We start from the raw sequence: 55,159 nt of genomic DNA, 5'->3' as shown, positions 1-55,159 counted from the left end.
GATCTTTGCCTCGTCTTCGATGGTGCCCATGTCTTTCAGCAGCTGCTTGGCGCGCTGCTCCAGCTGCGACTTGGTCATCTCCTGCTCAGGCTTCTCGAGATGCTGCATCAGGCCAAACCTGCGAATCAGCTCGGCATCTTTGGCCGTCGCGGATTGCGCTTTTTTCTTCGGGTCGCCGCCCATCACCTTAATTTGCGTGCGCATCTGCTCGATCGATTGCGAATAGCTGGCCGAGAGTAAATTGGTGCCGTTCTCGAGCATCCAGATCTTCTCTTGCTTCTTGCGGGCGAGCAGCATCAGCTTGCCTTGGCGCGAAGCAAGATAGAAGCGCAGTCCGTTCTGCTTCGCGGACTCGTTCAAGGCGGTCGTCATCATGTCGTACAGCGTTTTGTCGCGGAAGATTTGCTTGGGAAGGACATAGCCGGTATCCTCGATGTCGCCGGCCGGAATGGAAAATTCGCCGCACAGCTTCTTGATGATTGCCGAGGCGGTCATATTGCGGAAAATGCGGGTGTCTTTGTTTTTGCTCAAGTAGATGTTCTCATCGTAAGCGGTAATGGACATTTGGCCGTCCGAGTCGATGGAATCGGCGAAAATGACGCCCCGGAACAGCTCCTTCTTATCCAGGAGGAGCATCATGCCCCGCCCTTTCTCGATCTCGATCAGCCGGTCGCGCCCATTGGATGTGTTGGCGAGATTGACCGAGAGCTTGCGGGACGGCTGCGAGATGTCGCCGGACCAGCGGACCGACTTGACGATGTCGTCCAAATAAACCGAGTCTTCCTTCCCTTCGTACACGATGCTCCAGCTCACGAAGGAATCACCAGCTTCTGTCCGGTTCGGATTTGATTGGGGTCCTTGCCGATGGCAGGCTGGTTCGCGGCATAGATTTCGCGCCAGCGGTCGCCGTTGCCGAGCGTGCGCTGCGAGATTTTCCATAGCGTATCGCCGGGCTGGACGATATAGGTAGCGGGTATGGACCGGCGCTCCGGACGCTGCGTCTCCCCGGCAACAACGAGTTGCCCTTCGTCGTTCTCGACCGCGAAGGAACGAAAGGTCACGTGGTTATACTGCTTCATCGTTAGCTCGTAATAAAGATCGCCCGGGCTGCCTGCCTGCTCCGTATAAGTAAAGGAGCGCAGCGTGACTTCCGCGTTGATCGGCGTCCCGGTGACGATGAACAATACGGGCTTGCGTTCGCGCATCCAGCCGTCGATCATGGCGACCGTCTCCCACGGGTCTTGCAGCTCCTCGTATTCGCAATATCCGGAATGATAATCGCGCGGAAAGAACGAAGCGACCGCATATTCATTGAGCGCCGGATTGCCGAACAGCGTATGCTCCCCGAGCTGCGTCACCTGCACGTCTTCGTAGCCTTGCGACGATTTAACCGACAGCTGTTCGGGATTTACCGGCAGACGGAACGATTTCTCGCCGGCCTTCAGCCAAAATTGCAGCGTGCTCATTAAGCCATCAAGCCTCCCGCCGCTTTAATTTCCCGCGCGAGCGCTCGGGCGATGGCATCGATATCGGAATCGCTGCGCACGTTGAACGTGTTGCCCGTAATGGAAATCGAAGCGCTGCCGTTTGCGCCATCGGCGAATGCCCGGTTCTCCTGCGCGGTCAGCACCCGCTCGCCTTTATGAAGCCGGGTTACCATGCCGTCATACGGCACGTAATCCAGCCCATGATAGGCGCTGGCGCTTACCTTCGGATCCTGACCGGGTGCGGTTCCGCTCCCGATGCCCGACGTCGCCGACGCCGTCACCGTGCCCTGAATTTGCACGTTCTTATTGCCGGTGATTTTGTTGTACAGCGCCTGGACATCCTCCCACAGCCCTTTGAGCCAATTCCAGAAGGTTAACGCGGCTTCCTTGATCGTATCCCAGTTCTTACTAATGACGTAAGCGAGCGCGCCGGCGGCTAATCCCACGAGCGCCATGATCCCGATTATCGGCAGCAGCGGCAGCATCGTGGCCCAGATCGAGGGCGCTACAAAATAGAGCAAGGTGCCGGCCATCGCCGCAAGAACCGGAATGAGAATCTCGACATTCGAGGCGAAGCTCTCGATTATCGAGGTCAGCGCCGATCCGATCGGCAGGAACAGACTCCCGATCGGCGCGAGCGCGAGCGTGATCCGGTTGCCGAGCGTCGCCCAGGTATCGCCGAAGCTTTGCACCGACGCGGATTGAGTCGCAATCGCGTTCTGCGAAGCGCCCATTGCCGCCAGACTTCCGTTGAATTCGACCGTGCCGCCGCGAATCGCGGCCGCCAGATCGCCGCCCGCGGCTTTGCCGAATGCCCGCACCGCCATCTTCGTCGCGGCCGCGGCGCTGCCCGCCGAACGGATCTGCTTGGCGATGACGGCGAACTTCTCCGGTTTCATCGTCTTGAGCGCGGCGCCGATCGGATCGATCTCCTGATCCTGCCACTTGGCCAGCAGCGCGATCGATTGCTCGAAGCCGATGCCCATTTTTTGAAGCGGATCGCCGAACGCGTTCATTTTACCCATGAGATCGTTCATCCCGACGCCCGAAGCCCGGCTGGCCGCGTAAAATTTATTAAGCACGTCGATTCCGTCCGCCGCGTTATAGCCCCAGGTTTTCATCGCGTCCGCCGCGGCGGACGCCGTATCGGCGCCTTTGCTGCCGGTTAATCGCGCCGCGTCCAGCGTCGTCCTCGTCAATCCCTCCAACACTTCTCCCGTGGCGGACGTCTTCTTGCGCAGCGTGCCGAGCGCTTCGGCCACCTCGTTCAAGTCTTGCGGGACGACGGCGCCGACCTTGTTGAAGGAAGCCATCAATGCAGTCATTTCTTTGCCCGATGCGTTCGTCGCCGCCCGGATCGTGCCGAACGCCTCGCTGACCTTCTTCGCTGCTTCCACGGATTGCTCGTACCCGGTTCCGACCCACCCGGCCATCGTCCCGAAGAGTCCGTTCACGGCTTCGCCGTGCTTCTCCCGCAGCGTATCCGCGGCGGCGCCGACCTTGCCGCTCACCCGCTCACGCAGCGACGGCGGTTTGATCAGCTGATAGAACGGACTTTTCTTCTCGGCTTGCTTCGCCTTGTATTTGGCATAGGCCGCGTTCATTTTATCCGTCATTTTTTTGACCTGCGGGATGGCCGCTACCTTCTGAACGCCTGCGTTCATTTTGCGAACGGCCGACGAATTGGCGATTTTGTTCATGCCTTCGTTGATTTTTTTGTACGCTTTCGTTTGTTCGATTTGCTCGGTCAGTTTCTTAATCCGCTCCAGCGCCTTCTGATACTTGGTTAACTGTGCGGTCGATCCGGCCGCGCCCGGATTCGCATTCGCGCTCATGGACCCTCACCTCCTTGCCGCGAAGGCTTAGCCTCGCGTCTTCGTCCGGCGGGCGGCCGCTTCCTGCGCCTTGCGCGCTTTCTCCTCTTCTTCCAGCTGAAGCATCATCGAGGCGTACATGAATTTTTTGGTCCCCTCGTCCTTGTTGAATACCTCGTCTGGCGTTAGATGATGGCGCTGAAAGATGAGGTGCAGCAGGAATGCTTCGCCGCCCGCTTTGATTAGTTTTTTATCTCTTCCTCGTCGTCGCCGCCGAAGCCGCTGATTTCAAGAATTTCGCCGGACAGCTTCGCGATCTCGCCCGCGAGCAGCAAGCCGAGAATCGCTTCCGCCGGGGAACCGTACTTCTCCGTCAGCTCTCTGGCCGACCAGTCCGGCACGAGGCATGCGCGTTGAATGACGAGGGCGCCGAATTGTTCTTCGTCAAGCACCTTCTCGCGTTTGGCGCCTTTGCCGATGTAATGCGTGCATTGCTCTTGAATTTTGTTGATGGTCTTGCCATCCAGCGCCTGAATGCGGAAATCGACGCCAAGCCGTTTGATCGGAACGTCCTTCTGCGGTTTGCTGTCTGCGCTCAGCAGTGCTTGCAGGACGCTCAATTGGCGATTATCGATCATGATTTCATCCTTCTTTCCCGTGTTTGGTGTTTGATTTTTGGTATACTGAAGTCAGAATTTTGATTAAATTAGACCCGGCATCAGGTTTGAAAATACGCGCCGGGCCGTAGGTTGACCCGGATATTCTACTCGGCTGTTAATTTGTCAAGCAGCTCATAGCCCGTAAAGTTGAACGGAAGCTCCTCCTCGACGATCGAACCGAGCTCGAAGTTGATGAGCGGGATTTTGTCGAACGTGACGCCTTTTAGACGAATGCGATAAGCACCGTACGATTCCGGATCCTCCAGCTTCAAAATCAGTTCCGTCGTGAACGCGCCTGCTTTGTCGTCGGCGATCTGGCCGATGCGCTCCACGAATTCGCTCGTGACTTTATAGCCCGTAATCGTGCCGGACCCCGTCAGGCCGGTCACCTTGTGCGCCGTCCAGCGCGAGCCGGCCCGCTTGATTTCTTCCTTGGCGATTTCCACGCTGGCTTCCGCGGATTTAATATTCGTCAGCCATTGGCCGTCATGATAGACATAGCCGTAAGTACCGTTAATAACGCGCGATGCGTCAAGCATAAATTCGATCCCTCCAGATTATAAGTAGCCCGGTTCATGGCCGGGAATGATGTGAGCCGCGTACGTTTCATTGGCATTCCGACAGCTGCGGGAGCACCGCGGTACGCCTTTTTTGTTAAACTCGGACCGTCAAGAAAATGCGTTCCATGCTGTCGATTTCACGATATGAAATCAAGAGGAACACGCTGTCGCCAACGGAAGCGCGATCCGGATCGAGCCCGACGGCGATGTCTGTCAGTACGTTATTCAGCTCGAGCCGCTCCAGGTAAGCTTTCACGGCCGAGATAAGCGCCGCTTGACCGTCGGCGTTGTTGTCCAGCTTGCCGATGTAGCTGTCGGCCGCGGTCTTGGCGATATCGGTGGAGATCGCTTGACGAGCCCGGATGGCGCGGATTTTCAGCTTGGAAGCGGTGAGTCCTTGTTCGACTTTCACCTTCTCGCCGTCGTGTACGAGTACCAGCGAACCGGTCTGAAGCGCTTTTTGAATTTCGCTGTGGCGCAGCCGTTTGGTCACGTCCGAGGCACCGACAGGCGCGTACGTGATGGATTTGTTAATGCCAGTACCGGCAATCAGGCCTGCAATATAGGGCGCGAATGCAGCCGAGGCATACTCCGTGCCGTTCACGTTAACTCCGCTGATCAGATTGACCGCGTAGTCATCGGCCAGCTTTACCGTCCGCGCGTTGCCCTTCTCCGGATCGGCATCGTCCGTTGCGGCGCCGCCGAAGACGGTCAAGAAATGTTTACCTTCTTCGCGGTTGCGTTTGCACCATGATTTCGTCGCGTCCTGCTCGGCCGCCGATACGACATCCGGGAAGACGAACACGTTGAACGATCTGGCTTCGAATGCGTCCCGCATGGCGATGTAGACCGCTTCGAGCGCTTTGTCGCCTTCCGCTGCCGGGGCCGGCACGGTGTAGACGAGCACTTCCTTCGCGCCGCCATCAAGAATGAAGCGGATGGGCCGAATGTTATCGATGCCGAATAAAGCGACCGCCTCGCTCTCTTTCTCGATCGTGTAGAACTTGCCCGCCACCGCAGGCGCGGCGTATTTGAATAACGGCAGCGCCACGGTGCCTCGCGCGCCTCCTTTGATCTGAGCGGCCGCAGCCTCGACGAAATTAATGTATAGCCCCGGACGAACCGGCAGCGAAATCGGATCCCATTTGCCTCCCATGTGTAAAACCAACCTTTCCAGTTAAAATGGTGTTATTGATACGTGGTACGAATGTGCACATGATTCATCTTCTGAACGGCGGGCGAAGCGCCCGCTTCCCTCGATTGCAGACGCATGGTGCCGGTTACCGAGGCGACGCCTTCGCTTGCCGACGACGGTCCTTCGTATGAGAATTCGTCGACGCGCAGCGGCAGCGTCGCTTCGCTCGCTTCCTGAACGGGCGTGCTTTCGTTCAACATTAGCCGGCTAATCGATTCCATCGCCAGCAGCGCTTCTTTGGCTGATGCCATATAGCAGGTGATCGTGTACTGGCGTTCGATTAGTGCATAATTCCTGCCCTCATGCTTGCGCGTTTCGGACCGCAACCCGATCGCGAACGCGTTCGCTTCGCGCGGCTGCGGATCTTCCAGCTGATGAACGGCCGCCTCCGGGAACCGTTCCGCGATCAAGCCGGCGATGCGCGCCACTTCGTCGATTAACGACATAACAGCCCTCCTAGCGGCAGATTGAAGCAGGGATTATATGCTTATCCCCAGCCTCGATATGGGCATCCCCTCCTTTATTGGCATAGCGGCGATAGGCGCGTTGAAGCTGAGCCAGCGATGCTGCTGACGCTCGACAAGCCAGACGATTTGGTCATGCAACTGATCCATCGTAAATAGGCAGGCCAAAATAAGGGAAGCGCGTATCACGAAAGAAAGGAAAAATAGAAAGGTGTATGGCAGAAGGAAAGCAAGCGTGTCATGCAAGAAGGAAATCAAGCGTGAGGATAATAAATCATTAGCAATAAAGACGGTGCCAAGCGTGAAGTGATCAAAATCGGAAGTGTACAAGCGGGTAATTCGTGAAGGGAGCGTTGGGCTAACCAAGTGCGAGGTGAATACTTCACGGATCGAACAAAATCGATTATAGATCAACGCTGAAAAATGAAACATCGGCCAATCAGCCTACCAGAACGGGAATCGTAGGCTATACGACCTGTGTAAATGTGTTGAAAACGTTCCATAGAATCTGCAGATCAACCGCTCGAAATCCTCGGAAGTCGCGTCATTTAGGAAATATGAGGCAGTTAGACGGAGCGCCTTATTTCGACAGTTTAAGATTCGTTAAAGATTGTTTTGAGGTATTTTTTGGCCGTAATCAAGCGTAAATCCTTCTCGTCCGGAAGAACAATTCATCTTCGACGAAGAATGACATTGGGTCTGCGGTACCATGATAGTCACCCTCTCTAGACCGCTGTTGCTCCCTTTTCCTCGGCGAAAGTTTCGTTCTTTTCGCTACCTCTACCCTCCCCGACCGGTTTCCCGTATAATAACGTATGTTCGGCTTCGGCTGGTACAGCCTGGCCTATTTGCCAAGATAGGAGTCATCGCCACCATGGATATTACGAACCTTCCCCTAGCGCTTATCGACGAAGATAAAGATCAGCCGCGTTACCAGTTCGGCGAAGAAGCGCTGCAGGAGCTGATGCGCAGCATCGAGGAGCTCGGCCTGCTGTCGCCGATTAAAGTCCGGAACACAGGCGACGGCCGCTACAAAATCATTTACGGCAACCGCCGGTACAAAGCGAGCGTCATGCTCGGCAAAGAGACGATTCCGTGCATCGTCACGGACGTTACGGACGAGACCGAGATCTACCTGGAGCAGATCGCCGAGAACTTGACGCGCGAAGGCTTCTCCCCGATCGAGGAAGCCGAGGCGTTCGACAAGCTATTGAACGGCGGCAAGTTCAACAGCTCCGTCAAGTTTCTCGCCAACAAGCTCGGCAAGACGGAGACCTATATCAAGAACAAATGCGAGCTGCTGAAATTCGGCAAGGCGGTCAAAAAGCTGATCGTCAGCGGGACGGAGATCCGTGCCGGCGTACTGACCGAAGATCAGCTTCTCCCGCTGAAAGATCTGCCGATGGAGCACCGCGATCCGCTCGCGCTCATCGTCGCGCGCGACGCTCTGCCGGTCAGCGACGTCAAGCGGATCGCCAAGCTGTTCAAGGACAAGGAGATGTCCGCAGCCACGAAGGACAAGCTGCTGTTCAAGACCGGGCACGAGCTGCTCGAGACATGGGCGACCTTCGAGCAGAACAAGAAATATCGCGCGGAGGCGGCGAAGGCGAAAGCGGCTCAGGAAGAAGAACGTCAACGCAAGCAGCAGGAAGCGGCGGCTCAGAAGGCTGCGCAGGATCAGGAGGATGCTTCGGTGAAGCCTGTCATCCCGCAAGCATCGCCGCAAGTTAGCGGAATCATATCGGCCGCATCGCCTTCAACGCCATCGAATCCGGACGTCCCGTCGCAGCAGGAACTGTCTATCGGCAGTGCAGAGCCAGCCGCAGCGCCGCTCGCACCGGAACGCGCCTCGCTTGTGGCCAAGCTGGACAAGTCGCTGCACGCCGCGACTTCCCCTATCCCGGTCACGGAAGCGGAGCTTCGAGCGCTGGCTGACCTTACGGGCGAAGAGGCGCTCGAGCTGGCAACCCGGATCGATGAGCTGCTCCTCCGCTTGGAGACAAGCAGACAAATCTGGACGAACGTGAAGGATGCGATTTCAGCCGGATCCGTATCGTCGTAAGGCGTACGATTGTGCGCCCTAATGCAAAAAAAGCGTTCCCTCCAAGCTGGAGCGGAACGCTTTTTCGCATTTTTTAGGAAGATAGGATAATGGCTTGACTCTTGGAATTCCATTCGGCTTGATAACCCAGTAGCTCGGATATGGCCCGCAGCGGCAGCATGATCGATTCATTCTCCCACCTTGAAGGATCGATGGCGACGGCCTCTCCGTTGACGTGCGCTTCGCTTGCGCCTGGCACGTAGGTGATGACCCGATCTGCGATCGTGGCCGTCGCGGTCCGGCTCGCTTCATCCCATACGACGGTCGCGCCGAGAATCTCGAAGCACTCGCGCATCGGCATGTAGATTCGATTGCTCGCGTTCAGCAGCGGCTTCTTCAGTTGGGCCTCCGCCCCGTTCACGATGAGCGTCCCTTCGAAGCGCTGTACGCCGAGCGCATAGCCCTGCTTGATCGCCAGCTCCTCGAACGACAGCTTCGAGGAGATTATGAGCGCGGTCGTGCCGGTCTTGATTTCGCCGAACAGCCAATGGATGTCATCGTTGTACATGCGGATACAACCCGCGCTAACATATTTGCCAATCGACTTCTTGTTGTTGTTGCCATGGATCGCGTAGGTGGTCCCCTTCGTTCCGTTCACGTCCAGCCCAAGCCATCGGTCGCCGAGCGGGTTGGCAGGATCGCCGCCGGGAATCTTATCCTTATAATAAGGGCGGTTCTTGATCTTGTTGACGATCTTGAAGCTGCCCTCTGGCGTCAAGCTAGGCGTCTTGCCGGTTGCGACGCGAAACTCCTTCACGAGCTCGCCGCCGCTGAAATACGCGAGTTTGTTCGTCTTCTTGTTGACGATGATGAGATCCTCCTGCGCGGAACCGGCCTGCGCGGCAGCCGGGAACATCGCCGCGCAGCACGCGAGTATCACCATCATCACCACGATGAATTTTCGTTTGTTCGGATGCAAAAAGCCCATTCACTCCTCTCGGTTAATCGACACCAAACGAAACGGCTGCGTCATTTTATGCGGCGCTGCGCGTTTCGTTCCGGCTAACAATATATTGTCATTTACGTTCTTTTACGACAGATCGGTCGCTAAAGAAACGTTAAACTTTACACGCCATGCAAGGCGAACGCAAAGAACCGCCAGGCGTTTAGTCTCCTGACGGTGAAGGGCTTGTCTAGGTTGCAATCATTTGCCAATAAAGTGAGACAACTTGTCCGCTCGATAGTTGCTCGCGAAGCGCAGCCTATCGGTCATGCTGCATCCGGATCCAGCCCTTTGGTTTCCTTCCCGAGGAACAGCACAGCTGCCGCGCCGAGCAGGATCGCCCCGAAGAACAGGAGGAAGATGCTCAGGAGGGAGACGCCACGGTCGATGAGCGTGCCGACCACATAAGGACCGATTACCCCGCCGACGCGGCCGAACGAAGCGGCCAATCCGACGCCGGTCGAGCGAACTTCGGACTTGTAGAGCTCCGGCGTATAGGCGTACATGCCGCCCCACGCGCCAAGGTTGAAGAAGGATAAGCTCATGCCTGCCGCTATGATCATGCCGGGCGAGTTGGAGAGCGCGAACCAGATCGCGCTGACCGCCGTCAGGAGCAAGTAGATGACAAGTACGAATTTGCGGCCATACCGTTCGATGAAATACGCCGCCGTGAAGTAACCCGGCAGTTGGGCGAGCGTAATGATGAGCACGTACTCGAAGCTCTTCACCAACGTGAATCCTTTCTTCAGCATCAGTGTCGGCAGCCATAGAAACATCCCGTAATAAGAGAAGACGACCGTGAACCATAATAACCACAGCATTAGCGTCGCGGTCTTGTATTCCGACGACCAGACGGCGGCGACGCGCTGACGAATGGTCAACTTCGCGCTTAAGCTGCGCTCGAACTTCGGCGAATCGGCGATCGCCTTGCGCAAGTAAATGGCGTACAACGCCGGTACCGCGCCGATGACGAACGCCGCACGCCAGCCGTAATCAGGTATGACGAAAAACGCGATAAGCGCGGCGGCGATCCAGCCAATTGCCCAGAAGCTCTCGAGCAGCACGACCGCGCGGCCCCTGTCCTTCGCCGGCACCGATTCCGAGACGAGCGTCGAGGCGACCGGCAGCTCGCCCCCCAGCCCGAAGCCGGTTATGAACCGAAGCATGCACAGAACGGCGAAGCTGCCCGCAAGCGCCGACAAACCGCTGGCCGCGGAGAAGATAAGCAGCGTCAGGATAAGCACGTTCGCGCGGCCGTATTTGTCGGCCAGCATCCCCGCGCATGCGGCGCCGACGGCCATGCCGATCGAATTGATCGCGCTGATTAGGCCGATTTGATGCGCGGTAAGCTGCCACTCTACCGCGAGCGCCGCGACGATGAACGATACCATGCCGACGTCCATCGCGTCGAACAGCCAGCTAAGTCCCGCGCTCAGCAGCAGCTTGCGCGACTTCTTCTCTTTCAGGAGGACGGCGATTCCCATAGGGCTAACCTCTTTTCGAAAACGTATTTTGAACCAGAAAAGGCGAAGAACATCCCACTTTTCGTTCATGATCTGTTAATATAAAGGTATTTGATCATCCCCAGGAGGCTTCACTAGTGGACTATATTGTGTTAGACATTGAATTTAACGGCCGAAAATTCGCAAGCGAGCTGCCGATGGAAGTCATCGAGATCGGCGCGGTGCGTCTGGACGCCGATATGAATCAGATCGATACGTTCACCTCGCTCATCAAGCCGGTGTATTTCGCCAAGCTGAACAACTTCATCAAGAAGAAGACCGGCATTCCGCAAGCCGATATCGATATCGCGCCGGGCTTCCGCAAAGTAAGCGCCGATTTCATCGCCTGGCTGTCCAAGAGCGAATCCTTCCTCCTTATTACCTGGGGCGGCGAGGATTTGAAGCGCATCATCTACGATACGCGCATGCATAAGCAAGACGATGCCTTCTGGATGGCCGCGACGTATTTCGACCTGCTGAAGGGCTATCTCCGGGTCAAAAATGTAACCAACGACGTCAGCGTCGAAGCCGCGCTCGCGGAACTTGGGATCGAATCCGAAGGATCCGCGCACCGGGCGCTCGACGATGCGATCATGACCGCGAAGATTCTTCGCGCCATCGCGGGCAGTCTGGATTTCACCCGCAGCCAACAGTTCAAAGACGCGTATTCCAATTCCAAGGAGCGCCGGATGGTGAAGAACGCAATCCGGTCCATGCGCGCCCAGCGTCAGACGCTGCAATGGGAGACGCTCGTCGAGAAATACCTGAAGGACCGCATCGCGCTCGCCGACCCTCGCAAGGCAGCGGAGCTTGAGGAGTATTTTCACGAAGAATTGGCCAAACCCGTACCGGAGAAGCCGGTTCGCGAGAAGTCGGAGACGGCCGAGACCAACGCTTAGAGCGGTCGTCTCTTCGTGTGACGCAAACCAAATAACCCTGCCGTTCTTGGAACGGTAGGGTTATTTTGCATCCAGGGCGATATCGGCATACACGGGGAGAGAACCGACGATCTTCAAAGTTGTCGCATCGCGACATCCGCGTTGCATCAGTTCTCCGGTATGGCATTCGCGGTTATGGCGGTATCGTAGGCGGAAGACGTTACAACCGGTTCTTCGGCAGCGCCGCCGGCTCCCAAGATGGCATTCAACGTCAGCGATAAGTTCGAGCCCCGTTCATGATGCACATATGGAGCCCTGCTGCGGAAGTAATGCGGGTGCCCGCCGAGGAGCGTCACCGTGGCGATATGGCCTGGCGCGTACTTGCGCCTGTCCCAATAGAGCAGTCCGAGCTTGTTGCGCTTCCATCCGCCCCACGTTCCGATACGCGTAATCGGATCGCGATACTTCAACGCCTCGTCGACGGCGAAGAAATAATGAACGCGGCTCTTGTGCTCCTGACGGATCGGCACCTTCGGCGAACCGAGCTGCACGACGCGAAAATCCGGAATAGCGCCTTCGTCCGCGAGTATGCTTGCCGCTTGGTAGGCGGCGACGCCGCCTCCGCTATGGCCGATGAGCAGGACTGGCTTGCCCAGGGACCGTTCCTTCACCTGCTGCGCGGCCGATCTTCCGCCAAGACGCGCCGAGCGGATCCGGGAGAGATCGCCATGGACATCGTAAATTTGGCGTACCATGCTCTGCGTCTGGTCACCATATGGGAACAGCTCCCGGATCGCCGGCGCAAGTCCGATCCGGGCGAGCCTTGCGGTAAGCTCCGCTTTGCAATCGGTGAAGAACGCCCGCGTAGAGCCGATTCCGGCCAGCAGATAGACATCCCAGTCTTCCGTTATTGCTTTCTCCAACATATTCGCTGTTCACCACTTTCAAGGTAACAATTGGACCGGTCGGCCAGTCATCCTGGCGTATAGTATGGACGGTTGCGCTGGCATTCATTCCCTGGCATTCATGCGGGACGCGCCGCTGCCCTCGTGATCGCGGAAGCTGTCGATGAACAGCTGAGCGGATTTCGACAAGTAGCGGTCTTTCAGCCATAATATGCCGACATCCGACTGGAAATCCGCATCTTCGATCTCAAGCATCTTGACGATTGTAGAGGGGAAGGACGACATGACCGACTTGGGGAATACCGTCGCCCCGATCCCTTCCGCGATGAGCGACATGATAATCGCCACGCTGGAGCATTCGCAAATGATGTCAGGCTCGAATCCGTGCCGCTTGCAGGCGCTGACGACCTGCTGGTGCATACGATGCGTCTTATCCGTCTTTAGCGACAAGAACGGGAAATCCGCCAGCTCCTCCATCCGGATCGACCGTCTATCCGTATAGCGCGCCCATGCGCTAGGAATAACAACGACGAAGGGGTCCGAAGGCAGCGGCAAGACTTGATACGCGGTTGACCGGGTCATCGCTTCAAAAGGCAGCCGCGCGACGACGAGCTCGATCGAACGCTTGTCCAGCAGTTCGCCCAGATAGAAATGGTCGCCCTCGGCGATCTTGAACGTCGTATGCGGATAGCGGCGGCGGAACGATTCGATCCGCTTCGGCAGCAGCGAGATGCAGGAGACGACGGAACCGATCGACAGGACCCCTTGCACGGCCTGCTCCCGCTCCTTCACTTCTTTCATCGCTTCTTCGAATTGCAGGAGCAGCGTCTCCGCCTTCTCCCGCAGCAGCTCCCCGGCATCGGTGAGCTTCAGCCTTTTGCCGTTGCGGTCGAACAGCGTGACGCCGAGCTCTTCCTCCATCTGCTTGAGCTGGCGGCTGAGCGGCGGCTGTTCCATATTGAGCAGCTTGGCGGCCCGGGTAATTTGCTCTTCTTGCGCGATAGTGACAAAATATTTCAATTGGCGCAAATCCAACTCGCGTTGCACTCCTTCTTCCATACCTTTTGGGTATATGAATCACATCAAATAGATATTTTTAATATACCCCAAGGAGTGGTAGCATTCAATATAGTGAAACGACATCCAAAGGAGAGAACGCTGCATGGCCTACAAGATCGACATCACGCTAACCCCGCACAAGAAAGAGAAGCCCGCTTCGGACAAACTGGGCTTCGGGATTCATTACACCGATCACATGTTCATCCTCGATTATTCGGTCGATAAAGGATGGCATGATGCCCGTATCGTTCCTTACGGCCCGATTACGCTCGACCCGGCCGCGAAGGTGTTCCATTACGGTCAAACGATCTTCGAAGGCTTGAAGGCTTACCGGACGGCAGACGGACGCATTCAGCTGTTCCGTCCGCAGAAGAACTTCCAGCGTCTGAACTTGTCGAACGCGCGTCTGAGCATCCCCGATCTTGACGGCGAGCTCGCGCTTGAAGCATTGAAGGCGCTGGTACGCGTCGACCAGGATTGGATTCCGGACGCGCCGGGCACGTCCTTGTACATCCGCCCATTCGTCATCGCGACGCAAGCCGCGCTCGGCGTAGCGCCGTCGACGCAGTACAAGTTCATGATCATCATGTCGCCTGTCGGCGCTTATTACGCGGAAGGCATCAACCCGGTTAAGATTTACGTCGAATCCGAACATGTTCGCGCGGTCAAAGGCGGCGTCGGCGAAGCGAAGACGGCAGGCAACTACGCGGCAGGCTTGAACGCCCAGGAAGCGGCGTCCAAGAAAGGCTACTCCCAAATTCTATGGCTGGACGGCGTACACCGCAGCTACATCGAAGAAGTCGGCAGCATGAACGTCTTCTTCAAGATCAACGGCGAGGTGCACACGCCAGCGCTTAGCGGCAGCATTTTGGCAGGCATTACGCGCGACTCGATGATTCAGCTGATCCAGAGCTGGGGCATCCCGGTTATCGAGCGTCCAATCACGATCGAGGAGATCTACGAAGCAGGTCGCACCGGCGCATTGGAAGAAGCGTTCGGCACCGGTACAGCAGCCGTTATCTCGCCGATCGGCGAACTGAACTGGCAGGACGAGCGTCTTACCATCAATGACGGCAAGACGGGCGAACTGTCCAGCAAGCTGTACGAGACGCTCACCGGCATTCAGAACGGAACGCTTGCCGATCCGTTCGGCTGGACGGTCGAAGTCCCGCAATAACGATTCGTTAATTACGTTAGGCCAAGCTCGATTTCTAGGCAAGACAAAACCACCGGTACTCTGCTCATCAGCAGCGGCGCCGGTGGTTTTGTCATTCTAGCTTATTTGACGATGGTTCCGTTGATGTATCCGTTCAGGCTTCCGACTCATCCTGCAGCGTGTTCCAACGTCTGCTTGCCTGCTGCAGCTTCGGATGCGGCGCATCGGGCTGGTCCGTCAGCACAAGGCGAAGTTTCGTGATCCACTCGTCGAAGGAAGCATACGACGCGAATCGGTTCGCCATCTCCGACGTCATAAGCAGAAAGAACGGCTTGGGATAAATTTCGGTCATGTGCCGCAGTGCGGAATCGATCGGCGTGTATTTTTTCCTTTTGCCATCCAGCCCTTCAACGAGGATATCCGGGTTATGCGTATCGCGTTTCCACTCGTGCAGATCATCAAGCCTTTTATGATACGGACGCACCGGAGTAACGCCCATTCGCTTCGCCGTCTCTTCGTGGATCGGATACAGCACGAATTTCTCGAAATGCCGTTTCTCCGCATAAGTCGCTGCCTCATTCAATTCGACAATGCCGACATGCTCGAACGCATCGTAATAGATTAACGTCCCCTTCCGGCTGGCAGTAGGCGGCTCATAGCCGAATTCGACCGATCTGGCAATCCGGTTCACGCGCATCCCTCCTATCCTCTGCTTCTTACCCGTATTGTACCCGCTTGTCGGCGCTTGGATCAAATAACAAAAAAAGATCCGCGCTCCAAAGCGCGAATCTTCATTACGGCCGCATGCGAAGCTGATCTGCCGTATAGCCATGGTCCTTCAACGCCCGGATGACCCGAAATGCGATCACCGGCGATTGACTCGGGTTGACCGGCTTGAAGGTCATCGTCACGAAATCGGTGATATGCAGTTCATGGCCTTTACGTCTGAAGGCCTCGACATAATCGCCGATGGACGGCATCTTCCCGAAATCGCAATAGACTTCGAACTGCCTGTTTGCTTTGCCATATCGATCAGCGCATTCCACCGTTGCGTAGAACCGCTCTTTCATCGTCTCCACTCCGTCCTGCGCTCGCTTAGATGTGTGTAGGTTGAGGGCCGTACCCCTCCACCTATTCTACAGAATCGACGCGGATGATGGAACGGATGCGGACTAGTAATCGACTGGCACGTCTTCCTCTTCCAACCTTAACGGACAAAAGCGCATCTTCGCGACTATCGCGAAAATGCGCTCATCCTATCCCCGTTCTCTACGTCTGGCGACCCCGGATTCATAAGCCGCTTGGATGACGGCTTCCTTCACCCGGTCAGCCACATGCGGGTTGAATACGCCGGGAATAATGTAATGTTCGCTTAATTCATCGTCGCCGACGACGGACGCGATGGCACGCGCGGCGGCCAGCTTCATCGATTCCGTCACGCGAGAAGCGCGGCAATCGAGTACGCCCCGGAACAAACCAGGGAAGCAGAGGACGTTGTTGATCTGGTTCGGATAATCAGATCGACCTGTCGCCATGACACGTACGAGCCCTTCCGCTTCCTCGGGTGTAATCTCCGGCGTCGGATTCGCCATTGCGAAGACAATCGGATCCGTCGCCATTCGTCTTAGATCCTCCCGCTTCAGCACGCCTGGACCGGACACGCCGATAAAAATATCCGCCCCTTCCAGCACGTCGGACAGCGAACCGCTCTCCATATCCGGATTCGTATGCTCGGCATACCAGCGCCAGGCGGAGTGGGCATATTCTCTGCCGCGGACGATCGCGCCTTCGCGATCGACGCCAATGATGCGGGTGACGCCTGCTGCCTGCAAAATTTTCGTGCAGGCGATCCCCGCCGCGCCAACACCGCACAGCACTACTTTGCAATCCTCCAGCCGCTTGCCTACGATCTTGACCGCGTTGAGGAGTCCGGCCAGCAGCACGACCGCCGTTCCGTGTTGATCGTCGTGGAAGACCGGGATGTCCAGCTCCTCGATCAGCCGCTGCTCAATCTCGAAGCAGCGAGGCGACGAGATGTCTTCCAGATTAATGCCGCCGAAAGCCGGCGCGATCCGCTTGATCGTCGCGATGATCTCTTCGGTGTCCTGCGTGTCCAGGCAGATCGGGAAGGCGTCAACCCCGGCGAGCTGCTTGAACAGCATCGCCTTCCCTTCCATGACCGGCATCGCCGCGAGCGGTCCGATGTTGCCGAGTCCGAGCACGGCGCTGCCGTCCGACACGACGGCTACGGTATTGCGCTTGATGGTCAGCTTGTGGGCGCTGCCGGGATTCTCGCGGATCGCCATGCAGACGTTCGCCACGCCGGGCGTATAGACGCGGGACAGGTCGTCCCGCGTTTTGATCACGATCTTCGGCGTCACCTCGATTTTGCCGCCGAGATGCATAAGGAAGGTCTGGTCCGACACTTGCAGCACGCGCACGCCGGGCAGCGACTCGAGCACCTGTACGATCATGTCTTTGCTGTGCGCGTCGACGATATTGACGGTCAAATCCCGAATCGTCACCGCCTTCCCGCCGCCGCTAACGTCGATGGCGACGATGTCGCCGCCCCAATTGCCGATCGCCGTCGCAATGCGGCCAAAGGCCGCCGCGTCCTTCTCCATTTCCACCCGAATGACGATATTGCTGCTCGCGCTTTTTGGCACCGCCATCTGCTTTCCGCCCTTCTATTCGTTCTCGTTCCCCGCTTCGTTCTTCGTCGCGGTCAATACGGCCGCCAAGTCGTGCTTGTGGAACACGTCCAGCATGGCGACTCTGGCCTCCTCTTCGTCCGGCCCGTGAATATCCAGCTCATAACGGTCGTGACCGAGCAGGGAGAAGCTAAGACCCAGAATGCTCTTCACGTCGATAATGCGGCTGCCGGCTTTCATCACGATGCTCGACCGGAACTGGTTCGCCGTCTGATTGATGTCCACGATCGCTCTCGTACCTAATCCATCCATATTCAGCGCCTCCATCCGATCTGTGGTAATACGGAGTTGTGTGCATTTGGCTTAACTAGCCTTCTTCGTTAACCAGCACTTTCTTGCCGCGCAGCTTCAGAATAAGCGGAATCATCACCCACAGCAGTCCGATGATCAAGAACGCGAGCGACACCGGTTTGTGCAGGAAAATCATGAAGTCGCCGTTGGAAATCGTCAGCGCTCGGCGCATGTTGTTCTCCATCATCGGACCTAGAATAAGACCAAGCACGAGCGGAGCCAGCGGAAAATCATTCTTCTGCAGCACGTACCCGATGATGCCGCATGCCATGATTAGCAGCAGATCGAAGACGGAATACTGAACGGCGTAGACGCCGAATACCGAGAACACGATGATTAACGGAATTAAATACTTGGCTGGCGTCTCAATGACTTTCGCGAAAATTTTGACGAGCGGCATGTTAAGCAGCAGCAGCATCAGGTTGCCGACGAACATACTGGCGATGACGCCCCACGCGATTTGCGGGTGGTCCTGGAACAGAAGCGGACCCGGCTGAACGTTGTACATAATGAACGCGCCCATCAGAATCGCCGTCGTGCCCGAAGATGGGATGCCCAAACTGAGCAGCGGGATCATCGCGCCGCCCGATGCCGCATTGTTCGCCGATTCCGGCGCAGCGACGCCTTCAATTGCGCCTTTGCCGAATTTGGATGGATTGCGGCTAATTTTCTTCTCCATCACATAAGCGAAGAACGAAGCGAGAATCGCGCCCGCGCCAGGCAGCAGTCCGATGAAGAAACCAAGTACCGAACCGCGTGCGATCGGACCTGCGCTGTCCTTCAAATCCTGCTTCGTCGGCATAATGCGAGTGATCTTCGCGATCTCCCCGTCGTTGCCGTCACGCTCGAGAATCGTCTTGAACACTTCGCCGACCGCGAACAACCCGACGGCGACCGTCAGAAACTCGAGCCCTTGATAGAGCTCGGGCAGACCGAAGGTGAAGCGCTCGACGCCGGATACGCTGTCGATGCCGATCGTCGCGAGCAGCAGGCCGCAGGCGGTCATCATGAGCGCCTTGACCATCGATTTGCCGGCCAAGCCGCTAATGGCGAGCAGACCAAGAACCATAAGCGAGAAATATTCGGCGGGACCGAATTTGATCGCGACGGCAGACAGCGGACGAGCCAGGAAGATCAGACCGATCAGCGAGATCAAGCCCGCCGCGAATGAACCGATCGCCGCGATGGCGAGCGCTGCGCCCGCCCGGCCCTGCTTGGCCATCTGATAACCGTCAAGCGTCGTGACGACGGAGGAGGATTCCCCCGGCGTATTCAACAGTATCGAGGTGGTCGATCCACCGTACATCGCGCCATAGTAGACGCCAGCCAGCAGAATGATCGAGCTGGTCGCCGCTTCCTCCGCGCTAAGACCCGACGTGAGCGAAGCCGTAATGGGAATCAGCAGCGCGACGCCGCTCATCGGTCCAATGCCCGGCAGTACGCCGACGACCGTGCCGATCAAGACGCCGAGGAAGACGAAGACGAGATTGTGCCACTGCATGGCCGTCCCGAGGCCGTTCAGCAAGTATTCGATGGTGCTCATTCGCATTCGCCTCCTAGGATAAGCCTAACCATGCAGGAAAGCCGGGGAGCGACCCTTCCAGCACGTTGACATAGAGATAATAGACGCCGTACGAGAAAAGACCGGCAATGATCGCGGATTTCAACAGCTTGCCGCGCTCCATCGTTTGGAAACCAATCATGAGGAAAGCAAAGGTTGAGATGACGAAACCGACGGGCTCCAGCAGTAATGCATATAACACGGCCGAGACGAAAATAATGCCGAACCGCTTGTAGTCAAGGTTGGACTTGCGCCGTTCCTGCTTCTGTCTGCGGAACGTCTCATAGATGAGCCGAGCGCTCATCAGCGATAGGAATCCTCCAAGGAACATCGGGAACACATTAGCCCCAACGTTGCTGCCATACGAACTTGCCGTAATGCCGCGACTGCCAATGATGAATGCGATGCCGATTGCGCAAAAGACGATGCCGGCGTAACGGTCGAACGAATGGTTCATCTTCTCACTCCTCTATGAACGCTCGGGGAAGAGCGATCGGGTACGTTGCTCTCCCCCGTGCGGCTGTTTGTCTATTTTTGCATGCCAAGCGCTGTCAGCATTTCTTTCAGCTGGCCTTCCTGCTCCGCAAGGAACGTCTTGAACGCTTCCGAATCCTTGTAGTCGCTCTGCCAGTTGTTAGCCGTAAGCTCCGATTTCCACTTTTCGGATTCGGTCATCGTTTTGAGCGCGCCATCCCAGAATGCCTTCGCGTCCGCACTCATTTCCTTCGGACCGAAGATGCCGCGCCAGATCAGAAACTCCGCATCAATGCCCAATTCTTTCAGCGTTGGCACTTCCGCCAGACTGCCGCCAAGACGTTCTGGCGATTCCACGGCGAGCACTTTGATTTTGCCGGCCTTCACATATTGATCCAGGGAAGAGGCGTCCGTACCCAGCACATCCGCGTTGCCGCCGAGCAGCGCCGTAATCGCTTCGCCGCCTCCGTCGTAGGAGACATACTTCACGCTCTTCGGATCGATGCCGTATTTATAGGCTGGAAGGATCGATACCAGATGATCCATGGAACCTGGCGCCGAACCTCCCGCGACGGTGAATGCCGTCGGATTCGCTTTCAAGTCATCCAGCAGCGTCTTCAGATCGTTGTATTTGGAGTCGGCCGACACGGCGATGGCACCGTAATCTTTCGTCAGCTGCGCGAGCGGCGTCGAATCGCCGTAGCCATATGGCGAATTGCCTTCCTTCTTCAGATGGTTGATGAGAATCGGCGGCGAGTTAACGAACAGCTTGTAGTTGTCCTTCGTGTCCTTGGTCGCGTATTCGGCCATGAACACCGCGCCGCCTCCGCCTGGTTTGTTCTCGACCGTGATCGGTTTGTCGGTCGCTTTCGTCTCCATGAGCACCTTCGTGATCGTGCGCGCCGTCATATCCCATCCGCCGCCCGCTCCGGACGGGGCGACGATCGTCAGCGCCTTCTCCGGATAAGCAGCACCGCCTCCGCTATTGCCGTTCTTGGCGCTTCCGCATGCGGCAAGACTTACCGCGAGCACGAGCACCGGTGCGATTTTCCATGTCTTCGTGAGCATTCTTTTCATGTATAAGCCCTCCCTGGGATGCGTTTCGTTTGTTTGAATGCGCTTTCTTTGAAGCGCTTTCAGAATAACATCCCCCGCCGCAAATGAAAATGTTAAGGACATAAACGAAAATAACGCGATTTCGGGCATTTTGTTCATTTTGTTCACGGGCGGCCATCAAGATAGCGGTTACAGCTTGTGTTACAATGAGAGCACTCCATCAGAAAGGCGCTGGCGCTATGCGGCTGCAAACGAAGCTCATCCTGCTCCTCTGCTCCCTGCTCGCCTTCGTTACGGTCAGTCTGGGCGGCATCTTCTACGTCGTAATCACGACTTTATTAGAGAAACAGATCGGCGCGCGCGCCTTGACCGTCGCCGAGACGATCGCGGTCATGCCGGATATCCGGGACGCGTTCGACGATCCCGTTCCTTCGAATCGCATCCAGCCGATTGCCGAATCCGCCCGCAAGAAGACTGGCGCGCAATATATCGTGATCGGCAACCGGGAAGGCATCCGCTACGCGCACCCCATCCCCTCGCGAATCGGCGGCAAAATGGTCGGCGGCGACAATGGGCCTGTTCTCGAAGGACGTTCGATCATCTCCCGGGCGACCGGCTCCATGGGCCCTTCCCTCCGCGGCAAAGCGCCCGTCTTCGGCGATGACGGCACCGTCATCGGCATCGTCTCCGTCGGCTTCCTGACGGATGAGATCGACACGATCGCGGATACGTATCAGACCGAGGTGTTGACCGTCTCCTGCGTCGCTTTGCTGATCGGCGTCATCGGCTCGGTTCTGATCGCCCGCAGCGTGCGCCGTTCGATTCACGGACTGGAACCGAAGGAGATCGGCGAACTGTATACGGAGAAAGAAGCGATTCTCGAGTCGATCCGCGAAGGCATAATCGCAGTCGACCACGAAGGCCGCGTGACGCTCGCCAACCGGTATGCGAACCGGCTGCTTCATATTCCCGATAACGAGAACGTCGTCGGCCGTCAAATCGAGGAGCTGATTCCGAACACGGCCCTTATGGAGGTCGTCCGCAGCGGCATCCCGCAATCGGACCGGGAGCTTATCATCGGCGATCAGGAGGTCATTGCCAACCGCGTTCCGATCCGCGACTTCAATCAGCGCGTGACAGGCGCGGTCTCCAGTTTCCGCAGTAAATCCGAGCTGTACCGGTTAGCCGAGGAGCTGTCCCAGGTGAAGCGATTCGCCGAGTCGCTGCGCGCGCAAACGCATGAATTCTCGAACAAGCTGTATGTGATCTCCGGCTTGATCCAGCTGGAATCGTACCAGGAAGCGATCGAATTAATTAGCAAAGAAGCGGATGTTCATCAGAATTTGATCCAATTCGTCATGCGGGAAGTACCCGATCCCGTCATCGGCGGGCTCATCATCGGCAAGTATAACCACGCCAGCGAGCTGCGCATCGCCTTCCATCTTAACGGGGAAAGCTCGTTCCGCGACATCCCGGCTCACGTGGACCGCGGTCATCTCGTGACGATTATCGGCAATCTCGTCGACAACGCGATGGATGCCGCGCTCGAACGACATCCCGATCAAGAAGGGGAAGTGGCGCTTTTCTTGACCGATCTGGGCGAGGACTTGATTATCGAATGCGAGGACAATGGAGCCGGCATCCCGGACGAACTCGGCGAGACGATCTTCCGCAAAGGCTTCTCCAGCAAGCAAGGCGAGCATCGCGGCATCGGCCTGTCCTTGGTCGAACATGCGGTGAGCAAGCTGAACGGCTATATCACGTACGACCGCAGTCCGATGGGAGGCGCCCACTTTACGGTTGCGATCCCCAAACGAAAGGCTGCGGCACCAAAGGAGCATGAACGCCATGACGAATCCGCCAATTGAAGTGCTTATTATCGAGGACGACGTCAAAATCGCGGAGATTAACCGAAGGTTCGTAGAGCAAATCGACGGCTTCCGCGTGGTCGGCATCGCGACCGACGAGCCGCAAGCGAACGCTCAGCTGGAAGTGCTGAATCCGCAGCTCGTGCTGCTCGACATCTACTTCCCTGGCGCGAGCGGCCTATCGATGCTGCATCATATCCGCGCCCATCACCGAGAGACGGACATCATCATGATTACGGCAGCCCGAGAAAGCGAAGCGGTGCGCGAAGCGATCCGCGGCGGCGCGTTCGACTATATTATGAAGCCGCTCGTGTTCAACCGGCTCAAGGAGACGCTGGTCCGCTATACGGCTTACCGGGCGGAACTGGACCGCCTGACCCGCTCCGACGCATTAAGCCAATCCGACGTGGACCGTCTTACGCTTGGCTCGTCCCGCGCCGATAACGGCGAGCCCCATTCCCTCACGCCCAAAGGGATCGATCGGCTGACGCTCGACAAAGTCGTGCAAGCGCTCGCTGGCGATGGCGCCGGGATGACGGCCGAGCAGGTCGCGAAAGTGATTGGCGCCAGCCGTTCCACGAGCCGCCGTTATTTGGAACATCTTGTCGGCCAAGGCGATGTGTACGCCGACCTTTCCTACGGTGTCGTAGGCCGACCGGAACGGGTCTATCGAACGAAGCATTGATGATGATTAATGTTGTTAAACGTCAAACAAACCATTCATGCCATTAATAAGAATGACAAAAAACGTCATGGCGGAATCGCTTCCGCGCATGACGTTTTTTTGCCGCACTGTTTTTTAGTTAATGCCGTAAACCATTACTGTGGATTCGTCGTCCAGATCCCCGCCGCTTTGACGAATACGCGCGCAGGCAGCTTCAATGCCGCCGTAATCAGCTCCGCGACGTCTTCCGGCTGCATCATGCGGTCTTCGTCGCCGACCTTCAGACCCGCATTCGTGGCGAGCTCCGTATTCACCGTGCTCGGGGTAAGCGCCGTAACGCGAATGTTCGACTTGCGCACTTCTTGCATGAGCGCTTCGGTCAGCCCCATGACCGCGAATTTGGACGCACAGTACGCCGAGCCTGTCGCGAAGCCGCCGAGTCCTGCCGTGGAGGCCACGTTGATAATGGCGCCGCCGTTCTGCTCCAGCATCGTCGGCAGCGCGGCACGCGTTACATAATACGTGCCCATGAGATTGACTTGAATGATACGCTCCCACTGCTCCGGCTCCATGTCGACAAGCTTGCCGAACGATGCGATCCCCGCGTTGTTGATCAGAATATCAAGACGGCCGAGCTTGCCGATCAGCTCGGCGACCGCGCTGTCCGCTTGCTCCTTGACCGATACGTCGGCTATCGCATAGTATGCATTCACGCCGAATGCCGTAAGTTCATCCTTGAGCGCAGCCAGGTCGGCTTCGCTGCGCGCGATCAGACCGATATGCACGCCTTCCTTCGCGAGCGCGATCGCCGTGGACCGTCCGATTCCTTTACCGGCGCCGGTAATAATTGCGGTTTGCTGTTGCAATGCCGTCATATGAAACACTCCTTTATAGGGGAAACCCCTGGATTTTGGCTGGACAACCCATCCAGCTTAACATAGAACGCGTGTTACTCCAAAATTCTAAGCGCACCAGGTGCCCAGCGGAGTCATACGAGCGCCGCATCCGGTACACGAACGCTACAAAGCCCGATTATCCGTCATTTGGTTACTTACCAGCAGCAACATAGCGCTACGGGCTAGTCCTCGCCTTTACCTTTGTGTCCATGCTTTTCTTTCCGTTCGTTCTTCTTCTTGTCGACTTCTTTTCTGAACTTCTCGATTTCCTGTTCGCGCTTCTTCTTCTGCTTGTCGAGCTCCTTCAACCAATCGCGGACTTCCCGCTCATTCCGATCTTTGCGATCTTTGCGGTCTTCTTGATCATCGTCCCCGTCTTGGCGTTGTACCGGCTGCTGCAGCTTCACCGGCGGCACGCCGCCGACCGGCTGGAAGGCCATAACTGGTTCGTTCGCAAGCGCCCCGGACATGATGGCGCGGAATACGGCCGCCGCGGCTTTCGACGTGGTGGTCAAATAATGCTCCGCATCCGAGCGGTCGTAGCCCAGCCATACAGCTGCCGCCAACTGCGGCGTATAGCCGACGAACCAGTTATCCTTCGCACCGTCCCCGTTCGTGCCGGGCATCTGGGTCGTGCCGGTCTTCCCGGCCACGGGACGCCTTTCGATCGCCGCCGTCTTGCCCGTCCCTTCTTGCACCACGCCTTCCAGCATCGCCGTCATCGTGCGCGCCGTCTCGGCTGACACCGCCTGCACGGGCTTCGTCTCCGCCCGGCTCGCCAGAACGGTTCCTGCTTCGTTCTCGATGCGAACGATCGTGTAAGAAGGGATGCGGATGCCGCCATTCGCCAGCGTCCCGAATGCTTCGGCCATTGCCAGCGGCGATTCGCCTTCCTGAAGCCCGCCAAGCGCTAAGCCAAGCCCTCGATCCCGATCCGTTAAGGCAAGACCGAATTTCTCGGCATAGGCCATTCCGGTCTCAATGCCGATCTCATTCAGCGTTTTGACTGCCGGCACGTTGTACGAGTGAATGAGGGCGTCATAGAGCGTTACGGCGCCATGGTATTGGCCGTCGGCGTTCTTAGGCGAATAGCCGTCGAAATCAACCGGCTCGTCGACGATAATCGTTCCCGGCTGCCGCCCCTTCTCCAGCGCAGGCGCATAGACGGCGATCGGCTTCATCGTCGATCCCGGTTGGCGTTTCATTTGCGTCGCCCGGTTCAAGCTGCGGAAGGTAGCATCGCCTCGTCCGCCGACTAGCGCGCGGATGCCCCCGTCCCGCGGATCGACAAGCACGGCGGCGCTCTGAATCAGCTGCTCGTCCCGGCTGGCGGGGAACAACTCGTCATTCGCGTAGGTTTGCTCGACCGCCTGCTGCATAACCGGATCGAGCGCGGTATAGATGCGAAGTCCCCCGTGCAGCACCTCTTCCTCGGTCAACCCGTAGACTTCCGTCGCTTCGCGTATGACCTCGTCCACATAATACGGGTATCGGATCGCTTCCGTGCGGTCTTGCTTCTCCTCCAGCAGCTTGATCGGTTCCATGATGGCCGCCGCGTATTGCTCGGCGCTGATGCGTCCCTGCTCCTTCATCAGATCGAGCACGACGTTCCGGCGCGCCTTCGCTTCTGCCAGGTGCTTCTTCGGCGTAAGCGCCGATGGGGCTTTAATGATACCCGCCAGCAGCGCGGATTCCGCCAGCGTTAGCTTCTTGACGTCTTTGCCGAAATAAACGCTGGCCGCGCGCTTGATCCCCCATGCCCCTTCGCCGAAATAAATATGGTTCATGTACAGCTCGAAAATCTGCTCCTTGCCGTACTCCGTCTCGATCTTCTGGGCGAGCAGCAGCTCGTTCCACTTGCGGGTCCATGTCTTCTCATGGGACAGGAAGACATTCTTGGCCAGCTGCTGGGTGATCGTGCTGCCTCCCTCCACTTTGCCCCCTGCGCTTAGGTTCGCATATAGAGCACGGCTTATGGAGCGCAAGTCCGCGCCGTCATGCTCGAAGAACCGCTTGTCCTCGACCGCGACGACGGCTTGAACGAGAGCGTCCGGCAGCTCGGCGAAGGCGACCGGTTCGACCTTGTTCAGCGAGATGCGGCTAGCTTCCTTGCCGTTCTGATCCAAGATGACCGTCGCATTATGAAGCGGTTCGCTTAGCGGACTGACATCTTGCGCAGCCACCATCATTTTGAACGTGCCTACACCGGCGGCGCCGCTTACGACTATTCCGGCCAGCAGTATGATGCCGACGCGCGTGAGCATGGTTCTGCCGGGCAGCGCGGAATGAATTTTTTTCTCTCTCATTGCCTTGCCCCCTGTTCGATTGTTTCGCTTCCACAACGTTCGAAAGACGGAGCGTTTTTCGGTACGTCGCACGTCTACATTAGACGTCTGGCACGTGGCTGGAAAGCGTCACAGCGTACATACACCTAGCGGAGACGGCTGAAACAAGACCCGGAATGGTGCCGCGCATTCGCTAACCGGAATACAATGGTGAGAACGGCTATCTTGGCGAGCGACGGGAGGAGCAGCGGACATGATCGTGATTATCCTCGACTTCGATGACCGTCCTGCGGAAGCCAGACGGACGAGAGCGCAGCTCGAAGCTTCTCCGTCGTTCCAAGGATGCGATGTACATGTGTTGAAGGGCGATGTTGGCCGCAGCATGAACGACACCCTGCGCCAATACCCTTGCTGCTGGATCGTCACGCTGCTGGCCGGCGAGCGGCTGACGCCCGAGTTCGGCGCGCACGTGGAGGCGCTTATCCATCGGCTGCCGGATCGGGCTGCCGGCGCGCTGCCGCCGCCACGATCGGCCGACAGCGACGATCAGCCGCCTAGCAAGTTGCGCGGTCCGATCGTATGGCGGACTTCTGCGCTCTGCGGTTCAAGCTTCGGCGGATTCCCGGAACGCCGCGTGTTCCCCTTGGAGCGCTATGCACTGCCCCTGGTGGAAGCAGAACTGAGCGCCCAAGCGTGGCACTGGACGGTATGGGATAGCTCGTCCTGGTCTCCTTCACCGCTCAAAACGCCGCTTTGGCGCCGCTCCGAAGCAGCCGATCTCGCTTCCGAGCCTCTCATCTACGCCTCTCTAAGCGAACGGGAACCTCTCCAGAGCCCGCCGCTGTTTACGGTGGTCATATGCGCGTACAATGAAGCGAATTATGTAGAAGGAGCAATTCGCAGCGTGTTGACGCAAACGAATGCCCAATGGGAGCTTATCCTCGTCGATGACGGCTCCCAGGATGATACGGCTGTACGATTAGCCCAATATCGCGATCATCCGCGTATCGTGTATCTTGCGCACGCCGTCAATCGAGGCAAATCGGCAGCCCTGAACACGGGTCTGGCCGCAGCATCGGGGCAGTGGTTCGTCGAGCTGGATGCCGACGACTGGCTCGCCCCTGACGGTCTGGAACGGCTGGCGGGCGCCATAAGCCGTGAACCGTCGCACCCGCAAGTCATGTACTCCGCCCATTATCGGTGGCAAGAGCGCCATAACGGCGAGTTGGTCTTCACGGGACGCAGTCGCGATTCACGCGAGCTTGAACCAGAAGAGCTCATCCGAAGCGGCGAGACGGTCGCTCTGCGCGCCTATAACTTGGCCACGCTGCGAGAGCGAGGCGGTTGGCGAGTCGACGATCCGTTCGGCGGCCGGTGGTTCGAAGATATCGGTATGCTGGCCGCCTTGACGGGCGATAATCGCAGCGTATATGTGGAACAACCGCTTTATCATCGAAGGATACGAAGCGGGAGCCATTCCCGACAAGGCAGCGCGCGTTATCTGCACTGGAAGCGTTGGGCCGAATCGGAGCTTATGCGCGGACAGGGATGATGCGGCTACGAAAGAATGCGCACGAGCTCCGTCCTTGAAGCGCTAACCGTAGTCGGAGGCTCTCCGCCATATGCGGTCCCGCTCGTCTGCACCTGGAAGAAGCCGTCCCCGACGCCGATCAGGATTCCGCTCACGTATTGCGCCGACTGAATGACTTCCACCCTGCGACCGACATATCTGGCGAGCGCCGATAAGAAATTCATCGCATTCTCCTCCTTATTGGAATGAATTGATCTGCGCGATCGGAATCAACACGATCGCTCCCGACGCATCCGTAATCGCGATGTAATCGACGCCAACTTCGATGAGCGTGCCCGCTACCTGGCCTGCATCCGTTTCGACCACAATGGCTGTATTGATTCGAGGCTGCAGTATATTGGCGATAGTCGTCTCTCTTGACGTTAGCGCCGCTAATGCCTGGGTGAGCGCCTGGACCTGATTTTGCAAAGTTGCAATGTCCCCGGTTATGAGTTCAGCATATTCGTCCTGTTCCAGCGACAGCGCGTCTGCCCGTCTATTCAACAGGGTAACCTCGTCGCTTGTGCGAGCGGAAAGGGCGGCCGCTTCCCGGGCCAGCACCTGATATCGGCTTTGGAGCGAAGCAATCTCGCCGGTTATGCGCGTCGCATATGCATCCTCTTCCTGCGCAAGCGCGTCTACCCGTCTATTCAGTCCGACCATATCGTTGTTTGTGCGAGTGAATTGGGCAGTTAACCCTGTGACGGACTTCGTCAGACTTTCCACGGAATCGCTAATCGTGTCGATTGCTTGGAAGGTTTCTCTGCGCAGACGGCTGATCGCGCGCTGCCACGTGAGTTTGCGCTTACTTCTGCGTTTCACTTTCACGGAGCTTGCGCGGGCAAAAATAGATCCAACCAACGCTTTCCCATCGCTATTGCGCAAGACGTACCGTTGTGCCCCGCTGACGGATAATGCCGACTGTGCCTTCCCTACCGGTAATGCCATATGCGACTTCTCACTCCTCGCAGTATTAATATTGAACAAACGTGAACACGAGACGCGATTACGCTTCATCCAGTTTGATCTGAATATGCGCAAGCGCGATGCGTGCACGACTGAGCCATGAATTACGACGCGCGTGCTTCTGCCGATTGCGGATACGCATCGGATTGTTCTCCATGAGCGCACGGGCGGTAACGTCGGCAATGTTCCCCGCATCCGCCGTATAGACGATCGAGCCGAATTTCCGCAACTCCTTCATATCCGATGCGATGACCGGCTTGCCTGCGGAGATGTACTCGTAGAACTTGACCGGATCGCAGCCTTCGATCATCTCGGTGAGCAGGAACGGAATCAATGCCGCATCGAACCAGCTTAAATAACCAGGCAGCTCGCTGTAGTCCTTGATGGGCAGCACGGTGATGTTCGGGTGGGTGAAGTCCCGCTTGTATTGCGGGCTTTCGCCAATCACGACGACATCGAACCGGTCAGCGACCGCATTGATCAAGTCGAGATCGAGCCAAGGCGACACCGCGCCGTAATAGCCGATCAGCGGACGGCCTTCTGTGTCAGGCAAATCCAGCGGACGTTCCAAGCGCCGTTCCGCAGGCTGAAAATGCTCGAAATCCGCCCCGTTCGGCAGCAGCACCGTCTCAAATCCACGTTCTGCATGCTCGCGATAGATCGCCTCTGCCGACGCGAAGATCAGCTGTGTCTTGCGTTCCATCACGGGGACGACGTCCTTCCAAGCCGAGAATTCGCCTTTGGCCAGGTCACAAGAATCGAATACCGCCAAATCGTGTTCGTAGCAATCAATGAACCATCCCTGATTAACAGCGCACCAGAACACCAGTTTCCCTTTCACATAAGGCTTGAAATCGACGGATCGATGGATGATAACGAAGTTGGGCAATTCCTCGAAGGGATAATAGACAGGCTCTTCCTGATCATACAAATCCGCCGGATTAATAAATACGACATTCGCGCCGGCCTGGGCCAGCGCCTTCATCATTTGCTGCGGACGCTGATGCATGAAGCGATAGTCGATTGCGGGCGGATATACGATTGTGATAGTAGAATCCAACGTGTCAAAGCCTCCTTGCCGTTTTCTGGGATTCTACACGATATGAGGAGATCACGAAGAAAGTTTGTGCACCAACCTAGCAGGCTGTCCGCCTATGTCCCGGGTAGGCGATTGCCGCCGTTTTCGGACGGATAAAGGCAAATCATCGATCCCGCCTTGCTGCCGGTAAACACGGAGAATAGCCCCCATAGGGGCTATTCTCATTGCTTCCTACCTTTCTTCGCATAACTTGGCCGTGTGGAATTGAATATGAAAAGGCACCTGGACGTTGGCCCAGGTGCCTTTTTGCGATGAAACATGCAATACCGATAAGCAGTTGCGATGCGGTTAGCCTAATGCTTTCTTGACCGAATCCAGGACACGATCAGGCTGGAAAGGCTTTACGATGAAGTCTTTCGCGCCGGCTTGGATCGCTTGCACGACCATCATCTGCTGGCCCATTGCGGAGCACATGACGATGCGGGCAGTCGGATCGGATTTGCGGATTTCCTTCACGGCGTCAATGCCTTCCATCTCCGGCATCGTAATGTCCATCGTGACCAGATCCGGCTTCAAATTGTTATACCGTTCGATCGCGACAAGGCCGTTCTCGGCTTCCCCGACAACTTCATGCCCGCCCTTCGTCAAGATGTCTTTCAGCATGAGCCGCATGAAAGCGGCGTCGTCGACGACTAAAATTTTCGCCATAGGTTCCCCCTGAGATGAAGTGTCGTGTTGTTTTGGGACTAGTGTAACCAGAATGAGGGTGAAAATTGTACAACGCCCGCGCCTCTCACAAATTGTTGAAGCTACGCGCTATTTCCCGATGCCGTTCTCACCTTCGACATACGGGGCTACAAGCGGTTGAAGTCGTTCCAAACCTTGCCACATATCGCCCGGCCCATCGTAAATGAGCACGTAAGCGCCTTCGAACCCGCTGCCATGAGCGGCATCCAGACAAAGACGAAGCTCCGCTTCATCAGGCAAGCCATCCGGTGACTGTTGCGACTTCACGTGTACGGATTGACTAAGCGGCGCGGTCATTGCAATTTCGTCGAACTTGCCATCTCCGTAATAATTGCCGAAATCCGTAATGTAACCAAGCTTGCCTTCGCCATGTTGGACGAGCGCAACACCGTTAACGGCGCGAATTGTTAATGCCTTAAAATTCTCGCTTACCACGTGAATACCGGCTTGTCGCCCGAATTCTGCCAATTCCGTCAACGCTTGAGCCGATTGTCGCAAAGCGGCTTCGTCCGCGGCGTTCGCTTCTCCCGCGATGATCCGAATCCGGCGAGCGCCGCATGCAGCGCCGATCTCGATCCAGCGCTTCATCCAAGTCTTATCGGATGCCCTACGCGCTTCATCCGGCGAGGTGAGATCGCCGTAGTCTAGCAGCAAGGTGTCGAATAACATATCGGCACGTTCGAAACTTATTTTTAGCTGTGCCAGAAAATCGGCGTCCGTGGACGGAAAATGAAAGTGGCAGATTTCGAGCGCGCGGTATCCGCGTCTGGCTGCTTCAGCCGGCAAATCCAGCAGCTCGATCACTTGCGGCTGCTCTTCGATGTGCGTCTCCTGCGTTTGACGGGACTCGTTCCAATATGTCCAGCGCAAAGGTCCGAGCAGCCGGTGAAGGCTCCATGTGCTCACGGATAAATACGACATGTTTGTTTTCGCTCCTTCGTTTTGTTCAAGTATTACGTTTAGTTTAGCAGGATCGTCGTCGACTTAAAGCCTGCCCGTTAGCCGTGAATATACGCATTTTTGATATGAGGATGAAAATCCATGCTTGCAGGAATCGATTTCCAGACATATAATTGCTTTGCGCAAACAAATACAACGTTGGAGGGGCTAAAATTGGATCCAAACCTGCGTAACGACCGTCATCCCGCTTATGACGTGGCCATCGGCACTTTAAAGCTGATCAAAGAATTTCAGAAAGCGCAGGACGCGCGCACGGACATGGACCGGATGACCTTCGAGATTCTTATGTTCGTGCAATCGCGTGAGAATGCGCGCCCCCTGGCGCTCGCCCGTGAACTGGGCGTCAATCCTTCCTCGATCACCCGCCGCATTCAAGCTTTGATCAAAGACGGGTGGCTGGATGCCGCCAGCGATCAATCGGATGGCCGCGCAAGTCTGCTGCGGTTGACCGAACGCGGCGAATCGGCGTTGCTGGCTTTCCTGGATCGAAGCGTGTCCGTCATCCGCGAGCTGATGCAGGATTGGAAGGATGATGATCAACGCAAGCTTGCAGAACTTCTGCCCCGATTCGTTGACGGCATGACTAACCGTCGGCTTAATCGCGAAATGAAATCCACGCCTATTCTTAAGGAGGATCACGATGTCTAAACAATACGAGAACGCTGGCAATTACAATGCCCGGGTCTATCTGCACGCCGTATTCGGAACCAATCCGCAGCCATGGCCGCATTGGGTGTGGGAACAGATTCCCCCTCTCCGAGAGGCGAACATTCTTGAACTTGGCGCAGGCAATGGCATGCTGTGGCAAGCGAATGCGCATCGCATTCCCGAAGCCTGGACGATCACGCTCTCCGACTTCTCGCCCGGCATGCTTCAATCCGCTAGAGCTTCGCTCGCTGCCATGGAGGATAGATTCAATTGGACGATCATCGACGCCGTCTCCATCCCGTTCCCCGATGCATCCTTCGATGTCTTGATTGGGAATCATATGCTGTATCATGTTAGCGACCTGGATCGCGCGTTGGCTGAATTTAAACGAGTGCTCAAACCCGGCGGCCTGCTCGTCGCCTCCACGATCGGCAGCGGGAATATGAGGGAGATGGTCGAGCTCGCGCGAGCGTTCGACGCGAATTCGCACTACCCCGAAGTCGCTTACGGCATCCACTCCCGCTTCTCGCTCGATCATGGGGCAGACCTGCTCCGCGATCACTTTGAACACGTTGATCGTCGGATGTATCCGAATTCGCTGGTCGTGACCGACCCTGACGCCATCCTTCGTTATCTGCTCTCCTGCAATGGTCTGCTCAACGGAATCACCGCGCTTGCACCCGAAGACAGCGAACGCTTCTCCGCTTTCGTCCGCGATATTAACGAGCACAATCCGCTTACGATTACAACCTCAACCGGACTTTTTCTCGCCCGCAATACAATAAAATAGCACGCTCTCCCGAATGGAAAAGCGTGCTGGTTATGATCATGAAATCATGCCCTATTCCGCATAATAAGAAAATCCGATCGCGCCCGGCCCGGTATGCGTCGATATGATCGGGGTCGTCGTGCAGATGCGTACCGGCACCTGCGTGAAACGGGCAATCTCCTGCTGCAGCCGTTCGGCCAGCGGGAGGTTATCCGCGTGGGAAATTCCGATGCCTCGCACGATTTTGCCTTTAATGTCGAGCTCGAACCGTTCCATGAGCGTCTTGACGATCTGCGAGGAGGTTCTTACTTTCGCTACCGGCGCGTAGACGCCTTGCTGCAGCATCGCGATCGGCTTGATCTTCAGGATCGTGCCCAAGATGCCGGCCGCTTTGCCGATCCGTCCGCCTTTGATCAAATTCTCCAGCGTCTCGACGACGACGAACAACGACGTTTGTTCGAAAATCTCTTTCACCCGTGCGACGATCGATTCAACCGTGCCGCCCTCGCGAGCCAGACGAGCCGCTTCGATCACTTGGAAGCCAAGCGCTTGCGAGATCATCTGAGAGTCGATCACTTCCACCCGGCTGTCGGACATCTCCGCCGCAGCGCATGCCGTTGCATACGTACCGCTCATCCCGCCGGTCATATGAATCGAAATGATCGTGTCGCCATTCGCGCCAAGCCGGTCATATACTTCAAGAAACGCGCCAACCGCAGGCTGCGACGTCTTCGGTAATTCGTTGGATGCGATCATGCGCTGGATGAATTCGTCCGGCGAGATCGTCACCGTATCTAGAAACGATTCGCCATCTACGTAAATCGAGAGTGGAATTACCTCAACATCGTACTGAGCAAGCAGCTCTCTAGGCAAATCGGTAGTGGAATCAGTCACAATCTTAATGGCTGGTATGTTATTCGCCCCCTAGTTGTTATCCGGCCAATTGTTGCTAAAGCCGCCAGTCATTATACGTCGTCCTGCATCTTTCGTCTCAGATTTGACGCGAAAATTCGCGTTATTGGCTGCTAACGCAGCGCGGTAATGCTCTCCGGGATAGCCGGACGCACCTTCTCCATCGCGAATTTCTTCGTCTCGACCGAGATGTGGGTGTAAATCTGCGTCGTGGAGATATCCTCGTGTCCAAGAAGCTCCTGTACCGTCCGCAAGTCCGCGCCGCCCCGAAGCAGCTCCGTGGCGAAGGAATGGCGCAGCTTGTGCGCCGACAGCCGCTTCCCGCGCAATTCCGGATACGCTTCCAACAATCCGGCCAGCGAGCGTTCGGCGATCGTCTGCACCATCCGTCTGCTAATTCGGCGGCCGAATTGCGAGACGAAGAAGGCCTGCTCGTCCCGTCTGGTCTTCGGCTGCATCCGCTGCATAAGGCATAACCGCAGCAGCTCCGCCAATTCAGCGGGCAGCGGTACGTAACGCCACTTCTCTCCTTTGCCCAGTATACCAAGAATAGATGACTTTGTGTCGAAATCCGTCACATTCAATCGAACTATTTCACCGACGCGCAGCCCCGCGTAGGACATGAGCGCCAGAATCGCCGTATCGCGCAGCTTGTACTTGCCGGAGACGAACTTCAACGTCTCGTCCAGGTCGCTTTTGTCCAGGTAAGACGGCATCTTGTTCTTCGCCACCTTAGCCTTTGGAATCTCCATGGCCGGATTGGCGGTTACACGGTCGAATTCTCGCAATACCTTGTACAACAGCCTTACCGCCGATTGGCTTCGGTTGCGGTATCGCGCCCCGGCGCCTGCTTCGCGAATCCGCGTCAAATACTGCATGACGTCGATTTTGTCCGCTTCGCCCAATGGCTTCCCGTCGAGCTCGTCAAGAAATCGCCTCACATCGCGAAGATAGCCCAGCTGCGTTTCTTTCGAGTACCCGCGGTCTTTCATATAGTTCGAGAACAGGCTCAAATCCCGCTCGTACAGCTCCAACGTCTCGTCCACCGGCATCACCTTCTGTCCATCGCGCACGCAAAAAGTCGCTCACAATCGAAATTGCGCGAAATATAGATTTCATGCAATTTTTAATTCGACATTTGGCGGCATTTTCCTGCGACAAAATCAAGGTTGCATGCGAGTTTTTGGAATTGGAACAATTTAAACATGCCATATTGTACTTGCCAATCTGTAATGGTCCCCTTCTCTCTCCGATATCTCTTGTAGCGCAATCGAACGTCAAGGAGGACACCTCGTGTTAGTCCGCAAAAATCGTTTCATGCTCAGGTCTGGTCTTGCCGGCATAATAATCAGCAGTCTCGTACATGTGATGCACAGCTTCCAGCAATTTGGCCGCGCGTCTTCACCAGCCGGAGGTCACGCGCCGCTTGTATATATGCAGCTCATCGTGATGATCGCTCCGATTCTTATCTGGACGGCAGCCTGCATGCTCTATCGGGCCGACGCTGCGCATCCCGCATTGCCGCTCTTAAACAGCCTGACCTTGATCGGGTCCTGCACGTCCAGCGTCATGGACGGCGGTGGATTGGCCGAGTTACACTTCTTATTCATCGCGGCTATCGCAGTGATCGCCTATTACGAGCCTATTCGGCTAGCTCTCGTATCCGCCCTCCTCATTGTCGTCATCCTAACGACCGGTCTGCTTCTTGATTCGAGTTGGTTAACCGATGCAAAGCTGCATTCCGCTCGTCCATGGTTGTTTCTTGCAGCGTTCTTGTTCGTGACCGCAGCGGCTGCAGCCATGCAAATTCGGGCAAAATCCGCCATTTCGAAAACGCTTACTTCAAACGATGCAGCGGCATTGGATCTTGCCCATCATTTCGCCGCAGCGCATGAAGTTGAAGCTCTAAAACATACGAATGCGAATCGGGATCAAGCACGTCATGACGAGGTCCGATCTCTGAGCCAATCGGCTCCAGACGGAAACCAGCCAAGCGCCGGCGGATCATGCATTCCCGCACGGCAGCCAGAGCATCAAGCGAGCAATTTGGAGAAAGCGATGAGAGAATTCGAACGCCGCTCCGCGAATTCTGGTCTCCCACCCGCCTAGGATGCCGACGCACAAGAAGACACTGCATTCCCTAACTGGGGACGGCAGTGTCTTCTTGTATATGACGCTATTTCTGGAACCACGATTCTACGATCTGACGCGCGACACTTGGCTCACAGCCTCTGTTGATTAAATTGGCGACCGCGGCTGCTTCACGCAACGACTGCTCGGCGGAGACGTCGCCCGCTTCTTGTATGCTGCTCTGCACCCATGGCTCAATCGCTTGCAGCGTCTCGGTCATGAGATTGCGTTGATACGGATAGGTCGAGGCTTCATGCCCGCCGACGTGGTACGGCGGCTGTTGACCGTAATCCGATTGATGTCCATGATATGATGGTTGCCCATAATCCGGTTGTTGTCCGTAGTCCGACTGTTGTTCGTGATACGGCTGCTGTCCGTAGTATGGCTGCTGTCCGTAGTCCGACTGTTGTTCGTGATACGGCTGTTGTCCGTAGTATGGCTGTTGCCCGTAGTACGGCTGTTGTCCTCCATAATACGGCTGACCATCGTGCGGGTGCCCGTATGGCAGCGGCTTCCATTCCTGTTTAGCGCCAGCGTCACTGCAATCCGATTTTTCTTTGCCTTCGAAGAGGTCGCAGCCTTTCGGAGGACCGAAAATCACCGCTTCCTTGATCGGCGAGATCGCCTTCGCATACTCTTCCTCGTTCACGCAGAACGCCCGTTGCACGACATCCTTCACGCTGCACATGAGATCCGCTCCGAAGACGATATCCGGTGTCGGTACGTCGAAGATCGTCAGGAAATGCGTTTTGTCGCTAAGCGCCACGATCCAGTGAAACCAGCCTTTGGGGAAGACCGATACTTGACCCGGCTTTAGCCGGTAGGTCATCAACTTTTGGGTGAACGGATTGAAGACCGACGTAATCACCTCGCCGCAAATGACGAACACCATCTCGGTCGAGTTCGTATGCCAGTGCGGATTGACCATCGTGCCTTTACTCATATGCACATTGAAAAAGCCGTTCTCAATCGCTGGAAATTGCTCACCGAACAATTGCGTAATATAGTTCTTCGAATCGCGCTTCGAATTGACAACCTCGGTCGAATCGGCGCTGAGCGTAAGACCTGGCGTTTTGAGAATGAAATTATCCATGGGGCGGTTCCTCCCTGTCTAGGTAAACGTCCATTCACTGTATGCCTAGCCCGCGCATTGTGTCACTTGCAAGAGCTGCTCAAATCGGCATCGTGGGCACATACCTACTTCGCGTGCATAAGATACGGTCATCGGGATATTCACCCCCACCCCACCGAAAGGCAGGAATCGGAAGACCATGAATTCGTATATGGATTTTACTTCGCCGAACGTGCAGTTCTTTTATGATCTTAGCCAGAACCAGACCACGAAGAAGGATGACCGGAATTACATTAACGCCCTCTCCGTCAATCAGCTGAATACGCTTGGGAACGTCTCTTTGCTCGATATCTACTTGAGCAAGTCCAACATCGTTGAGCCTCATATCCACCAGAACGCATCTGAGCTCGTCTACCTCGTCTCGGGCGGGGCGATCGTCTCGCTGATCAACCCGTTCACGAAGAAGCTGATCAATATCCCGCTCGCCCCAGGTCAAGTCGCCAATGTGCCGCAAGGCTGGTGGCATTACGAAATCGCGACCACCGACGACACGCATATTCTGGCCATCTTCGACGCGCCTGTGCCGGAATTTATCGCGGGCTCGGATCTCCTGCGTTTGACGCCTGCCAGCGTGTTTGCCCATTCGTACTGCCTCGATGAAAGAAAAGTGAAGGAAGCGTTCGCTCCCATTACCGATACGGTTGTCATCGGTCCGCCTGCCGGTTGCCATTCGGACGTCCATCCTGCTCCCGTTAAGCCTCATCCGCAGGCGCATAGGACGCCGGACGCGAACTATTATTACGCGCCGGCAATCTCGCAGACGGCGTATGACGCGAACGAAGCCGCATCCGTGTACGGCAACGGGTGGCAAGGCTGGCGGAATCGCAATCCTTGGTAATCGGCGCATCTTGCGCGATCGGCGTCCGGCCCTATCAGCCGGATGCCTTTTTTCGCGCTGCGCATACATAAATCGAGAGGAATGGAACACCCTAGAACATGTTGCTCTACCGGAAAGTGCCAATCGCCCATTCCGGCTACACCATGTACAGGAGGCAATGCGTATGCGTCAAATCATGCTGAGGCCGGATTTAAAAACTGCTGGCGGAGAAGTCAGCGATATTCTGCTCGACGGCCGGTACGTGGGTACGCTCACGATCGTCTATCGGGAAGGCGACCGGGCTGCCGGCTCTGCCCAATTGGACGAGGGCGTGCTCCCGAAATCCGACAAAAAAGAAGTGATCGCGTTCCTCCAGCAATATGTGCAAATGTTTAGCAACGCCGTGCTGGCCGAACACTGCGACGTGCTGATTACATACAGCGGCTACGACCGCATCGTCTCGTTCAAAGACGGTCTGGAGACCGATTTGGAGAACGGCTACACCTCCTTCACGGACGAGATTCCGACCGATGACGAAGATGAGGAAGCGGATGAATACGAAGATGGCGATGAAGACGAAGAATTCGAGTATGAGTGGCAGAGCAGCGATGAGGATGTCAGCTTCGAACTCGTCGTCATCGAAGAAGACGAAGAGTCCGCGGAATATCATGTGTACGACGATAATGACAGCCGGGTAGCCAAAATATATTTGGGCATCGAAGAAGGCCAAGTCAACGGCGACGTCAATTGGAAGTACGAGCCGGATGAAGATGCCGTCTCGTTCATCACCGAGCTCGTCATTCGCGATTTCGACGACAAGCAGATTCACAGCTTCCAGCTGCGCCACCTGCATAAAGGGACGGTCATCCAAACGGCGGAGATGACCTCCGAAGACGAGGATGAGGATGAGGATGAGAATCCGTTCGGCTGGCAAGCGCCGGATGATCTATACGAGGTCGTGCTCGTCCGCGACGACGGCGATGCGCTAACTTACGAGATCTACGATCCGGAAGAAGACGGCAGCCATCCGATTGGCACCGCGACGGTCGACATCCATCAGCGCCGGTTAAGCGGCTATATTGATTTCCGCGATCTGATCCAAGTTGAGAACGCCGCCGAGATTGCCGCGATCCTCATGCGCGAATTGGACAAGGAGCGCGACTACGACGGCTTGAATCTGTCGCTCATGCACCGAAATGAACATATTGACGACATCGTGATCGATAATGAGTTGGTTGATATTTAAAGTCGTTAAATATATTAGTTAACGTCATAAATTAAAAAATGACAGCAGCTCCACCTTCTCTTGGAGCATGCTGTCTTTTGGTTTGTTGAACTAGTTCGTAGTCGAGTTACCGTCGTTCGATTGTGTAACCTCGACGGTTGCTTTCTTCTGCGAACGTCCGCGGATGAAGCGCCAGATGGCGGCGAAAGCGGCTACGATAATGATCCAACCTTTCTTGGCGAAAAGCAAGATCGCGGCAAGGAGGCCTACTTTCTTGGCCACGACAAGCCCGGCTCCCCCCAGGATCAACCCGGTCAAACCGAATTCCGCTTTCTTGTCCGTGCTCGGATCGTAGGCTTCGTAACGGCTCGAATCTTTCAACCCGAAGGCGGCCAGAACATCCTTCTCGGCTGTTTGACGGTCCGCGCTCAAATGTTCCGGGTCGGATACGAGTATGGCGGAGATGACGCCTTCCCGCGTTAATATTCTCACATTATAATTGATGAGCTTATTATCTTGGGCATCATGCGCGAGAAGCGACCAGGCCAGGTGGTGAAGGTTCTCGTCATAGAATGGTTCCACATCCCATCCATCGACGAACATATGATAGGCGGGATCAAGCTCCTCATTGCGCGCTTCCGTGCCTTTCTTATAGCTCTTCAGCAATTCTGCCGCGTCGATGTCGTCCTTCTCGTCATCGGCAATATGACCCGTCGCCTCGTATTCGAAATACATCGCCCAGCCCTGCGTCTGGTCGGTCGGAACGACAAAACCGATCTCATTGCCGGTCGCGACCCCGCCTGACATTTCTTCGTACGCTTGCGTGTCCGTTCCGTTCAAGAACGCATATCCCGCTCCGAGCTTTAGCTCAGCCAAGTTGTCGCCCATGTCAATTTTTTGCCCGGTTCCTTCGATCCAGTTCAACTGCGGCTCCGCGTTGCTCGTCGTCGATGTTTCGGCAACGACTGCCGAAGGCAAAATCGATGCCGCGAGTACGGTGCTTAGCGCTAATGTTAGTAGTCCTTTTCTCATGTGTAATACGGCCCCTGTTCCTATATATGTTAGTCGTTCAATCCTTTAGTAGGATAACAGAACAAGTTAAAGTTGTATATACCTACCTTTAAGATCGTGAACTTTTTAACACTAAAGAACCCCCTTGTCATCGGAATGACAAGGGGGTTGAATTTGAATATGAATTTGAATTCGGTCGTCTGTAACCCGCATCCCGTGCGGATGTCTTCTTCTATCCTTCGTGCCGCGCCAACACGGTCATCGCCTCTAAAGCCGCGCGAATCTCGGCTTCCACGGCCTCGGCGACAATGTTGCGGTGCGGATCGTAGCCTTCGTCCACCGCGGTGGAATCACCGTCGAGCGCCACGATCGCGCCAGCGCGGATGCCTCTGAGTGCCGCGATCACATACAGCGCCGAGATTTCCATCTCGACAGCGATAACGCCGGCGCGCTTGTACGTCTCGTGCGGCAATTCTACGGCGCCGCTGAAGAATGCGTCGATCGTCAGCGTAATTCCTTTGGCCACCGCCCCAGGCGGGTTAGACGCAAGCGCGGCTTCATACAGCGCATCCGTCACTTGGCTGTCTGCGACGGCCGGGAATCCAGATGGCACGAGCTGGCGGGTCAGTCCTTCTTCGCGCGCGGCCGCGGTGCTGACGATCAGACTTCCTGCCGCGAACGAACCGGATAGCGATCCGGCAGTGCCGACGCGGATGATCGTTGTCACGCCGGCTTTGATTAATTCCTCGAAGCAGACCGCCGCTCCAGGGCAGCCGACGCCGTGACTGACGACGGCGAGCTCCACGCCCTTATACCGCCCTTTGAACGTGCGGTATTCCCTTGCGTGGCCCAGCTCTACCGCGTCATCCAGCTTGCTTGCGATGGCTGCGGCACGGAAAGGGTCGCCGCAGACGATAGCCAGCTTAGGCACGTCGTCCGACTCAATTTGAAGAATAGGCAGTATCGCCATATCAATCGAACTCCTTTCGCGTCCACTCGTCTTCCGGAATCGGCAGCGCCTCGCCGGAGAACCGCTGCTCGAGGAACGGATCTGCCGTATTATGGAAGCCGTTGCGCTCCCAGAAGCCCGGCCGGTCCTCGGTCATGAATTCGATGCCTCGCAGCCACTTGGCGCTCTTCCAGAAATACAAGTGCGGCACGATCATCCGCAGCGGGAAGCCGTGCTTGTCCGTCAGCGGCTTGCCGTCATAACGGAAGGCGAGCAGGACGTCGTCACGCATCAAATCCGCAAGCGGCACGTTCGTCTCATAGTCTTCATCCGCGTGCAGCATAACGTGTTTCACTCGCTCGTCAATGCCCAGCAGCTTGGCAAAGTCGCGGAATCGTACGCCTTCCCAGACGGTATCGAATTTCGACCAACGGGTTACGCAGTGAATATCGCACGTGACGCTTGCCCGCGGCAGCGCCAGCAGCTCGTCCATCGTGAACTCGAGCGGCTGCGCCACCGCTCCGAAGACCGATAACCGCCAAGCGTCCAAGTCGTAGACAGGGACCTCCCCCTCGTGCAGAATCGGGAAGCGATCGGTCAGCATCTGGCCGGGCGGCAGACGATGGCGAAGGTGCTCTTCGATCTGGACTTGAGGCGTTTTGCTTTTCTTGAGCCGTTCGGCTTTGTTGTGCATCGCTTGAACCTCCAGTCGTTATTTGTGGTCGAGACGGCCGGATTGACGTAAGTAAGATTTGTCCTTGAAGAACAGCATGACGAGAATCGTCATCGCGTACGGGAACATCATCGTGAAGTGCGTCGGCACCGAGAACCCTTGCAGCCTCGTGCTCAGCGTATCGAGGAAACCGAACAGCAGGCTTGCCCCCATCACGCCGATCGGGTTGCTCTGGCCGAGCATCGTCGCCACGAGGGCGATGAATCCGCGGCCGGCCGTCATGTTCTCGGTGAACAATGTCACCTGGCCGAGCGACAGCTGCGCCCCTGCCAGTCCGCACAGAATGCCAGCGAACAGTATCGCGCCGTATTGGTAGCGGCGGACCGGCAGCCCGAGGCTCTTGGCCGCGACCGGATTCTCGCCCACCGCCAGCAGCCGGAAGCCCATAACCGTGCGGAACAGGAAGAATTGCAGGACGGCGACTAGAATGAACGCCAGATAGACAAGCGGCGTATGGCCGGATAACAGATCGCCTACTACTGGAATGTCCTGCAGGAGAGGGATATTCCACTTCGGAAGTCCGCTCATCGCGCTGTCGCGGAATTGTCCCTTCACGCCGAATATCGCGAACAGACTGAACGCCGTCAGTCCCGTTGCCAAGAAATTAATCGCCGTCCCGACAACGATCGCGTTCGCCTGCAAGCCGATGCATAAGTACGCGAACAGCAGCGACAGCGCACCGACGCACAAGCACGCGAACAAGACGCCGAGCAGGACGTTATCGAACCAATAATTGCCCAGGATCGCGGTGAACGCCCCGGTTAACATCATCCCTTCAAGCGCTACATTGAAAATGCCGACACGCGCGCACATGGCGCCGGCGAGCGCGGCGAGCAGCAGCGGTGCCACTTTCCATAAGGTAGCGCTTAGAAGCGACCAATCAAGCAGCGTTTCCATCGGCACCCCTTCCTTTCCGACGTTTCAGGAAGGAGAACGTCACCCTTGCCGAAACGAACAATATCAAACTGGATTGAATGACGCTCGAGATCTCGAGGGGCACTTCGGTATTGCGCTCCACGCCCATCGCGCCGGTCTGCAGCGCAGCGAGCAGAATCGCGGCGAGCGCCGATCCGATCGGATTGGAGCCGGCGAGCAGCGTCGCCATGATCGCCGACCAGGCATAGCCGGGCGACGTAATCATGTTGTCAATGTAGCGGTACTGGGTGCCGAGCACCTCGAACGTGCCCGCAAGCCCCGCCAGCGCTCCGCTGATCAGCATGCTCGTCAGCATAAGCGAGCCGCGCTTCACGCCGCCGAATGCCGCGAACAGCGGGTTGCTGCCCAGCATGCGAATTTCGTACCCTTTCGCCGTATACGCAAGGAACCAAGCCAGGAGCAGCGCCGCGATGATCGCGACGATGAAGCCCGCATGCAGCGTCATGCCTGCGAACAGCTTGGGCAGCCACGCGGCGCTGCCTAGCATCTCCGTCTGGGCACCGCCTGTACCGCCCTTCTCCTTCAACGGAAAGGCAACCAGATACCCGGCGGCATACATGGCGATATAGTTGAGCAGCAGCGTCGTAATAAGCAGGTTCAATTTGAAGCGCGTATCCAGCCATCCTGCCAGCAGCGACCACAGTCCGCCGGCCAGCATGCCCGCGAACGCGGCAGCTACGATTTTGATTAGTCCGTTCCCCGGCACGTACAGCGCGGCCAGCGCCGCGGCCAATGCGCCAAGGATCATTTGACCTTCCGCGCCGAGGTTGAAGAAGCCCGCCCGGAACGCGAGCGAGACGCCAAGCGCCGCGAGAATGATCGGCGTCGCCCGCGTGAAGGTGCTCGTCGTGAAGTAGAAGCTGCCGAACGCGCCTTTCCACATCTCGGCGTACGTGTCGATGACCGATCCGCCTACGGACCAGATCGCGACCGCGCCAACGAGCAGTCCAAGCGCGATCGCCATGAGCGGCATGCCGAGCGCTTGTGCATATTTATTCCAATTGATCCGATTCAACGCGGCCACCTCCCGCCATCAGCATGCTGATTTTCTCTTCCGTCGCTTCTTCGGCGGTCAGCTCGCCGGCGATCAAGCCTTCGTACAACACCAAGATCCGATCAGAGAGCTTCAGAATCTCGGTCAGCTCCGAAGACACGAGCAGTATCGCGCCTCGTTCTTCGCGCCGCTTGAGCAGTGCGTCGTGGATCGTCTCCATGGCGCCGATATCCACGCCGCGCGTCGGCTCGGCCGCAATGACGAATGGCGTGCCGTGCGCCATCTCGCGGGCAACGATCAGCTTCTGCATATTGCCCCCGGATAGATGCTTCGCCTTCGTATCGAGCGAAGCGGTCTTGACGTTGAATGCCTTCACCCACTGCGACACCGTGTCGCGTATGCGGCCTTTGCGCAGAATGCCGCTATTGCTGTGCGTTCCTACATGTCCCATCAGACCGTTGTCCGCGACGCTCTCTTCCTTGGCTGCTCCCCACAAGTAGCGGTCTTCCGGAATATGTGCGAGTCCCGCCTGCCGGAACTGACCCGCGTCCTTGTTCGTCACGTCCGCGCCGCCCAGCATCACCCGGCCAGAATCGATCGTGCGAAGGCCGGATACAGCCTGCAGCAGCTCCGACTGACCGTTGCCGGACACGCCTGCGATGCCGACGATTTCCCCTTCTCTTACCGTGAAGCTGACCCGATTCAGCAGCGGCTTGCCTCCCTTGGGGCCGAGCAACGTCACCTGATCGACCGTGAGCACCGCTGCACCAGTATTGGCTGCCGTCCGTACGAACGGCGCAAGCTCGCGGCCGACCATCATCCGCGATAGCTCTGCCGCATCGGTGTCCGCCGCGTTCACCGAGCCCGTCACTTTGCCATCCCGAAGCACGGTAATCCGATCGGCGGTTCCGAGCACCTCATGCAGTTTGTGGCTAATAAGAATGAAACTGATGCCCTGCGCAGCCAGTCGACGTATGGCTTGGAGCAGCCATTCCACTTCCAGCGGCGTGAGCGCGCCGGTCGGCTCGTCGAGGATGATCAGCTTCGCCCCTTGATTGAGCACCTTCAAAATTTCGATCCGCTGTTGAACCCCGACTGGACAATCGGCGACCTTGGCCATCGGATCGACGGGCATGCCGTATTTCTCCGACAGCGCGCGCACGTGTTCGGCCGCAGCCTTCCGATCGAATTTGCCGCCGGATTTGGGCTCCCGGCCGATGACGATGTTCTCCGCTACGGTGAACGACGGGAACAGCATGAAATGTTGATGAACCATGCCGATTCCCGCATCAATCGCATCGGATGGCGCGGCGAATGCACGCGGCTGGCCTTGAATAAGAATCATGCCTTCAGTCGGCTGCTCTTCCCCGTACAACATGCGCATGAGCGTCGACTTTCCCGCCCCGTTCTCCCCGACAAGCGCGTGCACCTCGCCTTCGCGCAGCGAGAAATCCACTTCGTTGTTCGCGGTCAGATTGCCGTAACGTTTCGTAATGCCTTCCATCTGCAGCAGCATCGTGCCAGCTCTCCTCTCCTTGTTGATCCCCTTCCGTGCTTTTCGTTTCTTTGTTCGGATACGCAGCCAGCAAATCGTCATAAGACGCGAGAAACCGGCTGCTGGATGGCAACCGGTTCAGTACGCATATTACGATTGATTATGGGGCGAGCGGGTTCTTGACCGTCACCGCGCCGGATACGATATCGTCGCGGATTGTCTTCAGCTTGTCCACGTTCTCTTGCCCGATGAATGGGCTCAGCGGCGAAGACGATTCCGCCGTAACGAACGTGATGCCGACGCCGTTTTCTTTCAGGCCGTAGCTGATCGAGCCAAAGGTGAAGTTGCCTGCCGCGAAATCTTTCGCCGTTTCGTACGTGACGGTATCGGTTTCTTTCAATTGGGACAGCACGACGTGCTCCGGATCTTCGCCCGTGCGGTCGGTATCTTGCCCGGCCGTGTAGAAGCCTTTCTCCTTCGCCGCTTCGAATACGCCGGAATCGCCTACCGCGGACATGCCTGCAACGAAGTCCGCGCCTTGCGACTGCTGCAGGAGCGCGAGCTCTTTCGCTTTGGCCGGATCCGTGAAGCTGCCGACGTAGTTCACGAGGAACTTGGCATCAGGCTTGACCGACTTGAGGCCTTGCTCGAAGCCCGACGTGTATTTGCCGAGCAGCGGCACATCCATCGCCACGACCGCGCCAACCGTGCCCGTCTTCGTGGACAGACCGGCTGCGGCGCCGAGCAGATAAGCGGCTTCATGCTCGCGGAACTCGATGCTGCGCACGTTCGGCGCGTCCACGACCGTATCGATGATCGCGAACGATTGGTCCGGATTCTCGGTCGCGACCTTCTTCAGCGCGTCGGCGGCGGAGAACGCGGCCGTGATGATCAGATCGTACTTCTCGGCAACCGCGGCGCGGAGATTCTGTTCGACCTGTGTCGGGTCGGCCGATTCGATGACCTTCGTCTCCAGCTTGAACTCGGCAGCCGCCTTATCCAAGCCTTCGACCATTTGAGTGAAGAACTGATTGACGCCGATCTTCTCCGGTGTCACCAGCACGACGCGCTTCTTGGCTTCGCCGTTGTTCGTCCCGCCCGATTCCGAAGCCGACTTGCCCTCGTTGCCGGCGTTGTTGTTCGCGTTGCCGCCGCAAGCCGACAAGACGACGGTCAAGGCGAACAGCACGAGCGTTAAGATTGTCCATTTTTTCATGATGGTTTCTCTCTTCTCCTCTCACTCTTTAAACTGCTAATGTATACTAATTTAGTAGGAAATAAACGGGATGTCAATGCTATTCCATCTTTTATTTGCAGAATTTTGCGGATAATTGTAAAACTCTGTCGAATCAGTTATTGGTTGCACAAAATCAATAAAAAAACACCAGCTTTGATGAAAGCTGGTGTCCCTGCTGCTGGAAATCTACTGGAATAAAGCATGCATGCAATCGACGAACATCTTGTTGTATTCGGTACGCGTCAGATCCTTGCTGCACGCAATATCGCGTCCGAGAAACTCGTACCATGTAATGACGGTATTGTCTTTCTTATACACGAACTTGCCATCCTCCAGCGAGAACGTCTCGTTGTCGATCTTCGGCACGTTGCCGTAGTCGAGCTTCTCGCCCCGCTTGTCCGCCGCCATTTGCGCGAGCAAAATCAACATTTTGAACGGATCGTCGAAAATTTCATACTGCTGCTCCGCCATTTGCTCCCCACTCCTTCTCGTCTGTTTCCCAAATTTTACTTCAACGCGCGCGCTCACGAAATGGGAAAACGCAAACTGATGATATTTTCGAAGAAAATCAGGAGAATCACGAAGATTCCGAGTATCGCTGCGCTTTTAGCCCGCTGGCGAGAAGCCTTCTTCAGCCAAATACGTCTCGGCTTCCTCAAGCGTCTCGAACGCGGATTCCAGATTCAAGCCCGAATAGATATACCAGAGCTCGTCCTCATGTTTGAGGAGCAGCTGCTGATTGTCCGCGTTCGTCCACGTCTGCTCCTTCGCCCGCTTGCGTTTTCGCTTGGACGGCACCTCCGGCTCCTCCTCGCGAACGGACAACGACGCGATCGACTTTTCGATCCACGACCGAATCTCGTCCTCGCTCAAATCACGCAGATTAAGGAAGCCTTTGTCATCGACCGACGCGCCTTCAACCATCCCGGCATAGATGTAGCCGTTCCCGTTCCGGTGGAGGTGATACACGACGTTCTTCTTATCATATAAGCTGTCTTCAAATTGGAAATTAATGCGCCCCAGTGAAACGTCCTTGCGGACGAGCTCGGGGAAGGATGAACATACGTCGAGTTTTTGTTCGAAAGTTAGCATAAGAGGCCTCCGGCGTTTCAAGGTTATGAGTGGATTATAGCATGCCTTCGCTCGCGCACCAAACGCAGAAACCAAGGCGTTGACGTTCTAAAGCCGCTGCCCCGCTCACCGCATACACTGCTGCAGATATTCAAATGGAAAGGAGATGATCAACGATGTTCATGCCGAATCCGGGTTCGATGCCTGGCAATTGGACCATTCAGCAAAAGGCGATGGCGCTCGTTGGACGTCCAGCCGGATTGGCCATGCGCAGCGGGCAAGGCATAACTGGCGTTATTTGCGGCGTTCAGAACGGCGAGGTGTACGTCATGCAATACTTGTATGCCCAACAATTTGCGACATTTCACTACCCATTACAAGACGTAGCGGACATTTGGCCTTTCCCGGGATGCGGCTAACGCAAGCAACGCAAGAATAAGATCTTGTCGGGCGAGGAGAATCCCGTACGCGTAGGCATAAACTTTCTTTCTTGTATGCAGGATAAGCACTTGCATGCTAAGGATACATTTCGTATCATTATGGTGCAGACAAGGACTCTATCCCCAGTCCTGGTATTTTCCCCTGACGCGAGGTGCTTGCTAGCATGCTGCTTAATTGGACCGTCCGGCTCCCGATGCGGACGATGGCTCTGCTGTTGATCGTGTTCGGCTTTACCGACGCCTTGTTTACGGATATCGGCCTGCGCATGCGATTAATTGAAGAACTGAATCCGTTGATCAGAGCCATTTACGAATGGAACGTCTGGAGCTATTATGGCTGGAAGCTGGCCATTCCATCGATCCTCCTGCTCCTCCTCCCCCGCCTTCAGAACAAACGTTGGCTCTGCGTCCTTCTCCTACTGACCACGATTATTTACGCCGCGGTCAACGTCTACCATCTGTTTTGGGTATCGCTCGCGATCCACACGCTGTAAGACAGCTTGACCTGTACGATTCGTTACATCCGAGAAATAGCGAAGAGCCCTGCCAATCGACAGGGCTCTTATCGTTACGCGCCAATTCGCATCATTGATTTACGGCGTCGTTGCCGACGGATGCTCTGACTCCACCAATTCCACGGCGCTCGCATTGGCGCGAACCTGCTCCGGATTTTTGCAGCCCGGGATGACGGCCGTCACGGCTGGATGCCTGAGGCACCAAGCTAACGCCCATGCGGCCATATCCACGCCTTCCGGCACTTCATCGCGCGCGATCCGCTCCACTTCGCGAAGCTTCTCCTCTGTTGCCGCCGCGTCATGCCGATGCCGTACGTCGGTCGCGTCGAATACGGCGCCTGGTTTGTATTTGCCGCTCAAATAACCGCTGGCGAGCGGTACGCGGGCGAGCACGCCGAGATTTTGCCGTTGGCAGGAAGGAAAGACGTTCTCCTCCGGTACGCGGTCGAGCCGGTTATAGACGACCTGAATCGCCTCCGACCCGACTTTCGTCGACGCCTCGGTCTGGTGGATGTTCGCATTGCTGCCGATCGACGTGCCGAGGTGGCGGATTTTGCCCGCTTTCACCTGCGCGTTCAGCACCTCCCACAGTTCCTCGTTATCGAATACGGCATCGGGTCCGGAATGAAATTGATACAGATCGATATAATCGGTCTGAAGCGCGCGAAGCGACGCGTCAAGTTGTACGATGACGTCCGATGCGGCAAATTTATCAGTGCGGGTGAAACGCTCGTGGAATTGATGGCCGAACTTCGTCGCCACGATCCACTTGTCACGCTGCCTGCGCGACAGGTAGCTGCCGATGAGCGACTCCGAGAGATGATCGCCGTAACATTCCGCCGTATCGATCAGGTTGATCCCCTGCTCGGCTGCTTCGTCCAGAATAGCGTCGACCTCATCCTGCGTAAACTCCATGCCCCACTCGCCGCCGAACTGCCAAGTCCCGACGCCGATGACGGATACCGGCAGCAGCGTTTTGCCAAGCGTACGATATTTCATTGGAAACTTCATCCTCTCTACATGGGTTTGTCTATATTAAATACGATGCGGACAGGCGAAGTCAAAATTGATTCATGTCATTAATGATTCGATATAAGTTTACATAACTTTCGCTATGTAATCTATCATGATTGGATTCATGACCTACCATATAGACTAAACGCATCCAGCTCGCTCAGCCTTCTGCATAAATTAGGCATTCATTACGGTCTGCCCGACCGGTACATCAGCAGCGCCATCTCCAAGCAGATCCGACGCGACGGTTCGAAGAAATCGTCTCCCAATATTTCCGTCAGCTTGCCAATCCGGTGATACAGCGTCTGCCGGTGGATGAATAACCGGTTGGCTGTATCTTGCTTGGAACCCGCGCACTTGAAATAAGCGTCGAGCGTGTCAATGAGCTGGAAGCTGTTGTCTCTGTCGTGTGCGATCAGCGCGCCGAGATGCGTATCGACGAAGGTCCGATGAACGGCGGGGTCCGGGATGGCCTTCAACAATTGATAGATGCCGATCCGCTCGTAGAATAAGACACCTGCCATCCCTGGCACATCTCGCGACACTTCCAGCGATTGCCGCGCTTCGCGGATGGCCGCGTGCAGCTCGGTCAGCATGGCTCGGAACCGTCCGAAGCCCGCATGCATGACGATCCGCTGGGGACGAGTACGCGCGAATTCGTTCAGCTCGTCATGCAGCCGCTGCAGCGCTCTCTCCAGCCCTCTGGCAGAGTCTTCGTTGATCTTCTCCTTGGCGATCAGGACGTGTATCCGGTTCTGCTGCGAGGCCAGCAAGCCATACAGCCCCTGCTTCTTCAGCAGCGCGCGAAGCAGCACGACGAAATCCTGATAATCCGATTCCTTCTGCTCCCGATCGACTTCTGTCTCGCCGTACGCGAACTCGATCATGCCTCCTGCAAACCAATACGATTCTTTGCCACGGACGCGCAGTCCCATTCTAGCCCGCGCCTCTTCCTCATCTTCGACGCGGCGTTCCATAATGTCGAGCACGAGCTGATTCTGGTCACGCTGAATCTTCTCCTCTTTGAACAGCGTCCGCATCAGCATCGTGCCGATTGATTGCGCCGCGTAGTCCAGCATGACGACCGTCGTATCCCCCGGTTCGTGGCGACGCGGCTGAAGCACGCCGATATAGGCCAGCGTCTGATCGAAGCAGACGATCGGATGGAGCATGACGTTGAGCTCTGAATCCAGCTGCAGGACGGCCGGCTCGCCATTGTGCGACTCCCCTTCCGCATAAGCTTTCATCGCTGCCGTGATCGCATACGCCAGCTCGGGGGCTGCCTTCGGATAGAAGCGGTTCGTCTCGACGAAGGAAATATAAGCGACTTGCTTGCTCGTGAACTCATGCAGCAGCCGGAGCACCGCGGAGATATCGGTCGTCGCGAGCGTCAGCTTCTGGAACCTCCGCGAGAATTGCTCGAGACTCTTGAGCAGCTGATGCTGCTGGTTAATGAGCAGCCCGTGTATGTCCTGCGTAATCGTCACGAACCGTACCGGTTCCGCGAAGACGATCAACGGGAAGTCGTGGCGCTCGCAATAATCGATGATCGCTTCCGGGATCGCCGTGATGCTCGTGCCGAGCTCGATGCACAAGCCGGCGGCTTCCTGCCGGATCAACTGCTCCAAATAGGTTAATCCGCCCTCTGCTTCTTTCATCCACAAGCCAGTCGATAGGATCAAATCGTCTTTGCTTACATAAGGCGCCACATTCGTGATTTCTAATATATGAACCCATTTGACGGTTCGATCGACGCCATTGCGTCCCGCCGCCAGCTTCGCCGCCTTGAAGACCGGCCTGCGCAGCAAGTCTTGAACACGTACCGCCTCGTTTTTCTCCATCTCATCACCCTGACATTTCCAATTGGACGAACTTCGCCAATATGTATGACCGATGAGGCCCAGAACGCCCATCTTACCCTTCATATTATACAAGATGTCTAGCGTAGGCATCATCCATTTCGTCCTTAAATTGGGCCAAACGTTATACAAAACGTATGATGTAACGTTCTCTGACACGATGTACGATGAAAGCAACAAAACACCGAGGTGATCGAGAATGAGAATTGGACTGCCGAAAGAAATCAAAAACAACGAGAACCGCGTCGCCTTGACGCCTGCCGGAGCAGCCGAACTGATCCGCCGGCAGCATACGGTCATCGTCGAGCATAACGCCGGTATGGAGAGCGGCTTCACGAACGAGGAATACGCCGCAGCCGGTGCGATTGTCGCGGGAACAGCGGCCGAAGTCTGGCAGCAATCGGACATGATCATGAAAGTCAAAGAGCCGGTCGCGAGCGAATACGGTTATTTCCGCCCCGGCCTCATCCTTTTCACCTATCTGCACTTGGCAGCCGACGCCGCGTTGACTCAAGCGCTCGTCGAATCCGGCGTCACTGCCATCGCTTACGAAACCGTCGAGGTGAACGGCACGCTGCCGCTCCTGACGCCGATGAGCGAAGTAGCCGGCCGGATGGCCGTTCAGATCGGCGCGCAGCTGCTGGAGCGTCCGAAGGGCGGCAAAGGCATCCTGCTCTCCGGCATTACGGGCGTTGCCCGTGGCAACGTCGCCATTATCGGCGGCGGCGTGGTCGGCACGAACGCGGCAAGCATTGCGATCGGACTCGGCGCGAACGTCGCCATCCTCGATACGAACGTGAATCGACTACGTCAGTTGGAGGAAATCTTCGGCCGCAATATTCAGACGCTCGTCTCGACGCCTGCCAATATCGCGCAAGCGGTCGCCCAATCCGACTTGCTCGTCTGCGCCGTCTTGATCCCGGGCGCGAAAGCGCCAACGCTCGTACCGGAAGCCGTCGTGAAATCCATGCGCCCGGGCTCGGTCATCGTGGACGTTGCCATCGATCAGGGCGGCATCGTCGAGACGATCGACCGCATCACGACGCACGACGCGCCAACCTATGAGAAACACGGCGTCATCCATTACGCGGTAGCCAACATGCCTGGCGCAGTTCCCCGGACGTCTACGATGGGGCTAACGAACGCGACGCTTCCTTACGCGCTGCAAATCGCCGGCAAAGGCTGCGAAGCCGCGATCACGTCGAATGCGGCCATTCGAAGCGGCGTTAACGTGTTGAACGGGTCGGTCACCTACGAAGCGGTTGCGACGGCGCTCGGCTATCCGCACGTCACCGTAACAGCCGCGCTCGATGCCGCCCGAGTCAAGGCATAACCCGTTGACAACCAAATGTGCTATAATAGGCGGTAAATGATTTTGGAAGGAGTACCGCCATGTTGTCTGCACATGAAGCCATAACGAAACACGTCTCCGCGCAGAACCGCCATCTTGTCGCGTTCGCAGAGCTCGACGAGCTGCGCGAGCAAGCAATCGACCGGGCGCTCAAGCTCGCGAAGGACGGTTTGCCGTTCTCGGTAGACGAGATCAACGCGATTACCTCCCGCATTAACGCGCATGCCAAGAACGGCATCTCGCCTACTCGAGTATTCGTGACGGAAGAGATGGTCCGCGATTACGCGGCCAAATCTTAAGGCTTCGGAAGAAGCGATAATTAGATATCGATCAAAGAAAGCCCATGGAACCGCTGAACGTCGAACGTTCTGCAATACCATGGGCTTTCCTATGTGGGTCAGACATCACCGCGCTCCCGCAGCCGGGAGAAATCCGAACGACGCGAACGACTCCGCCGCTTCGGCCGACTTCAGGTACTTGTAGAAGATCGCCGCTTCGTTCGGATGGTCCGATTCGGCTAGCAGCGCGGCAGGATAAACGATGGGCGCATGCAGACCGCTATCGATGCGCAAGGCGATGACCGCCTGGCTGGAAGCTGCGGCATCGGTCGCGTAGACGAGAGCAGCATCCGCATTGCCTGTCTCCGCATACGCGAGTGCTTGCCGGACATCCTTGGCGAAGACGAGTCGATCTGCGATCGTTCCCCAAATTCCGGTTGCCTCTAAAGCTTCCTTCGCGTATTGACCAGCCGGAACGGTCTCAGGTTGTCCCACGGCAATAACGCGATAGCGCTCATCGGCAAGATTGCCCAGCCCGTCCAGCGTCTTCACCGTGGCGTCATCCTTCGGCACGACAACGACCAGTTCATTGCCAAGCAGCGTGACGCTTTCCTTAATAAGCGCGCGCTTCCGCAACGCTTCGATCTGCTGCGTGCCGGCCGATAGAAACAAGTCTGCAGGCGCCCCCTGCTCAATCTGCTTCTGGAGCGCGCCGGAGGAGCCGTAGTTGAACGTCAGTCGGATGGAAGGATACGCCTCTTCGAACCGTGGCTTTAGCGCTTCAAGTCCGTCTTTCAGGCTCGCTGCCGCCGATATGACAAGCTCTGTCCGGGCGTCGGCTTGGCTGGTTGGACTTGTTCCGGTCGACCTCACGAGATATACGACTGCAGCAGCCGCGAACAGGAGGCATAAGATCAGCAGCAGAATCGTCATCCGACGTCCGCGCGCCTGCGTCGGCATGCCGCTCACGCCGCGTCCTCCGAAGACAGCGCAGCCTCATTCGAACGCAGCAAGCGCCGCACTTTCATGAAGCTGCCGATCCGCCATACGAAGAGATAGGTTAACGCCATCACCATGGCTAACACCGTGAATACGGTCTGGTCGAGCGTCCGAAAGTATTCCGTCAGGGCAATCCGGATGACGACAATACCGAGCAGCACGTATTTAAAGTTTTTATTCGATTTCGGATAGATCAGTCCGTCTTCGCGTCTCTCATAACCGGTCTGGACTAACATGACGACGCCGAATGCGAGTCCGAGCGCCATCGCGATCGCGAGTTCCCAATAGACCGGCAGATGGAACGGCCTTCCCGGAATATGGCGCAGCTGATAGAGCGTGAAAGCAAACAGGATCGGGACGATCGCGACGGGCAGCAGGATCCACATGCCGCCTCTAGTGACAGGTCTGTTGCTGCGATTAAACCATTTCATTTGGTGCGTCTACCCTTTCTGTACGTTGACTTCCTCCATTTCAACGCATGAAAGGCCCATATGTCAAGTTTCGAGATATTCCAATTGATGTTGCTTCCTTCAAAAAGTTTACATAACTATGTATATGTGAACAATTTAACGGCGCAGCTCCAATTTCATATGAACCTGCTCCGTTGTCGTCTTGAACCCTGCCCGTTCGAGCGCCTCTATGACGATGCGCTGACTCTGCGGGAAGTTGCCCGTCCGGCATACGATCGACTTCGAGCTGGCGAATGCCTCGCGCAGCAGCAATCGCGCAAGCGCTTCGCGCTCCGCGGCCTCTTCTTTCACCGCGCATTGATACAAGATCGTTGACTGATGCTCCCCCTGTTCGTCCAGAACCCGCTTGAAGAGCGCGTAGCC

Annotated in this window: 58 protein-coding genes (2 of these 58 only partly in view); 15 read left to right on the top strand and 43 right to left on the bottom strand. The window is 56.6% G+C overall.

What is annotated here, in order from left to right; all coding sequences use genetic code 11:
* The 8 genes from ACFFSY_RS21955 to ACFFSY_RS21920 form a co-directional block, all read right to left on the bottom strand.
* Window positions 1–813: the 5' portion of an XkdQ/YqbQ family protein gene (locus ACFFSY_RS21955; protein WP_377498082.1), read on the bottom strand. Its footprint begins 159 nt before the window's first position; only the first 813 of its 972 coding nucleotides appear in the window; the start codon lies at window positions 811–813; its stop codon lies off the left edge, out of view.
* A complete protein-coding gene (locus tag ACFFSY_RS21950; protein ID WP_377498080.1) occupies window positions 810–1,466 on the bottom strand; it encodes a LysM peptidoglycan-binding domain-containing protein in 657 nt (218 codons plus the stop codon). Before ACFFSY_RS21950 ends, ACFFSY_RS21955 begins: the two co-directional genes overlap by 4 nt.
* Complete coding sequence (locus tag ACFFSY_RS21945; RefSeq protein WP_377498079.1) at window positions 1,466–3,322, bottom strand: phage tail tape measure protein; 1,857 nt, start codon at window positions 3,320–3,322, stop codon at window positions 1,466–1,468. The genes ACFFSY_RS21950 and ACFFSY_RS21945 overlap by 1 nt, the downstream gene beginning before the upstream one ends.
* Before the next feature lie 221 nt (window positions 3,323–3,543).
* Window positions 3,544–3,939, bottom strand: a complete 396-nt coding sequence (locus ACFFSY_RS21940) for a phage tail assembly chaperone (RefSeq protein ID WP_377498077.1) — start codon at window positions 3,937–3,939, stop codon at window positions 3,544–3,546.
* A 125-nt stretch (window positions 3,940–4,064) separates the two neighbouring features.
* Window positions 4,065–4,499 carry a phage tail tube protein gene (locus tag ACFFSY_RS21935; RefSeq protein WP_377498075.1) on the bottom strand — a complete coding sequence of 145 codons (435 nt, stop codon included), beginning with the start codon at window positions 4,497–4,499 and terminating at the stop codon, window positions 4,065–4,067.
* A gap of 115 nt (window positions 4,500–4,614) precedes the next feature.
* Window positions 4,615–5,676: a phage tail sheath subtilisin-like domain-containing protein gene (locus ACFFSY_RS21930; protein ID WP_377498073.1), complete on the bottom strand. Its 1,062-nt coding sequence runs from the start codon at window positions 5,674–5,676 to the stop codon at window positions 4,615–4,617.
* 32 nt (window positions 5,677–5,708) lie between these two features.
* Window positions 5,709–6,161, bottom strand: coding sequence for a hypothetical protein (locus ACFFSY_RS21925; protein ID WP_377498070.1), 453 nt, complete (start codon window positions 6,159–6,161; stop codon window positions 5,709–5,711).
* 33 nt (window positions 6,162–6,194) lie between these two features.
* Complete coding sequence (locus ACFFSY_RS21920) at window positions 6,195–6,611, bottom strand: hypothetical protein (protein ID WP_377498068.1); 417 nt, start codon at window positions 6,609–6,611, stop codon at window positions 6,195–6,197.
* A 442-nt stretch (window positions 6,612–7,053) separates the two neighbouring features.
* Between ACFFSY_RS21920 and ACFFSY_RS21915 the strand changes: the two genes are divergently transcribed.
* On the top strand, window positions 7,054–8,241 hold the full coding sequence (locus tag ACFFSY_RS21915) for a ParB/RepB/Spo0J family partition protein (protein ID WP_377498066.1): 1,188 nt from the start codon (window positions 7,054–7,056) through the stop codon (window positions 8,239–8,241).
* Between the two features lie 73 nt (window positions 8,242–8,314).
* Here the strand turns inward: ACFFSY_RS21915 and ACFFSY_RS21910 are convergent, their stop codons facing one another.
* Both ACFFSY_RS21910 and ACFFSY_RS21905 read right to left on the bottom strand, forming a co-directional pair.
* Entirely contained in the window at window positions 8,315–9,208 is an 894-nt protein-coding gene (locus tag ACFFSY_RS21910; RefSeq protein WP_377498064.1) for a L,D-transpeptidase family protein, read from the bottom strand.
* A gap of 281 nt (window positions 9,209–9,489) precedes the next feature.
* Window positions 9,490–10,707, bottom strand: a complete 1,218-nt coding sequence (locus ACFFSY_RS21905; protein WP_377498062.1) for a niacin permease NiaP — start codon at window positions 10,705–10,707, stop codon at window positions 9,490–9,492.
* 116 nt (window positions 10,708–10,823) lie between these two features.
* Between ACFFSY_RS21905 and ACFFSY_RS21900 the strand changes: the two genes are divergently transcribed.
* Complete coding sequence (locus ACFFSY_RS21900) at window positions 10,824–11,624, top strand: 3'-5' exonuclease (protein WP_377498060.1); 801 nt, start codon at window positions 10,824–10,826, stop codon at window positions 11,622–11,624.
* Between the two features lie 146 nt (window positions 11,625–11,770).
* On the opposite strand, the gene ACFFSY_RS21895 is transcribed toward ACFFSY_RS21900, so the two are convergent.
* Together ACFFSY_RS21895 and ACFFSY_RS21890 are read right to left on the bottom strand one after the other, a co-directional pair.
* Window positions 11,771–12,529 (bottom strand): hypothetical protein, encoded by a 759-nt coding sequence (locus ACFFSY_RS21895; protein WP_377498058.1) that lies wholly within the window; start codon window positions 12,527–12,529, stop codon window positions 11,771–11,773.
* 84 nt (window positions 12,530–12,613) lie between these two features.
* Window positions 12,614–13,543 carry a LysR family transcriptional regulator gene (locus ACFFSY_RS21890; RefSeq protein WP_377498057.1) on the bottom strand — a complete coding sequence of 310 codons (930 nt, stop codon included), beginning with the start codon at window positions 13,541–13,543 and terminating at the stop codon, window positions 12,614–12,616.
* Between the two features lie 127 nt (window positions 13,544–13,670).
* Between ACFFSY_RS21890 and ACFFSY_RS21885 the strand changes: the two genes are divergently transcribed.
* On the top strand, window positions 13,671–14,744 hold the full coding sequence (locus ACFFSY_RS21885) for a branched-chain amino acid aminotransferase (RefSeq protein WP_377498055.1): 1,074 nt from the start codon (window positions 13,671–13,673) through the stop codon (window positions 14,742–14,744).
* A 133-nt stretch (window positions 14,745–14,877) separates the two neighbouring features.
* On the opposite strand, the gene ACFFSY_RS21880 is transcribed toward ACFFSY_RS21885, so the two are convergent.
* The 7 genes from ACFFSY_RS21880 to ACFFSY_RS21850 all read right to left on the bottom strand — a co-directional run bounded on the left by ACFFSY_RS21880 (window position 14,878) and on the right by ACFFSY_RS21850 (window position 20,828).
* The gene (locus ACFFSY_RS21880; RefSeq protein WP_377498053.1) at window positions 14,878–15,420 is read right to left on the bottom strand and encodes a hypothetical protein; all 543 of its coding nucleotides are present in this window, start codon (window positions 15,418–15,420) and stop codon (window positions 14,878–14,880) included.
* Between the two features lie 97 nt (window positions 15,421–15,517).
* Window positions 15,518–15,793: a hypothetical protein gene (locus tag ACFFSY_RS21875; RefSeq protein ID WP_377498051.1), complete on the bottom strand. Its 276-nt coding sequence runs from the start codon at window positions 15,791–15,793 to the stop codon at window positions 15,518–15,520.
* A 186-nt stretch (window positions 15,794–15,979) separates the two neighbouring features.
* Window positions 15,980–17,395, bottom strand: coding sequence for an NAD-dependent malic enzyme (locus ACFFSY_RS21870; protein ID WP_377498049.1), 1,416 nt, complete (start codon window positions 17,393–17,395; stop codon window positions 15,980–15,982).
* Between the two features lie 15 nt (window positions 17,396–17,410).
* The gene (locus tag ACFFSY_RS21865) at window positions 17,411–17,686 is read right to left on the bottom strand and encodes an HPr family phosphocarrier protein (protein ID WP_377498047.1); all 276 of its coding nucleotides are present in this window, start codon (window positions 17,684–17,686) and stop codon (window positions 17,411–17,413) included.
* A 55-nt stretch (window positions 17,687–17,741) separates the two neighbouring features.
* Window positions 17,742–19,268 (bottom strand): tripartite tricarboxylate transporter permease, encoded by a 1,527-nt coding sequence (locus tag ACFFSY_RS21860; protein WP_377498045.1) that lies wholly within the window; start codon window positions 19,266–19,268, stop codon window positions 17,742–17,744.
* A 13-nt stretch (window positions 19,269–19,281) separates the two neighbouring features.
* On the bottom strand, window positions 19,282–19,743 hold the full coding sequence (locus ACFFSY_RS21855) for a tripartite tricarboxylate transporter TctB family protein (protein ID WP_377498043.1): 462 nt from the start codon (window positions 19,741–19,743) through the stop codon (window positions 19,282–19,284).
* 71 nt (window positions 19,744–19,814) lie between these two features.
* Entirely contained in the window at window positions 19,815–20,828 is a 1,014-nt protein-coding gene (locus ACFFSY_RS21850; RefSeq protein ID WP_377498396.1) for a Bug family tripartite tricarboxylate transporter substrate binding protein, read from the bottom strand.
* 227 nt (window positions 20,829–21,055) lie between these two features.
* Here ACFFSY_RS21850 and ACFFSY_RS21845 point away from each other — a divergent pair, with 227 nt between their 5' ends.
* Window positions 21,056–22,684 (top strand): ATP-binding protein, encoded by a 1,629-nt coding sequence (locus ACFFSY_RS21845; RefSeq protein WP_377498040.1) that lies wholly within the window; start codon window positions 21,056–21,058, stop codon window positions 22,682–22,684.
* Window positions 22,656–23,369, top strand: coding sequence for a DUF977 family protein (locus ACFFSY_RS21840; RefSeq protein ID WP_377498038.1), 714 nt, complete (start codon window positions 22,656–22,658; stop codon window positions 23,367–23,369). The genes ACFFSY_RS21845 and ACFFSY_RS21840 overlap by 29 nt, the downstream gene beginning before the upstream one ends.
* A gap of 134 nt (window positions 23,370–23,503) precedes the next feature.
* Here the strand turns inward: ACFFSY_RS21840 and ACFFSY_RS21835 are convergent, their stop codons facing one another.
* Together ACFFSY_RS21835 and ACFFSY_RS21830 are read right to left on the bottom strand one after the other, a co-directional pair.
* Window positions 23,504–24,223 (bottom strand): 3-ketoacyl-ACP reductase, encoded by a 720-nt coding sequence (locus ACFFSY_RS21835; RefSeq protein WP_377498036.1) that lies wholly within the window; start codon window positions 24,221–24,223, stop codon window positions 23,504–23,506.
* A 203-nt stretch (window positions 24,224–24,426) separates the two neighbouring features.
* Window positions 24,427–26,550 (bottom strand): PBP1A family penicillin-binding protein, encoded by a 2,124-nt coding sequence (locus ACFFSY_RS21830; protein ID WP_377498034.1) that lies wholly within the window; start codon window positions 26,548–26,550, stop codon window positions 24,427–24,429.
* Between the two features lie 232 nt (window positions 26,551–26,782).
* Here ACFFSY_RS21830 and ACFFSY_RS21825 point away from each other — a divergent pair, with 232 nt between their 5' ends.
* Window positions 26,783–28,081 (top strand): glycosyltransferase family 2 protein, encoded by a 1,299-nt coding sequence (locus ACFFSY_RS21825; protein ID WP_377498032.1) that lies wholly within the window; start codon window positions 26,783–26,785, stop codon window positions 28,079–28,081.
* Window positions 28,082–28,086: 5 nt separating this feature from the next.
* Here the strand turns inward: ACFFSY_RS21825 and ACFFSY_RS21820 are convergent, their stop codons facing one another.
* From ACFFSY_RS21820 to ACFFSY_RS21800, 5 genes are all read right to left on the bottom strand, one after another.
* Window positions 28,087–28,284, bottom strand: a complete 198-nt coding sequence (locus ACFFSY_RS21820) for a hypothetical protein (protein ID WP_377498030.1) — start codon at window positions 28,282–28,284, stop codon at window positions 28,087–28,089.
* A 13-nt stretch (window positions 28,285–28,297) separates the two neighbouring features.
* A complete protein-coding gene (locus ACFFSY_RS21815; RefSeq protein ID WP_377498029.1) occupies window positions 28,298–29,047 on the bottom strand; it encodes a DUF2642 domain-containing protein in 750 nt (249 codons plus the stop codon).
* A 58-nt stretch (window positions 29,048–29,105) separates the two neighbouring features.
* The gene (locus tag ACFFSY_RS21810; RefSeq protein WP_377498027.1) at window positions 29,106–30,125 is read right to left on the bottom strand and encodes a glycosyltransferase family protein; all 1,020 of its coding nucleotides are present in this window, start codon (window positions 30,123–30,125) and stop codon (window positions 29,106–29,108) included.
* A 327-nt stretch (window positions 30,126–30,452) separates the two neighbouring features.
* Window positions 30,453–30,812 (bottom strand): response regulator, encoded by a 360-nt coding sequence (locus ACFFSY_RS21805; protein ID WP_377498024.1) that lies wholly within the window; start codon window positions 30,810–30,812, stop codon window positions 30,453–30,455.
* Window positions 30,813–30,920: 108 nt separating this feature from the next.
* Window positions 30,921–31,772: a sugar phosphate isomerase/epimerase family protein gene (locus ACFFSY_RS21800; RefSeq protein WP_377498021.1), complete on the bottom strand. Its 852-nt coding sequence runs from the start codon at window positions 31,770–31,772 to the stop codon at window positions 30,921–30,923.
* Window positions 31,773–31,892: 120 nt separating this feature from the next.
* Between ACFFSY_RS21800 and ACFFSY_RS21795 the strand changes: the two genes are divergently transcribed.
* Window positions 31,893–32,459, top strand: a complete 567-nt coding sequence (locus tag ACFFSY_RS21795) for a MarR family winged helix-turn-helix transcriptional regulator (protein WP_377498019.1) — start codon at window positions 31,893–31,895, stop codon at window positions 32,457–32,459.
* Window positions 32,452–33,249, top strand: a complete 798-nt coding sequence (locus ACFFSY_RS21790) for a class I SAM-dependent methyltransferase (RefSeq protein ID WP_377498017.1) — start codon at window positions 32,452–32,454, stop codon at window positions 33,247–33,249. The genes ACFFSY_RS21795 and ACFFSY_RS21790 overlap by 8 nt, the downstream gene beginning before the upstream one ends.
* A gap of 51 nt (window positions 33,250–33,300) precedes the next feature.
* Here the strand turns inward: ACFFSY_RS21790 and ACFFSY_RS21785 are convergent, their stop codons facing one another.
* Both ACFFSY_RS21785 and ACFFSY_RS21780 read right to left on the bottom strand, forming a co-directional pair.
* Window positions 33,301–34,140, bottom strand: a complete 840-nt coding sequence (locus tag ACFFSY_RS21785; RefSeq protein ID WP_377498394.1) for a fatty acid kinase binding subunit FakB — start codon at window positions 34,138–34,140, stop codon at window positions 33,301–33,303.
* A gap of 113 nt (window positions 34,141–34,253) precedes the next feature.
* Entirely contained in the window at window positions 34,254–35,192 is a 939-nt protein-coding gene (locus tag ACFFSY_RS21780) for a tyrosine-type recombinase/integrase (RefSeq protein WP_377498392.1), read from the bottom strand.
* Window positions 35,193–35,433: 241 nt separating this feature from the next.
* On the opposite strand from ACFFSY_RS21780, the gene ACFFSY_RS21775 reads away from it, so the two are divergent.
* Window positions 35,434–36,249 carry a hypothetical protein gene (locus ACFFSY_RS21775; RefSeq protein ID WP_377498014.1) on the top strand — a complete coding sequence of 272 codons (816 nt, stop codon included), beginning with the start codon at window positions 35,434–35,436 and terminating at the stop codon, window positions 36,247–36,249.
* Between the two features lie 67 nt (window positions 36,250–36,316).
* On the opposite strand, the gene ACFFSY_RS21770 is transcribed toward ACFFSY_RS21775, so the two are convergent.
* Window positions 36,317–37,363 (bottom strand): cupin domain-containing protein, encoded by a 1,047-nt coding sequence (locus ACFFSY_RS21770; RefSeq protein WP_377498011.1) that lies wholly within the window; start codon window positions 37,361–37,363, stop codon window positions 36,317–36,319.
* A 178-nt stretch (window positions 37,364–37,541) separates the two neighbouring features.
* Between ACFFSY_RS21770 and ACFFSY_RS21765 the strand changes: the two genes are divergently transcribed.
* Both ACFFSY_RS21765 and ACFFSY_RS21760 read left to right on the top strand, forming a co-directional pair.
* Window positions 37,542–38,240, top strand: coding sequence for a cupin domain-containing protein (locus ACFFSY_RS21765; protein ID WP_377498009.1), 699 nt, complete (start codon window positions 37,542–37,544; stop codon window positions 38,238–38,240).
* Between the two features lie 163 nt (window positions 38,241–38,403).
* Window positions 38,404–39,465, top strand: coding sequence for a hypothetical protein (locus ACFFSY_RS21760; RefSeq protein ID WP_377498007.1), 1,062 nt, complete (start codon window positions 38,404–38,406; stop codon window positions 39,463–39,465).
* Between the two features lie 90 nt (window positions 39,466–39,555).
* On the opposite strand, the gene ACFFSY_RS21755 is transcribed toward ACFFSY_RS21760, so the two are convergent.
* The 9 genes from ACFFSY_RS21755 to ACFFSY_RS21715 form a co-directional block, all read right to left on the bottom strand.
* Window positions 39,556–40,476, bottom strand: a complete 921-nt coding sequence (locus ACFFSY_RS21755; RefSeq protein ID WP_377498005.1) for a DUF2167 domain-containing protein — start codon at window positions 40,474–40,476, stop codon at window positions 39,556–39,558.
* Window positions 40,477–40,687: 211 nt separating this feature from the next.
* Window positions 40,688–41,425, bottom strand: coding sequence for a nucleoside phosphorylase (locus tag ACFFSY_RS21750; protein WP_377498003.1), 738 nt, complete (start codon window positions 41,423–41,425; stop codon window positions 40,688–40,690).
* A 1-nt stretch (window position 41,426) separates the two neighbouring features.
* Window positions 41,427–42,098 (bottom strand): sulfite oxidase-like oxidoreductase, encoded by a 672-nt coding sequence (locus ACFFSY_RS21745; RefSeq protein WP_377498001.1) that lies wholly within the window; start codon window positions 42,096–42,098, stop codon window positions 41,427–41,429.
* Between the two features lie 18 nt (window positions 42,099–42,116).
* Window positions 42,117–43,034, bottom strand: coding sequence for an ABC transporter permease (locus ACFFSY_RS21740; RefSeq protein WP_377498000.1), 918 nt, complete (start codon window positions 43,032–43,034; stop codon window positions 42,117–42,119).
* Window positions 43,018–44,046, bottom strand: a complete 1,029-nt coding sequence (locus ACFFSY_RS21735) for an ABC transporter permease (RefSeq protein WP_377498390.1) — start codon at window positions 44,044–44,046, stop codon at window positions 43,018–43,020. The genes ACFFSY_RS21740 and ACFFSY_RS21735 overlap by 17 nt, the downstream gene beginning before the upstream one ends.
* 19 nt (window positions 44,047–44,065) lie before the next feature.
* Complete coding sequence (locus ACFFSY_RS21730; RefSeq protein ID WP_377497998.1) at window positions 44,066–45,583, bottom strand: ABC transporter ATP-binding protein; 1,518 nt, start codon at window positions 45,581–45,583, stop codon at window positions 44,066–44,068.
* Between the two features lie 139 nt (window positions 45,584–45,722).
* A complete protein-coding gene (locus ACFFSY_RS21725; protein WP_377497996.1) occupies window positions 45,723–46,778 on the bottom strand; it encodes a BMP family lipoprotein in 1,056 nt (351 codons plus the stop codon).
* A gap of 207 nt (window positions 46,779–46,985) precedes the next feature.
* Window positions 46,986–47,270 (bottom strand): hypothetical protein, encoded by a 285-nt coding sequence (locus tag ACFFSY_RS21720; RefSeq protein WP_377497995.1) that lies wholly within the window; start codon window positions 47,268–47,270, stop codon window positions 46,986–46,988.
* A gap of 135 nt (window positions 47,271–47,405) precedes the next feature.
* On the bottom strand, window positions 47,406–47,891 hold the full coding sequence (locus ACFFSY_RS21715) for a hypothetical protein (RefSeq protein ID WP_377497993.1): 486 nt from the start codon (window positions 47,889–47,891) through the stop codon (window positions 47,406–47,408).
* 155 nt (window positions 47,892–48,046) lie between these two features.
* On the opposite strand from ACFFSY_RS21715, the gene ACFFSY_RS21710 reads away from it, so the two are divergent.
* Window positions 48,047–48,289, top strand: a complete 243-nt coding sequence (locus tag ACFFSY_RS21710; protein WP_377497991.1) for a hypothetical protein — start codon at window positions 48,047–48,049, stop codon at window positions 48,287–48,289.
* 185 nt (window positions 48,290–48,474) lie between these two features.
* Window positions 48,475–48,804 carry a DUF5658 family protein gene (locus ACFFSY_RS21705; protein WP_377497990.1) on the top strand — a complete coding sequence of 110 codons (330 nt, stop codon included), beginning with the start codon at window positions 48,475–48,477 and terminating at the stop codon, window positions 48,802–48,804.
* 99 nt (window positions 48,805–48,903) lie between these two features.
* Here the strand turns inward: ACFFSY_RS21705 and ACFFSY_RS21700 are convergent, their stop codons facing one another.
* Window positions 48,904–49,824 carry an aldo/keto reductase gene (locus ACFFSY_RS21700; protein WP_377497988.1) on the bottom strand — a complete coding sequence of 307 codons (921 nt, stop codon included), beginning with the start codon at window positions 49,822–49,824 and terminating at the stop codon, window positions 48,904–48,906.
* Between the two features lie 203 nt (window positions 49,825–50,027).
* Window positions 50,028–51,680, bottom strand: coding sequence for a PucR family transcriptional regulator (locus ACFFSY_RS21695; RefSeq protein WP_377497986.1), 1,653 nt, complete (start codon window positions 51,678–51,680; stop codon window positions 50,028–50,030).
* Window positions 51,681–51,897: 217 nt separating this feature from the next.
* On the opposite strand from ACFFSY_RS21695, the gene ald reads away from it, so the two are divergent.
* Both ald and ACFFSY_RS21685 read left to right on the top strand, forming a co-directional pair.
* Window positions 51,898–53,031, top strand: a complete 1,134-nt coding sequence (ald, locus tag ACFFSY_RS21690) for an alanine dehydrogenase (RefSeq protein WP_377497984.1) — start codon at window positions 51,898–51,900, stop codon at window positions 53,029–53,031.
* 59 nt (window positions 53,032–53,090) lie between these two features.
* Window positions 53,091–53,348, top strand: a complete 258-nt coding sequence (locus tag ACFFSY_RS21685; RefSeq protein WP_377497982.1) for a YpbS family protein — start codon at window positions 53,091–53,093, stop codon at window positions 53,346–53,348.
* Between the two features lie 105 nt (window positions 53,349–53,453).
* Here ACFFSY_RS21685 and modA read toward each other — a convergent pair whose 3' ends face one another.
* The 3 genes from modA to ACFFSY_RS21670 form a co-directional block, all read right to left on the bottom strand.
* Window positions 53,454–54,287: a molybdate ABC transporter substrate-binding protein gene (gene modA / locus ACFFSY_RS21680; protein ID WP_377498389.1), complete on the bottom strand. Its 834-nt coding sequence runs from the start codon at window positions 54,285–54,287 to the stop codon at window positions 53,454–53,456.
* A gap of 5 nt (window positions 54,288–54,292) precedes the next feature.
* On the bottom strand, window positions 54,293–54,757 hold the full coding sequence (locus ACFFSY_RS21675; RefSeq protein WP_377497980.1) for a CcdC protein domain-containing protein: 465 nt from the start codon (window positions 54,755–54,757) through the stop codon (window positions 54,293–54,295).
* 135 nt (window positions 54,758–54,892) lie between these two features.
* Window positions 54,893–55,159 carry the 3' portion of a GNAT family N-acetyltransferase gene (locus ACFFSY_RS21670; RefSeq protein WP_377497978.1) on the bottom strand. Its footprint extends 621 nt past the window's final position, so 267 of the gene's 888 nt are visible here — the last part of the coding sequence; its start codon lies off the right edge, out of view — the gene reads right to left on this strand; its stop codon occupies window positions 54,893–54,895.

Origin of the sequence: Paenibacillus aurantiacus (assembly GCF_042431225.1) — a bacterium.
Classification (GTDB): domain Bacteria; phylum Bacillota; class Bacilli; order Paenibacillales; family Paenibacillaceae; genus Paenibacillus_Z; species Paenibacillus_Z aurantiacus.
The sequence above is the reverse complement of the archived record's forward strand: the minus strand, read 5'-3'. Positions and strand labels throughout refer to the sequence as shown.

What these genes read in the sequence shown, in the direction of transcription:
- ACFFSY_RS21950 (WP_377498080.1), bottom strand. Translation starts at nt 1,466, where the DNA reads ATGAGCACGCTGCAATTTTGGCTGAAGGCCGGCGAGAAATCGTTCCGT.
- ACFFSY_RS21945 (WP_377498079.1), bottom strand. Translation starts at nt 3,322, where the DNA reads ATGAGCGCGAATGCGAATCCGGGCGCGGCCGGATCGACCGCACAGTTA.
- ACFFSY_RS21940 (WP_377498077.1), bottom strand. Translation starts at nt 3,939, where the DNA reads ATGATCGATAATCGCCAATTGAGCGTCCTGCAAGCACTGCTGAGCGCA.
- ACFFSY_RS21935 (WP_377498075.1), bottom strand. Translation starts at nt 4,499, where the DNA reads ATGCTTGACGCATCGCGCGTTATTAACGGTACTTACGGCTATGTCTAT.
- ACFFSY_RS21930 (WP_377498073.1), bottom strand. Translation starts at nt 5,676, where the DNA reads ATGGGAGGCAAATGGGATCCGATTTCGCTGCCGGTTCGTCCGGGGCTA.
- ACFFSY_RS21925 (WP_377498070.1), bottom strand. Translation starts at nt 6,161, where the DNA reads ATGTCGTTAATCGACGAAGTGGCGCGCATCGCCGGCTTGATCGCGGAA.
- ACFFSY_RS21920 (WP_377498068.1), bottom strand. Translation starts at nt 6,611, where the DNA reads ATGTTTCATTTTTCAGCGTTGATCTATAATCGATTTTGTTCGATCCGT.
- ACFFSY_RS21915 (WP_377498066.1), top strand. Translation starts at nt 7,054, where the DNA reads ATGGATATTACGAACCTTCCCCTAGCGCTTATCGACGAAGATAAAGAT.
- ACFFSY_RS21910 (WP_377498064.1), bottom strand. Translation starts at nt 9,208, where the DNA reads ATGGGCTTTTTGCATCCGAACAAACGAAAATTCATCGTGGTGATGATG.
- ACFFSY_RS21905 (WP_377498062.1), bottom strand. Translation starts at nt 10,707, where the DNA reads ATGGGAATCGCCGTCCTCCTGAAAGAGAAGAAGTCGCGCAAGCTGCTG.
- ACFFSY_RS21895 (WP_377498058.1), bottom strand. Translation starts at nt 12,529, where the DNA reads ATGTTGGAGAAAGCAATAACGGAAGACTGGGATGTCTATCTGCTGGCC.
- ACFFSY_RS21885 (WP_377498055.1), top strand. Translation starts at nt 13,671, where the DNA reads ATGGCCTACAAGATCGACATCACGCTAACCCCGCACAAGAAAGAGAAG.
- ACFFSY_RS21880 (WP_377498053.1), bottom strand. Translation starts at nt 15,420, where the DNA reads ATGCGCGTGAACCGGATTGCCAGATCGGTCGAATTCGGCTATGAGCCG.
- ACFFSY_RS21875 (WP_377498051.1), bottom strand. Translation starts at nt 15,793, where the DNA reads ATGAAAGAGCGGTTCTACGCAACGGTGGAATGCGCTGATCGATATGGC.
- ACFFSY_RS21870 (WP_377498049.1), bottom strand. Translation starts at nt 17,395, where the DNA reads ATGGCGGTGCCAAAAAGCGCGAGCAGCAATATCGTCATTCGGGTGGAA.
- ACFFSY_RS21865 (WP_377498047.1), bottom strand. Translation starts at nt 17,686, where the DNA reads ATGGATGGATTAGGTACGAGAGCGATCGTGGACATCAATCAGACGGCG.
- ACFFSY_RS21860 (WP_377498045.1), bottom strand. Translation starts at nt 19,268, where the DNA reads ATGAGCACCATCGAATACTTGCTGAACGGCCTCGGGACGGCCATGCAG.
- ACFFSY_RS21855 (WP_377498043.1), bottom strand. Translation starts at nt 19,743, where the DNA reads ATGAACCATTCGTTCGACCGTTACGCCGGCATCGTCTTTTGCGCAATC.
- ACFFSY_RS21850 (WP_377498396.1), bottom strand. Translation starts at nt 20,828, where the DNA reads ATGCTCACGAAGACATGGAAAATCGCACCGGTGCTCGTGCTCGCGGTA.
- ACFFSY_RS21845 (WP_377498040.1), top strand. Translation starts at nt 21,056, where the DNA reads ATGCGGCTGCAAACGAAGCTCATCCTGCTCCTCTGCTCCCTGCTCGCC.
- ACFFSY_RS21840 (WP_377498038.1), top strand. Translation starts at nt 22,656, where the DNA reads ATGAACGCCATGACGAATCCGCCAATTGAAGTGCTTATTATCGAGGAC.
- ACFFSY_RS21835 (WP_377498036.1), bottom strand. Translation starts at nt 24,223, where the DNA reads ATGACGGCATTGCAACAGCAAACCGCAATTATTACCGGCGCCGGTAAA.
- ACFFSY_RS21830 (WP_377498034.1), bottom strand. Translation starts at nt 26,550, where the DNA reads ATGAGAGAGAAAAAAATTCATTCCGCGCTGCCCGGCAGAACCATGCTC.
- ACFFSY_RS21825 (WP_377498032.1), top strand. Translation starts at nt 26,783, where the DNA reads ATGATCGTGATTATCCTCGACTTCGATGACCGTCCTGCGGAAGCCAGA.
- ACFFSY_RS21820 (WP_377498030.1), bottom strand. Translation starts at nt 28,284, where the DNA reads ATGAATTTCTTATCGGCGCTCGCCAGATATGTCGGTCGCAGGGTGGAA.
- ACFFSY_RS21815 (WP_377498029.1), bottom strand. Translation starts at nt 29,047, where the DNA reads ATGGCATTACCGGTAGGGAAGGCACAGTCGGCATTATCCGTCAGCGGG.
- ACFFSY_RS21805 (WP_377498024.1), bottom strand. Translation starts at nt 30,812, where the DNA reads ATGGCGAAAATTTTAGTCGTCGACGACGCCGCTTTCATGCGGCTCATG.
- ACFFSY_RS21800 (WP_377498021.1), bottom strand. Translation starts at nt 31,772, where the DNA reads ATGTCGTATTTATCCGTGAGCACATGGAGCCTTCACCGGCTGCTCGGA.
- ACFFSY_RS21795 (WP_377498019.1), top strand. Translation starts at nt 31,893, where the DNA reads ATGCTTGCAGGAATCGATTTCCAGACATATAATTGCTTTGCGCAAACA.
- ACFFSY_RS21790 (WP_377498017.1), top strand. Translation starts at nt 32,452, where the DNA reads ATGTCTAAACAATACGAGAACGCTGGCAATTACAATGCCCGGGTCTAT.
- ACFFSY_RS21780 (WP_377498392.1), bottom strand. Translation starts at nt 35,192, where the DNA reads ATGCCGGTGGACGAGACGTTGGAGCTGTACGAGCGGGATTTGAGCCTG.
- ACFFSY_RS21770 (WP_377498011.1), bottom strand. Translation starts at nt 37,363, where the DNA reads ATGGATAATTTCATTCTCAAAACGCCAGGTCTTACGCTCAGCGCCGAT.
- ACFFSY_RS21765 (WP_377498009.1), top strand. Translation starts at nt 37,542, where the DNA reads ATGAATTCGTATATGGATTTTACTTCGCCGAACGTGCAGTTCTTTTAT.
- ACFFSY_RS21760 (WP_377498007.1), top strand. Translation starts at nt 38,404, where the DNA reads ATGCGTCAAATCATGCTGAGGCCGGATTTAAAAACTGCTGGCGGAGAA.
- ACFFSY_RS21755 (WP_377498005.1), bottom strand. Translation starts at nt 40,476, where the DNA reads ATGAGAAAAGGACTACTAACATTAGCGCTAAGCACCGTACTCGCGGCA.
- ACFFSY_RS21750 (WP_377498003.1), bottom strand. Translation starts at nt 41,425, where the DNA reads ATGGCGATACTGCCTATTCTTCAAATTGAGTCGGACGACGTGCCTAAG.
- ACFFSY_RS21745 (WP_377498001.1), bottom strand. Translation starts at nt 42,098, where the DNA reads ATGCACAACAAAGCCGAACGGCTCAAGAAAAGCAAAACGCCTCAAGTC.
- ACFFSY_RS21740 (WP_377498000.1), bottom strand. Translation starts at nt 43,034, where the DNA reads ATGGAAACGCTGCTTGATTGGTCGCTTCTAAGCGCTACCTTATGGAAA.
- ACFFSY_RS21735 (WP_377498390.1), bottom strand. Translation starts at nt 44,046, where the DNA reads ATGCCGCTCATGGCGATCGCGCTTGGACTGCTCGTTGGCGCGGTCGCG.
- ACFFSY_RS21730 (WP_377497998.1), bottom strand. Translation starts at nt 45,583, where the DNA reads ATGCTGCTGCAGATGGAAGGCATTACGAAACGTTACGGCAATCTGACC.
- ACFFSY_RS21725 (WP_377497996.1), bottom strand. Translation starts at nt 46,778, where the DNA reads ATGAAAAAATGGACAATCTTAACGCTCGTGCTGTTCGCCTTGACCGTC.
- ACFFSY_RS21720 (WP_377497995.1), bottom strand. Translation starts at nt 47,270, where the DNA reads ATGGCGGAGCAGCAGTATGAAATTTTCGACGATCCGTTCAAAATGTTG.
- ACFFSY_RS21715 (WP_377497993.1), bottom strand. Translation starts at nt 47,891, where the DNA reads ATGCTAACTTTCGAACAAAAACTCGACGTATGTTCATCCTTCCCCGAG.
- ACFFSY_RS21710 (WP_377497991.1), top strand. Translation starts at nt 48,047, where the DNA reads ATGTTCATGCCGAATCCGGGTTCGATGCCTGGCAATTGGACCATTCAG.
- ACFFSY_RS21705 (WP_377497990.1), top strand. Translation starts at nt 48,475, where the DNA reads ATGCTGCTTAATTGGACCGTCCGGCTCCCGATGCGGACGATGGCTCTG.
- ACFFSY_RS21700 (WP_377497988.1), bottom strand. Translation starts at nt 49,824, where the DNA reads ATGAAATATCGTACGCTTGGCAAAACGCTGCTGCCGGTATCCGTCATC.
- ACFFSY_RS21695 (WP_377497986.1), bottom strand. Translation starts at nt 51,680, where the DNA reads ATGGAGAAAAACGAGGCGGTACGTGTTCAAGACTTGCTGCGCAGGCCG.
- ald (WP_377497984.1), top strand. Translation starts at nt 51,898, where the DNA reads ATGAGAATTGGACTGCCGAAAGAAATCAAAAACAACGAGAACCGCGTC.
- ACFFSY_RS21685 (WP_377497982.1), top strand. Translation starts at nt 53,091, where the DNA reads ATGTTGTCTGCACATGAAGCCATAACGAAACACGTCTCCGCGCAGAAC.
- modA (WP_377498389.1), bottom strand. Translation starts at nt 54,287, where the DNA reads ATGCCGACGCAGGCGCGCGGACGTCGGATGACGATTCTGCTGCTGATC.
- ACFFSY_RS21675 (WP_377497980.1), bottom strand. Translation starts at nt 54,757, where the DNA reads ATGAAATGGTTTAATCGCAGCAACAGACCTGTCACTAGAGGCGGCATG.